This is a genomic window from Natrinema sp. LN54 (assembly GCF_052439245.1).
GTDB classification, from domain to species: domain Archaea; phylum Halobacteriota; class Halobacteria; order Halobacteriales; family Natrialbaceae; genus Natrinema; species Natrinema versiforme_A.
In genome coordinates, this window is record NZ_JBQVRP010000004.1 from 1 (window position 1) to 54676 (window position 54676).

Annotated in this window: 59 protein-coding genes and 1 tRNA gene (1 of these 60 cut by a window edge); 37 read left to right on the forward strand and 23 right to left on the reverse strand. The window is 65.6% G+C overall.

All coding sequences use genetic code 11. From position 1 onward, the window contains the following. Positions 1-230 precede the first annotated feature (230 nt). Positions 231-644 carry a DUF7344 domain-containing protein gene (locus tag ACT4ML_RS12380; protein WP_444721155.1) on the forward strand — a complete coding sequence of 138 codons (414 nt, stop codon included), beginning with the start codon at positions 231-233 and terminating at the stop codon, positions 642-644. A 477-nt stretch (positions 645-1121) separates the two neighbouring features. Here the strand turns inward: ACT4ML_RS12380 and coxB are convergent, their stop codons facing one another. After that, complete coding sequence (coxB, locus tag ACT4ML_RS12385) at positions 1122-1898, reverse strand: cytochrome c oxidase subunit II (RefSeq protein WP_138245194.1); 777 nt, start codon at positions 1896-1898, stop codon at positions 1122-1124. Between the two features lie 218 nt (positions 1899-2116). Between coxB and ACT4ML_RS12390 the strand changes: the two genes are divergently transcribed. Next, complete coding sequence (locus ACT4ML_RS12390) at positions 2117-4405, forward strand: DUF6789 family protein (protein WP_444721156.1); 2289 nt, start codon at positions 2117-2119, stop codon at positions 4403-4405. Next, the gene (locus tag ACT4ML_RS12395) at positions 4402-4986 is read left to right on the forward strand and encodes a hypothetical protein (RefSeq protein ID WP_444721157.1); all 585 of its coding nucleotides are present in this window, start codon (positions 4402-4404) and stop codon (positions 4984-4986) included. The genes ACT4ML_RS12390 and ACT4ML_RS12395 overlap by 4 nt, the downstream gene beginning before the upstream one ends. A gap of 78 nt (positions 4987-5064) precedes the next feature. Here ACT4ML_RS12395 and ACT4ML_RS12400 read toward each other — a convergent pair whose 3' ends face one another. After that, on the reverse strand, positions 5065-6015 hold the full coding sequence (locus tag ACT4ML_RS12400) for a manganese catalase family protein (RefSeq protein ID WP_138245191.1): 951 nt from the start codon (positions 6013-6015) through the stop codon (positions 5065-5067). Positions 6016-6225: 210 nt separating this feature from the next. Between ACT4ML_RS12400 and ACT4ML_RS12405 the strand changes: the two genes are divergently transcribed. Next, positions 6226-6621, forward strand: a complete 396-nt coding sequence (locus ACT4ML_RS12405; protein ID WP_444721158.1) for a hypothetical protein — start codon at positions 6226-6228, stop codon at positions 6619-6621. 55 nt (positions 6622-6676) lie between these two features. Next, positions 6677-6868 carry a hypothetical protein gene (locus tag ACT4ML_RS12410; protein WP_138245189.1) on the forward strand — a complete coding sequence of 64 codons (192 nt, stop codon included), beginning with the start codon at positions 6677-6679 and terminating at the stop codon, positions 6866-6868. A 44-nt stretch (positions 6869-6912) separates the two neighbouring features. Here the strand turns inward: ACT4ML_RS12410 and ACT4ML_RS12415 are convergent, their stop codons facing one another. Together ACT4ML_RS12415 and ACT4ML_RS12420 are read right to left on the reverse strand one after the other, a co-directional pair. Continuing rightward, entirely contained in the window at positions 6913-7827 is a 915-nt protein-coding gene (locus ACT4ML_RS12415; protein ID WP_444721159.1) for a cytochrome c oxidase subunit 3, read from the reverse strand. A gap of 82 nt (positions 7828-7909) precedes the next feature. Beyond that, the gene (locus tag ACT4ML_RS12420) at positions 7910-9301 is read right to left on the reverse strand and encodes an NAD(P)/FAD-dependent oxidoreductase (protein WP_444721160.1); all 1392 of its coding nucleotides are present in this window, start codon (positions 9299-9301) and stop codon (positions 7910-7912) included. A 205-nt stretch (positions 9302-9506) separates the two neighbouring features. On the opposite strand from ACT4ML_RS12420, the gene ACT4ML_RS12425 reads away from it, so the two are divergent. After that, positions 9507-10481, forward strand: coding sequence for a D-2-hydroxyacid dehydrogenase (locus ACT4ML_RS12425; RefSeq protein WP_444721161.1), 975 nt, complete (start codon positions 9507-9509; stop codon positions 10479-10481). Between the two features lie 168 nt (positions 10482-10649). Next, positions 10650-11081 (forward strand): universal stress protein, encoded by a 432-nt coding sequence (locus ACT4ML_RS12430; RefSeq protein WP_444721162.1) that lies wholly within the window; start codon positions 10650-10652, stop codon positions 11079-11081. Positions 11082-11106: 25 nt separating this feature from the next. On the opposite strand, the gene ACT4ML_RS12435 is transcribed toward ACT4ML_RS12430, so the two are convergent. From ACT4ML_RS12435 to asd, 3 genes are all read right to left on the reverse strand, one after another. Beyond that, positions 11107-11415: a HalOD1 output domain-containing protein gene (locus tag ACT4ML_RS12435; protein ID WP_444721163.1), complete on the reverse strand. Its 309-nt coding sequence runs from the start codon at positions 11413-11415 to the stop codon at positions 11107-11109. Positions 11416-11465: 50 nt separating this feature from the next. After that, the gene (locus tag ACT4ML_RS12440; RefSeq protein WP_444721164.1) at positions 11466-12113 is read right to left on the reverse strand and encodes a helix-turn-helix domain-containing protein; all 648 of its coding nucleotides are present in this window, start codon (positions 12111-12113) and stop codon (positions 11466-11468) included. Between the two features lie 202 nt (positions 12114-12315). Beyond that, positions 12316-13350, reverse strand: coding sequence for an aspartate-semialdehyde dehydrogenase (gene asd, locus ACT4ML_RS12445; protein ID WP_444721165.1), 1035 nt, complete (start codon positions 13348-13350; stop codon positions 12316-12318). A 225-nt stretch (positions 13351-13575) separates the two neighbouring features. Here asd and ACT4ML_RS12450 point away from each other — a divergent pair, with 225 nt between their 5' ends. Beyond that, positions 13576-13833, forward strand: coding sequence for a hypothetical protein (locus ACT4ML_RS12450; protein ID WP_444721166.1), 258 nt, complete (start codon positions 13576-13578; stop codon positions 13831-13833). A gap of 208 nt (positions 13834-14041) precedes the next feature. Here ACT4ML_RS12450 and ACT4ML_RS12455 read toward each other — a convergent pair whose 3' ends face one another. The 3 genes from ACT4ML_RS12455 to ACT4ML_RS12465 all read right to left on the reverse strand — a co-directional run bounded on the left by ACT4ML_RS12455 (position 14042) and on the right by ACT4ML_RS12465 (position 15841). After that, positions 14042-14233, reverse strand: coding sequence for a 30S ribosomal protein S17e (locus ACT4ML_RS12455; RefSeq protein ID WP_006432730.1), 192 nt, complete (start codon positions 14231-14233; stop codon positions 14042-14044). Between the two features lie 118 nt (positions 14234-14351). After that, positions 14352-14993: a DUF447 domain-containing protein gene (locus ACT4ML_RS12460; RefSeq protein WP_444721167.1), complete on the reverse strand. Its 642-nt coding sequence runs from the start codon at positions 14991-14993 to the stop codon at positions 14352-14354. Continuing rightward, positions 14990-15841, reverse strand: a complete 852-nt coding sequence (locus ACT4ML_RS12465) for a triphosphoribosyl-dephospho-CoA synthase (protein ID WP_444721168.1) — start codon at positions 15839-15841, stop codon at positions 14990-14992. The genes ACT4ML_RS12460 and ACT4ML_RS12465 overlap by 4 nt, the downstream gene beginning before the upstream one ends. Positions 15842-15978: 137 nt before the next feature. Here ACT4ML_RS12465 and ACT4ML_RS12470 point away from each other — a divergent pair, with 137 nt between their 5' ends. Then, complete coding sequence (locus ACT4ML_RS12470; RefSeq protein ID WP_444721169.1) at positions 15979-16323, forward strand: cupin domain-containing protein; 345 nt, start codon at positions 15979-15981, stop codon at positions 16321-16323. Positions 16324-16357: 34 nt separating this feature from the next. On the opposite strand, the gene ACT4ML_RS12475 is transcribed toward ACT4ML_RS12470, so the two are convergent. From ACT4ML_RS12475 to ACT4ML_RS12500, 6 genes are all read right to left on the reverse strand, one after another. Then, complete coding sequence (locus tag ACT4ML_RS12475; RefSeq protein ID WP_444721170.1) at positions 16358-17563, reverse strand: endonuclease/exonuclease/phosphatase family protein; 1206 nt, start codon at positions 17561-17563, stop codon at positions 16358-16360. 112 nt (positions 17564-17675) lie between these two features. Further along, positions 17676-18437 carry a tRNA-dihydrouridine synthase gene (locus ACT4ML_RS12480; RefSeq protein WP_444721171.1) on the reverse strand — a complete coding sequence of 254 codons (762 nt, stop codon included), beginning with the start codon at positions 18435-18437 and terminating at the stop codon, positions 17676-17678. Position 18438: 1 nt separating this feature from the next. Beyond that, entirely contained in the window at positions 18439-19431 is a 993-nt protein-coding gene (gene cofD / locus ACT4ML_RS12485; protein ID WP_444721172.1) for a 2-phospho-L-lactate transferase, read from the reverse strand. Positions 19432-19553: 122 nt separating this feature from the next. Continuing rightward, positions 19554-21107 (reverse strand): hypothetical protein, encoded by a 1554-nt coding sequence (locus tag ACT4ML_RS12490; RefSeq protein WP_444721173.1) that lies wholly within the window; start codon positions 21105-21107, stop codon positions 19554-19556. A 116-nt stretch (positions 21108-21223) separates the two neighbouring features. Next, the gene (locus ACT4ML_RS12495) at positions 21224-21457 is read right to left on the reverse strand and encodes a HalOD1 output domain-containing protein (RefSeq protein WP_444721174.1); all 234 of its coding nucleotides are present in this window, start codon (positions 21455-21457) and stop codon (positions 21224-21226) included. A gap of 111 nt (positions 21458-21568) precedes the next feature. Then, positions 21569-22039 (reverse strand): Lrp/AsnC family transcriptional regulator, encoded by a 471-nt coding sequence (locus ACT4ML_RS12500; protein WP_444721175.1) that lies wholly within the window; start codon positions 22037-22039, stop codon positions 21569-21571. Between the two features lie 148 nt (positions 22040-22187). On the opposite strand from ACT4ML_RS12500, the gene ligA reads away from it, so the two are divergent. The 10 genes from ligA (at position 22188) to ACT4ML_RS12550 (ending at position 30862) form a co-directional block, all read left to right on the forward strand. Continuing rightward, entirely contained in the window at positions 22188-23987 is a 1800-nt protein-coding gene (ligA, locus tag ACT4ML_RS12505) for an ATP-dependent DNA ligase LigA (protein WP_444721176.1), read from the forward strand. 68 nt (positions 23988-24055) lie between these two features. Next, entirely contained in the window at positions 24056-24574 is a 519-nt protein-coding gene (locus tag ACT4ML_RS12510) for a hypothetical protein (RefSeq protein ID WP_444721177.1), read from the forward strand. A 117-nt stretch (positions 24575-24691) separates the two neighbouring features. Next, complete coding sequence (locus ACT4ML_RS12515) at positions 24692-25849, forward strand: MFS transporter (protein WP_444721178.1); 1158 nt, start codon at positions 24692-24694, stop codon at positions 25847-25849. Between the two features lie 139 nt (positions 25850-25988). Then, a complete protein-coding gene (gene hisC / locus ACT4ML_RS12520) occupies positions 25989-27143 on the forward strand; it encodes a histidinol-phosphate transaminase (protein WP_444721179.1) in 1155 nt (384 codons plus the stop codon). Further along, positions 27140-27694: an adenylate kinase family protein gene (locus ACT4ML_RS12525; RefSeq protein ID WP_444721180.1), complete on the forward strand. Its 555-nt coding sequence runs from the start codon at positions 27140-27142 to the stop codon at positions 27692-27694. Before hisC ends, ACT4ML_RS12525 begins: the two co-directional genes overlap by 4 nt. Then, positions 27691-28305 carry a CDP-alcohol phosphatidyltransferase family protein gene (locus ACT4ML_RS12530; protein WP_444721181.1) on the forward strand — a complete coding sequence of 205 codons (615 nt, stop codon included), beginning with the start codon at positions 27691-27693 and terminating at the stop codon, positions 28303-28305. Before ACT4ML_RS12525 ends, ACT4ML_RS12530 begins: the two co-directional genes overlap by 4 nt. An 86-nt stretch (positions 28306-28391) precedes the next feature. After that, positions 28392-28937, forward strand: coding sequence for a multiprotein bridging factor aMBF1 (locus tag ACT4ML_RS12535; protein WP_138245165.1), 546 nt, complete (start codon positions 28392-28394; stop codon positions 28935-28937). A 69-nt stretch (positions 28938-29006) separates the two neighbouring features. After that, positions 29007-29651: a triose-phosphate isomerase gene (gene tpiA / locus ACT4ML_RS12540; protein WP_138245164.1), complete on the forward strand. Its 645-nt coding sequence runs from the start codon at positions 29007-29009 to the stop codon at positions 29649-29651. A 72-nt stretch (positions 29652-29723) separates the two neighbouring features. After that, positions 29724-30152: a hypothetical protein gene (locus ACT4ML_RS12545; RefSeq protein ID WP_444721182.1), complete on the forward strand. Its 429-nt coding sequence runs from the start codon at positions 29724-29726 to the stop codon at positions 30150-30152. Between the two features lie 71 nt (positions 30153-30223). Beyond that, positions 30224-30862 (forward strand): toll/interleukin-1 receptor domain-containing protein, encoded by a 639-nt coding sequence (locus tag ACT4ML_RS12550; protein WP_444721183.1) that lies wholly within the window; start codon positions 30224-30226, stop codon positions 30860-30862. Here ACT4ML_RS12550 and ACT4ML_RS12555 read toward each other — a convergent pair. After that, a complete protein-coding gene (locus ACT4ML_RS12555) occupies positions 30835-31569 on the reverse strand; it encodes a J domain-containing protein (RefSeq protein WP_444721184.1) in 735 nt (244 codons plus the stop codon). The two genes, ACT4ML_RS12550 and ACT4ML_RS12555, sit on opposite strands and share 28 nt — an antisense overlap. Positions 31570-32037: 468 nt before the next feature. Between ACT4ML_RS12555 and ACT4ML_RS12560 the strand changes: the two genes are divergently transcribed. From ACT4ML_RS12560 to ACT4ML_RS12570, 3 genes are all read left to right on the forward strand, one after another. Then, the gene (locus ACT4ML_RS12560) at positions 32038-32460 is read left to right on the forward strand and encodes a DUF3054 domain-containing protein (RefSeq protein ID WP_444721185.1); all 423 of its coding nucleotides are present in this window, start codon (positions 32038-32040) and stop codon (positions 32458-32460) included. Between the two features lie 296 nt (positions 32461-32756). After that, positions 32757-32972: a hypothetical protein gene (locus tag ACT4ML_RS12565; RefSeq protein WP_444721186.1), complete on the forward strand. Its 216-nt coding sequence runs from the start codon at positions 32757-32759 to the stop codon at positions 32970-32972. Between the two features lie 81 nt (positions 32973-33053). Continuing rightward, positions 33054-34052 carry an ornithine cyclodeaminase family protein gene (locus ACT4ML_RS12570; RefSeq protein WP_444721187.1) on the forward strand — a complete coding sequence of 333 codons (999 nt, stop codon included), beginning with the start codon at positions 33054-33056 and terminating at the stop codon, positions 34050-34052. A gap of 83 nt (positions 34053-34135) precedes the next feature. Here ACT4ML_RS12570 and ACT4ML_RS12575 read toward each other — a convergent pair whose 3' ends face one another. Continuing rightward, positions 34136-35620: a zinc ribbon domain-containing protein gene (locus ACT4ML_RS12575; protein ID WP_444721188.1), complete on the reverse strand. Its 1485-nt coding sequence runs from the start codon at positions 35618-35620 to the stop codon at positions 34136-34138. Continuing rightward, on the reverse strand, positions 35617-36795 hold the full coding sequence (locus ACT4ML_RS12580) for a thiolase domain-containing protein (protein WP_444721189.1): 1179 nt from the start codon (positions 36793-36795) through the stop codon (positions 35617-35619). Before ACT4ML_RS12580 ends, ACT4ML_RS12575 begins: the two co-directional genes overlap by 4 nt. Before the next feature lie 178 nt (positions 36796-36973). Between ACT4ML_RS12580 and ACT4ML_RS12585 the strand changes: the two genes are divergently transcribed. Continuing rightward, positions 36974-37972: a DHH family phosphoesterase gene (locus ACT4ML_RS12585; protein ID WP_444721190.1), complete on the forward strand. Its 999-nt coding sequence runs from the start codon at positions 36974-36976 to the stop codon at positions 37970-37972. Positions 37973-38001: 29 nt separating this feature from the next. Here ACT4ML_RS12585 and ACT4ML_RS12590 read toward each other — a convergent pair whose 3' ends face one another. Further along, the gene (locus ACT4ML_RS12590) at positions 38002-38466 is read right to left on the reverse strand and encodes an Hsp20/alpha crystallin family protein (protein WP_444721191.1); all 465 of its coding nucleotides are present in this window, start codon (positions 38464-38466) and stop codon (positions 38002-38004) included. A gap of 152 nt (positions 38467-38618) precedes the next feature. On the opposite strand from ACT4ML_RS12590, the gene ACT4ML_RS12595 reads away from it, so the two are divergent. The 10 genes from ACT4ML_RS12595 (at position 38619) to ACT4ML_RS12640 (ending at position 48153) form a co-directional block, all read left to right on the forward strand. Continuing rightward, positions 38619-39308 (forward strand): type 1 glutamine amidotransferase domain-containing protein, encoded by a 690-nt coding sequence (locus tag ACT4ML_RS12595; RefSeq protein WP_444721192.1) that lies wholly within the window; start codon positions 38619-38621, stop codon positions 39306-39308. Positions 39309-39440: 132 nt separating this feature from the next. Beyond that, complete coding sequence (locus tag ACT4ML_RS12600; RefSeq protein WP_444721193.1) at positions 39441-40505, forward strand: ATP-binding cassette domain-containing protein; 1065 nt, start codon at positions 39441-39443, stop codon at positions 40503-40505. Continuing rightward, positions 40502-41395: an ABC transporter permease subunit gene (locus ACT4ML_RS12605; RefSeq protein ID WP_444721194.1), complete on the forward strand. Its 894-nt coding sequence runs from the start codon at positions 40502-40504 to the stop codon at positions 41393-41395. The genes ACT4ML_RS12600 and ACT4ML_RS12605 overlap by 4 nt, the downstream gene beginning before the upstream one ends. Positions 41396-41577: 182 nt before the next feature. Then, on the forward strand, positions 41578-41754 hold the full coding sequence (locus ACT4ML_RS12610; RefSeq protein ID WP_444721195.1) for a hypothetical protein: 177 nt from the start codon (positions 41578-41580) through the stop codon (positions 41752-41754). A gap of 88 nt (positions 41755-41842) precedes the next feature. After that, entirely contained in the window at positions 41843-42049 is a 207-nt protein-coding gene (locus ACT4ML_RS12615) for a hypothetical protein (RefSeq protein ID WP_006432697.1), read from the forward strand. A gap of 105 nt (positions 42050-42154) precedes the next feature. Beyond that, positions 42155-42592, forward strand: a complete 438-nt coding sequence (locus ACT4ML_RS12620; RefSeq protein ID WP_138245150.1) for an RNA-binding protein — start codon at positions 42155-42157, stop codon at positions 42590-42592. Between the two features lie 208 nt (positions 42593-42800). Further along, complete coding sequence (locus ACT4ML_RS12625; protein WP_444721196.1) at positions 42801-43409, forward strand: TetR/AcrR family transcriptional regulator; 609 nt, start codon at positions 42801-42803, stop codon at positions 43407-43409. Then, positions 43406-44875 carry an MATE family efflux transporter gene (locus ACT4ML_RS12630; RefSeq protein WP_138245148.1) on the forward strand — a complete coding sequence of 490 codons (1470 nt, stop codon included), beginning with the start codon at positions 43406-43408 and terminating at the stop codon, positions 44873-44875. Before ACT4ML_RS12625 ends, ACT4ML_RS12630 begins: the two co-directional genes overlap by 4 nt. 171 nt (positions 44876-45046) lie before the next feature. Then, complete coding sequence (locus tag ACT4ML_RS12635; protein WP_444721197.1) at positions 45047-46285, forward strand: cation:proton antiporter; 1239 nt, start codon at positions 45047-45049, stop codon at positions 46283-46285. A gap of 104 nt (positions 46286-46389) precedes the next feature. After that, on the forward strand, positions 46390-48153 hold the full coding sequence (locus tag ACT4ML_RS12640; RefSeq protein WP_444721198.1) for a YcaO-like family protein: 1764 nt from the start codon (positions 46390-46392) through the stop codon (positions 48151-48153). Positions 48154-48262: 109 nt separating this feature from the next. Here ACT4ML_RS12640 and ACT4ML_RS12645 read toward each other — a convergent pair whose 3' ends face one another. Beyond that, positions 48263-48739, reverse strand: a complete 477-nt coding sequence (locus ACT4ML_RS12645) for a hypothetical protein (RefSeq protein WP_444721636.1) — start codon at positions 48737-48739, stop codon at positions 48263-48265. 153 nt (positions 48740-48892) lie between these two features. Between ACT4ML_RS12645 and ACT4ML_RS12650 the strand changes: the two genes are divergently transcribed. Next, positions 48893-49408, forward strand: a complete 516-nt coding sequence (locus ACT4ML_RS12650; RefSeq protein ID WP_444721199.1) for a cupin domain-containing protein — start codon at positions 48893-48895, stop codon at positions 49406-49408. 49 nt (positions 49409-49457) lie between these two features. Then, positions 49458-50069, forward strand: a complete 612-nt coding sequence (cmk, locus tag ACT4ML_RS12655; protein ID WP_444721200.1) for a (d)CMP kinase — start codon at positions 49458-49460, stop codon at positions 50067-50069. Between the two features lie 117 nt (positions 50070-50186). Here the strand turns inward: cmk and guaB are convergent, their stop codons facing one another. After that, a complete protein-coding gene (guaB, locus tag ACT4ML_RS12660; protein WP_444721201.1) occupies positions 50187-51689 on the reverse strand; it encodes an IMP dehydrogenase in 1503 nt (500 codons plus the stop codon). A gap of 598 nt (positions 51690-52287) precedes the next feature. Between guaB and ACT4ML_RS12665 the strand changes: the two genes are divergently transcribed. Both ACT4ML_RS12665 and ACT4ML_RS12670 read left to right on the forward strand, forming a co-directional pair. Then, a complete protein-coding gene (locus ACT4ML_RS12665; protein ID WP_444721202.1) occupies positions 52288-53193 on the forward strand; it encodes a DUF5794 domain-containing protein in 906 nt (301 codons plus the stop codon). Between the two features lie 52 nt (positions 53194-53245). After that, a tRNA-Trp gene (locus ACT4ML_RS12670) sits at positions 53246-53420 on the forward strand. A gap of 298 nt (positions 53421-53718) precedes the next feature. Here ACT4ML_RS12670 and ACT4ML_RS12675 read toward each other — a convergent pair. After that, on the reverse strand, positions 53719-54676 hold the 3' portion of the coding sequence (locus ACT4ML_RS12675) for a restriction endonuclease subunit S (RefSeq protein WP_444721203.1). The gene runs 455 nt beyond the window's last position; 958 of the gene's 1413 nt are visible here — the last part of the coding sequence; the start codon falls outside the window, past its right edge; it ends in the stop codon at positions 53719-53721.

The following is a 54676-nucleotide window of genomic DNA, read 5'->3' on the forward strand; positions in this document are numbered from 1 at the left end:
CGACCCTCTGGGAACCCCGTTTCGCCGCCACCACTCATACTCATACTTTCACCCTCACAGAGCGACTGCTTTGGCAGTCGTTCTGTGGGGGTTTTCTGCGTTTCTACCGACAGTGGTGACTCTGGATTGAATTTAGAACAGTACTGTTTCATGAACCGCTTCCGTTCCCCATCGAGCCACCAAATATTTTTGGAGCGAGGCTTAACCAGTAGCATCTTGGATAGAAAACTATGGACATAGGGGTAGCAAATCCCGATCTCGACACTATTTACGAACTCCTCTCCGAATCCCGTCGTCGGTACGTCCTGTACTACTTTCTGGAAAGCCAACACGCGAACATCGAGGGATTGGCTCTCCAAATTTCGGCATGGGAGCAGGACATATCGATCGAATCCGTCACAGAAGACGAAAAGGAGGCAGTTACGCTATCGCTGATACACAAGCATCTGCCGCGGCTCGCCGATCACGACCTCATTACGTATGATCAACGAAGCGGTGACATCGTTATTGGAAACGACTTCGATTCGGTTCGGTCGACTGTAATACGCGCGAGAGATACCGAATCGATTGATCCGGTGGTCAGTAATCCGACCGAAACGTTTCTCTATAGTGATCCGTTGGCGGACCCGACGGATACCGAGTGAGTTTCACTACACTCCGAGCTGCCGACTTTCGTTTTGAAGTTGGCGAGAATGACGGTGCGTCGTCGGATTTGGAACGAGTACAGACACCGATCCCGTAACATTCGACGATCCGTGACAGAGTACTACCAGATTCCTGTCCCGTGTCGGCTGTGGGTATGACGCTACTGCTGATATCAGACTCGAGGCGGTCGGTAGTCGCCACTGCGGAGGAGTGAAAATGTCACCCGGAACACTAACGTCCAGCCTCATCCCGTGGCGGCGTGCCGCGTCGGCTGGCTAACCCTCGTGCCGGGCGGAGAACTCGTGGGAGTTCCCGAAGTACGACTGTCGCGTGCCCGGGTTCGCCGTGCTGTCATCGCACCCGGATGGGTCTGCTCGGACGGGGACTAAAGGCACGCACTTGGTCTAGGTACTGGGCCCGTTTAACTCTTCCATGCTCGGTCCGTCGCGGGTGGGTACGTCCGAAACGATCGCCGTTCAGTTGGGGTCCGGCGTGTCGGTGACGGTTCCGTTGTTCTCCGCGAGCCACTGGTCGTAGGTGTCGCGGTCGACGACGACGACCTCGGCGTCCATCCGTGAGTGGCCGGCACCGCAGAACTCGGCGCAGACGGCGTTGTAGCGGCCGGGTTCGGAGACGATGGTTCGAGCGCGGGTGTAATCGCCGGGGAACGCGTCCTGTTTGACGCCCAAGTCGGGCACGAACAGCGAGTGGATCACGTCGTCGGCGGTGAGCCAGAACGTCACATCTTCGTCGGCGGGTATCACGATCTCGTTTTCGGTCGTCACGTTCGCCCCGGGATAGGTCGCCTGCCACTCCCACTGGTAGCCGCGAACGTGGACGACCTCGTCGTCGGTTTCGGGAAGGTCGTCGAACGATTCGATACCTTCTTGGCTCCCGTTAGTATCGACGTCGTTCGCCTGCGACGGTGAGACGTACGGATTGACGAGGACGCTGTAGCCGGACAGCCCCACGAAAAGCAGGATGATCGCCGTCGCGGCGGTCCACGTGATCTCGAGGGCGGGGTCTTCGGTGGTCGGCTGGGGATCGTCGTTGTCGTGAAACTTGACGGCAGCGTAGACCAGGATCATGAGGACGAACAACGTCAACGGGAGAGCGACGTAGAGCAGTTGGTACTCGAGGCCGTCGATGAGGTCGCGGTTTTCAGACTGTGCGACGGCCGTCCCGGTCAGTGTGAGGAGACCCGAGAGCGCTGCGAGGGCGAGTGCGACGGTTGTGCGTCGGCGGCTACCCATTGGCGGGAGTTTCACGACCGGCGTGATATACGGCCTGCACGGATCGTTGAACTGTCACGATGTCGTACTGGTTTAGGAGTCGGATAGGGTGCGCAGACGTATCATAGGCGGGAACACTCACGGAATTGTCGGTCCATATTTATTGGGGTCGGTGGTGAGTCCATCGCTATGCACGGCGACGAGCGGTGTGGTCGGATCACCGGCGGTGACGGGCGACGATGAACCGTGCGCTCGTCGAGGTCTCGCTGTTCGGGGCCGTCATCGTCGGCTGTTTGCTGGTCGTCCGCTTCGCACAGCGATTGCGAGCCGAGCCGTCACCGGACGGCGGCTACGCGACGGATCGCGAGCGACGGCTGGGGCTCGGTGATGCGAAGGCGGCTGCTGTCCGCTGGACGACGACGACGAACCACCGCGAGATCGGTTTGCTCTACATCGCCTTTGGTACCGTCGCGGCGATCTGGGGTGGGATCGACGCGATGATGATTCGAACGCACCTGCTGACTCCCGAGGCGAACCTCTGGACCGAGCAGACGTACAACGAACTGTTCACGATGCACGGCCTGACGATGCTGATCTTCTTCGTCACGCCGGTGTTCTTCGGGATCGGGAACTACTTCCTGCCGTTGCTGATCGGGGCCGACGACATGGCGTTTCCGCGGCTCAACGCGATCGGGTTCTGGCTGTTGCCGCCCTCGCTCTTGCTCGCTCGGTTGGGGATCGTCGCCGAAGTGACGGGAGCGGTGCTCGCGGTCATCGTTCCGAACGACTGGATCTCGGTTCTGCTGGCGTTTCAGGAGCCGGCGATCGGGTGGACGATGTATCCACCCTTATCGCTCGCACCGAATCCGCAGACGAATTTCCTCTTACTGGGGCTCCACTTGAGTGGCATCGCTACCACGATCGGCGCGATCAACTTCATCACGACGATCATCTACGAGCGCGACGAGTCGATCGGCTGGGCGAACCTCGACATCTTCTCGTGGAACATGCTCATCACGAGCGCGATCGTGATCTTCGCGTTCCCCCTGCTCGGCACGGCCCTGCTCATGTTGCTGTTCGACCGGAACTTCGGGACGACTTTCTTCGCGGTCGAGGGCGGTGGTCCCATCCTCTGGCAGCACCTGCTGTGGTTCTGGGGCCACCCGGAGGTGTATATCATCTTCCTGCCGGCGACCGGACTGATGAGTCTCATTTTGCCGAAGTTCGTCGGCCGCAAACTGTTCGGGTTCAAGTTCATCGTCTACTCGACGATCGCCATCGGCGTCCTCTCCTTCGGCGTCTGGGCGCATCACATGTTCGTCACCGGTGTCGATCCCCGCGTCCGGGCGAGTTTCATGGCCACCTCGATCGCCATCGCCGTCCCAAGCGCGATCAAGGTATTCAACTGGATCACGACCATGTGGAACGGTGACGTTCGGCTGGCCGCGCCGACGATCCTCTGTGTCGGTTCGATCGGCCTCTTCATCGTCGGCGGCGTCACCGGTATCTTCCTCGCGGTCATTCCGGTCGACGTCATCTACCACGGGACCTACTACGTCGTCGGCCACTTCCACCTCATTCTGATGGGGATCATTCCCCTGATGATGTTCGCCGCCAGCTACTACTGGTATCCGCTGCTCACCGGCCGGATGTACGACCGTCGGCTCGCGATCTTCCAGTCGGTCCTGCTGGTCGTCGGCTCCGCGCTCACGTTCATGACGCTGATGGCGCTCGGTTTCCTCGAGCTGCCCCGGCGGTACGCTACGTACCCCGCCGGTTTCTCGGGGCTGCAGATCGTCGCGACCGTCGGCGCGTTCATCATCGGGATCAGCGTCCTCATGTGGTTGTACAACATGATCTGGTCGTACTTTCAGGGGACACCGATCGAGACCGCCGATCCGTGGGAGCTGAAGGCGACCGAACAGTTCACGCCCGAGTGGCAGTGGTTCGAGGACCGCCTCGAGCGAAAGCGTGGCGTGCCGCCGAGCGAACCCGATTCGGTACGCCCATCGTACGTGCCCGCACAGGACGAGCGCCCGCTGTCGATCTACGGTCGGATCAAGCCGGTCGCACGGACCGTCGCGAGCGACGCCGGTGTGGGCGCGACCGGCGGCTTCATCGGCACGCTGCTCATGTCGGGCGCGCTCCTCGCGGCAGTGGTACTGGGCGTGTTCGAGCTCGAGTCCATCGCGACCCTCGCGACGCTCGTCGGGTTGCCGTCGAACCTGGCGCTCGGCTACGGCCTGTTCCTGATCGCCGGGACGGCGGTCTGGCCCCTGTTGTTCCTCTCGTTGGGCGAGTACCTGCCGGGCGAACTCACCCTCGTCACCGGGCTGTGGTACGCGACGGTCATCGCCTCCGGATTCGCGATCGGGTTCTACACCGGCCAGACCGGGCTCGAACTGGTGACATATCTCCTCTTCGTCGTGCTCGCACACTGGATATACGGACTGGGACTCGCCGGGACGATCGCGTCTCTCGGCGGCCGCCAGCGGCGTCCGTCTACGGGGGAGGGCGGAAACGAATGAGCGCCGGTGATGACCCGTCTCCCGACGCGACCCAGCCGCCCGCCACCGACGAGACGGGGCCGGTCGAACCGACCACGGGATCGGAGTCGCTGCTGTTGACGTACGCCGCACCGTTTCTGGGCGTCCTCCTGATCGCCGCCGGCCTCCCGCTCGCGATCGTCGGCGGCTACGTCGTGGTTCAGGACGGTGTCGGCCTCTGTGGCGACCCCAGCATCACGGCGACGCCGGTCGACGAGTACGACGGCGTCCCGGAGACCGTCGAGGAGTTACCCGCTTCGGAGCTCTCGGCGGCCGAGCGACGGGCCCTCGAGGAGGCGATCGACAGCCCGCTCCGGGAGGGGACGGTCGACGGCGACCTCGCGAACCGGGCGGCGCTGCTCGAGGGTGCAATCGTCGAGTACGAAGGCGACCGTTACTACGTCCAGATCACGTCTCAAAACTCCTGTCTCGACGTCGAGCCGCTACTGTTCCCGATCGGGGCGATCGCGATCCTCGTTGGCATCGCCGGCGTTCTGACGCCGCCGATCTACCGGAAGATGGCGGGGTTCGAGGAGCGGATGCGACGCGATCGGACGGACTGACCCCTTCTGTACGCACGGGCTACGGAAAACGGCAGAATGCGGCGGTGATGGCGTCGAGACGCGGCGATCTCAGTCGTTCTATTCGTCCGTACTCGTCGACTCGTTCGCGGCGTCCGAGTCGGCCGTGGTGTTTGAGTCGGCCGTGGTATTCGAGTCGGTCTCGGTATCCGTCTCCGCGGCATCCGCCGACTCGCTGGTCTCGCCCGACTGGGCGGTCCGGTTCGGCACGTTGTTCGTCATCGGGTCCGGTTCGGGCGCGATCACTTCGCCGTCACCCGGCTGTTCGGCGGCGTAGGAGAACTGGCCCTTGCCGTCCGGCGCTTCGCCCTCCGTCCACGGGTAACCGGGATCCGGCTGTTGCTCGCGTCGGGTCGACATGAACGTGTAGTTGAAGTCCTGATTCTCCTGTTCCTGCGGGAAGCTCGCGGGGACCGGCACCGGATCGTCGAGCGTCTCGAGGGCCTCGAGCCACTGGTTCTGGTGCATGGTGTCTCGAGCGATCAGGTACGAGAGCATGTCCTTCATGCCGGGATCGTCGGTATACTCCCAGAGCCGCGTCGCGAGAGTGCGACCGGTCGACTCCGCCATCACGTTCGCGTAGAGGTCGCCGGCGAGGTTCCCCGATGCGACGATGTAGTTGCCAGTAAACGGCGCGCCGTTACTGTCGACCGGCATCGCCGACTGGCCGGCAGAGAGGAACTGCCGCGGATTCTGGCCCGTCATCGACGCCGCGGCGGCCGCCGTCTCTTGGGCGTCCTCGCTCATCTGTTTGGGCGATCCCCTGAGATTCTTCGTGACGGCCGACGCGAGCATCTCGATGTGACCGAGTTCCTCGGCCGCGGTCTCCATCAGCAGGTTTCGATACTCCTCGTACTCCTCGGGCAGGGCCCACGCTTGGAACATATACTGCATGGCGACGCGCATTTCGCCTTCCTGGCCGCCGATGGCTTGCTGGAGGAGTTTCGCGAAGTGGGGGTCCGGTTCCTCGACGGTAACCTCGTACTGCAGCTCCGGTTCTTGGAAGAACATCCACTTGTCCCTGCCGACATCCAGTAGGATAAACCACTGTTGCGGACGGTAGAGAACATTCCATCGACTGGTAATAGTTCGATATAAATCAGTCAGAGATGGCGGAAGACGCGCTGATACATCCGAGATCGACATTCGGAAGATACCTAATCAGTCATTGTGTCATCATGGCAAACGATTATAACGGCTCCGGTAGTCGGGGACCAGCGCATGAGTGAGGATACATGGACGACGTCGCGGCGCGCGTTCGTCACGTACGGTGCGCTATCGACCGGAACGCTGTTCGGTGCCACCGGGGCGACGGCCGCCGCGGGATCGGAACCGACCGACAGCGAGCCGGTCGAACAGGGCGTGATGCGTCCCTATCAGTTCACCCCGGGCAGCCGAGCGACGGTCGTCGAATCGGACCTCGACTGGCAACCGGCCCGGTTCGACGATGCCTATCAGACCAACGTGGTCGCCTACGACCACGCGCCGTCGTATCGTGCGTTCCTCTTTACCGATCCCGATGCGACGCTCGAGGCGGATCAGTCGTTCGAGTTCGGGGGCGTACAGGGATCGCCCGGGACCGCCGACCGACAGTTCGTTACCGTCGGCCTCGAGTGACGGCTCGGCCACCGGGGTTTTTCCCCGCTGGCTGTGGTACGAACCCATCCCCGAGGTGACCCTGGTGGGCAACAACGACGACAAACAACGAGCGGCGGCGACGTGTGAGCACTGCGGGGAGTTCGGTATCGTACAGGTCTGGCCGGACGGCAGTCTCCAGCCGCTCGGCCAGTCGAATTTCTGCGACTGCGAGTCGCCCGAGCTACAGGTCCTCGCGACCGATCTCGATCACGACGAGATCCCGTGAACCCGTGCGGGCGGTGCTCGCGAGTGACCGCGTGACCCCTTCGATCACATCGACGCGCCGACGTAGAGGACGACCACGAGGAAGAGCCAGACGACGTCGACGAAGTGCCAGTACAGCGAGACGGTCGCGACCGACGTGTCGCGCTCCGGGCCGTAGTGACCCCGAACCGCTCGCCAGCAGAGCACCGCGATCCCGCCGACGCCAAGCGCGACGTGGAGCCCGTGGAGGCCGGTCAGCCCGAAGAAGGCGCTCCCGAAGACGCCGCTCGAGAGGGTGAATCCCTCCGCGGCGACGAACTCGTAATATTCGTAGACCTGTCCGGCGAGGAAGACGAGTCCGAGCGCGAGCGTCGTCCCGAGGAGTCCGAGAAACCGACCTCGATTACCGTCCTCGAGCGCCTCGTGGGCGTAGTGGAAGGTGATGCTGCTGGCGATCAGGATCGCGGTGTTGACGACCACGAGCGACCCCAGCAGCGGCGGGAGTTCCGCGGGCGGCCACGTCCCGATGCGGACGAAGAAGTAGTAGACGAACAGCGCGCCGAACGTCGAGACGTCGGTGCCGAGAAAGAGCAGCGTCGTCGAGACGTACGACGCGCGGGAACTCGGGTTCCCCTGCGCGTCGCGCGCCGGTGCCAGAAACGCCTGCTCGACCCAGCCCGCGACGCCGGCCAGCAGGACGACCGTCCCGACGACGGCGAGTGCGACGCCGAGCAGCGGCGGAGCGAGGCCGGTTTCGGTCCCGAAGATGGTGATCGCAACCCCGCCGTAGAGCCCGGCCGCCCCGGCGGCGGCGACGAGCGGCCAGCGACTCCGGTGGTCGTGTCCGTGATCGTCGTGGTCGCCGCGGCCGCGGTGGTCGCCGTACTCCTCGGGTGCCTGTCCCTCGGGAACGCCGTGGCCCGAGCCGTCGGCTCGAGGGGCGCTCTCGTCGGGCGGATCGGTGCGTCGACCGGAGCCCATACCGCCGCTTCCACGTCGACCCCGAAAAAGGATCACCGCGTACAGGCAGTTAGGCCGCCGTTACATCCCACGCGCGGCCGGCTCAGTAGAAGTAGTCGTCCTCGGAGAGGTGGACGTAGCGGCCGTCGCGGTACGCGAACTTCTTTCGCTTGTACGTCGCGAGGATCTTCGCGGCGTCGATGCCGGCGGTGTACTTCTTGCTGACGAGGGCGTCGTCGGCTCCGTTGCCCTGCATGTCGTTGATGGTGTCGAACGCCCAGTCCCAGTCGTCGGGCCCGTAGTCGGCGACGATGTCGCCGAACGCGACGTTCCGCAGGATCTCGTCGCCGATCGCGTCCTTCCAGATTTCGTTGTAGTTCTCGAGCGAGTCGGTCGCGGCGAGCCGGCCGGCGATCTTGCCGGTGCGGACGGCGACGTGGTAGCCGCCCTCGTGGAAGGCAGAGGTGGTGCCCATCGCGCCGCCGGCGACGGCGATGTTCGCGCCGACGGGGGACTCGATCGGCCGGGTCGAGGAGATCGGGTAGGTTTCGGTGCCCTTCGACTTCCCGCGGTCCTCGACGCGCGGGATGTCTTCCTCGATGTCGTACTCGTCGCCGTACTCCTGCTCTAAGAGCCGGCTGATGTACTCCGCGCCCGAGGGGATCCGGTCGTCGTCGGGCCGCAGGAGCTTGTACGAACTCGGGTCGTCGACGTCCTCGAGGGTCATTCCGATCGGCATCGTCAGCCCGACGCGGGCGACCGTGCCGTCGTTCGGGAAGACCCACGGATAGGCGGTCTCGCCGGGCATGTACCCCCACCAGAACTTGAGGGTGTCCTCGAACTCCGCGAACAGTTCCTCGGGGAACTCCCGGTACTCCTGGTAGGCGATGTGGTTGGCCTCCGGCGGCGAGAGGTGATCGGAGACGCTCCGGCCGGGTGCCGTGAACTGGTCGAGCGCGTCGAGGGTGATCCGGCGCTGGGGGCCGTCCGCGAGGACGACGTATTGGGCCTCGAGGTCCTCGCCGTTCGAGAGCGTCAGCGTGTGGGTCGGTCCCTTCGAACTCGTGGCTCGCAGATCGGTCTCGAGGTCTTTGACCCCGACGCCGACGCGCAGATCAGCGCCCGCGTCGGTGGCGCGCTCGTGGAGCCAGTCGTCCATTCGCGTGCGGTGGAAGGTGTAGCCGAACTTCGGATAGCTGGCCTCCATTCCGGTCGACCGCAACTCGACGCGACTGTTCGGGCCGACGAACTCGGTCGCCTCGAGTTCGCGGTGGATGACTTCGTCGGGGATCTCCCGGTAATCGAAGCCCATGATGTCGATCCAGTAGTCCAGCATCCCGGCGGCGTCGGTCGAGTCCGGCCCCGGCCCCTCGCGGTCCTCGCGAGGCACCCCCTGCTCGAAGAGGACCGTCTCTGCGCCGTGGGCGGCGGCCCGTTCGGCCGCGGATGCACCAGCGGGACCCCCGCCGACGATCGCGACGTCTACGCGTTCCATACGCCGTTTGGACTCAGTGTGTCGTTATAAAATCTGCGAGGTGGACTTTCAGCATACCGTTCATTCGTCCTCGTGATCGGCTGACGACCGTGTGATGGCACCCCGTGATACGGAAGCCCAACGGTGAGTCGCGGCTCACAGCCAGGCGAGCGATCGGGATGCCGCGAGACGAACGTTTTTCATCGCACTGGACGACTCCACGGACATGAGCGACGCCGATACACCGGACGTACTCGTCCTCCGGAAGGGAACGCACGGCACGCCGATCGAACAGTACGCCGACGCGATCCGCGACCGACTGCCGGACCGCACCGTCGAACTCGCGCGAACCCCGGCCGAAGAGCGCGAGGCGATTCGGGACGCCCGCTTCGTCACGGGGATGACCCTCGAGGACGACCTCCTCGCGGCCGCCGAGAACCTCGAGGTCTTCGCGTGTGCCTACGCGGGGACCGGCCACCTGCCCCTCGAGGAACTCGAGGAACGAGGCGTCGCAGTGACGAACGCCTCGGGCGTCCACGGACCGAACATCGGCGAGCACGTACTGGGTGCGATCCTCAGTTTCACCCGTCGGTTCCACGTCGGCGCGCGCCGCCAGCGCCGCCGCGAGTGGCGACATTACCAAGCCCACGAGTTACAGGGATCGACGGTCACCGTCGTCGGACTCGGCGCGATCGGCCAGTCCGTCTGCGACCGGCTCGAGCCCTTTGGCGTCGACACGATCGGCGTGCGGTACTCCCCGGAGAAGGGCGGGCCGACGGACGAGGTCGTCGGCTTCGAGGGCGACGGGTTCGACGACGCGCTCGCGCGGACGGACTACCTCGTGCTCGCGTGTCCGCTCACTGAGACGACGCGCGGACTGATCGACAGTGAGGCCTTCGTCACGATGGACCCCGAGTCAGTGCTGGTCAACATCGCCCGCGGCCCGGTCGTCGACACCGACGCGCTGGTCGAGGCGCTGCGCTCGAGTTGGATCCGCGGGGCGTCCCTCGACGTGACCGACCCCGAGCCGTTGCCCGAGGACCACCCGCTGTGGACCTTCGAGAACGTCCAGATCACGCCCCACAACGCGGGTCACACGCCGCGGTACTACGACCGGCTGGCCGACATCGTCGCCGAAAACCGCCGCCGGTTCGACGAGTCGGATGCGGACGCCGACCTCGAGAATCAGGTGCTACCCTGATCGACGCGGCGGGCTGGCCCGCGCTGGCTTGCCCGAGCACCGCCCGAGTCGTCCGACTCACTTTTTTCACCCCCTGCGACGAATTACGAGTATGGACCGATATGCAGCCGACGGGGTCGCTCGAGCGGGACGGGTCGGACGCGCGGAGACGAGTACGGGAGGGGTGCGATGCCGCTAACCTTCGACGGGACGGTTCTCGTGCCCGTGGCCGACCCGGACGACGGCGAGCGGACCGCGGCGGCGCTCGCCCCGTATCTCTCCCCCTCGAGTACGGTGCTCGTCGTCAACGTGATCGAAAAGGCGGGCGGGGCACCCGACAAGGCCTCGGTCGAACAGCGCGAGGAGTACGCCAAAGAGATCTTCGAGCGCGCTCGCGGCCCCCTCAAGGGGGAGGCGGGAACGGTCGAGACGGCGATCCTTTTCGGGACTGACGTCGTCGAGACGATCTTCGACGCGGCGACGGAACGCGACGTCGAGGCCGTGGTTTTCGAGCCCCGCGAGGGGAACCGGTTCGTGGAGCTACTTACCGGCGACGTGGCCCGGCGGCTGGTGAAGGATGCTGCGGTTCCGGTGGTCGCGCTGCCGCGAAACGGTACTTGAGACGGGTCGCGAGACGGAACGCGGCCTATCGCAGATCGACGAGCGCGACACAGCCCGTCTGGTCGACTGTGACCTGATACCGGGCGTACTCGAACGTAACGGAGCCGACGGAGCGGCCGGTGTCCCCGGTCGCGTGAAACAGCGAGTCCAGCGCAGTGGGGTCGATCGAGTCGTACAGCGGGCCGAACTCGTCCGCGAGTTCGAGGCTGTCGATCGCCTCTGAATCGGCGATCGCGGTGATGACCGCTTCGCTGAGGGGTTCGTCCGGATCGGCCTGATACGCGTTGGCTCCGTCCTGCAGTCGCGACTCGCCGGGTGAAGGCTCAGTTTCCATACTACACGTATCAGTCCGACGCGGGAAGCGACCACGATTGGATGGCCAACCTATGAAGAGGGGGCGCGTTCGCCGACCGTGCTCCGGAGCAGATTGGCCTGTCCTCGTCGGAGGCGAGCGGACAGCGCCTGATCGGAAATGTCGAGTTTCGCGGCGACCGCCGAGAGCGTCGTCTCCCGCGGCACGTCGAAGTAACCCTCCTCGAGTGCGATCAGGAGCGCTTCCCGCTGGCGCTCGGTGAGCCCGTATCGATCGCCCGCGGGAGCCGATTCGTGGAAGATCTGCTGGATCCGAAACGAGATCCCCTTCTCGCGACAGGTGTCGCGATACGCGAACAGCGCCTCCCGCGTCGGGACGCGAGCGCGAATCTTCGTCTCCGACGTGACGGTAATCTCGAGGTAGCCGATATCGTACTTCGCCGCCGTCGGATAGGTCAGGTGGTCCTCTCCGCGCGCCGACAGCGTGACGCTGTAGAGGCGACGATCGCCCGGTTCCTCGAGGAGGGTGAACTCGTCGACGGTGTCGTCGGCGGCCAGTGCCGCCGGGACACTGGCGAGGTCATCGCCGTAGACCCACGATATGAGCTTCGTCGCCCCCGTCTCGGACTGATAGATCTCTTCGACCTCGATCCGAGAGACGGCCTCGACGGTCCGTCGGAGGATCGGTGTCGCGATTTCGAATTCGACGATAAGGGCCATGAGCTCTCACTTTCTCGTGCTACGACCCGAGGCAGTGTTATACTGTGGCAAGAGATATGATCGACGGACCCTCGGAGTGGCGTATTCTGATCCGGAGATTGGGGCTGCTAGGGCCGGTGGCGGTGGTTAGCTATCCCTTGCAAACGAAAACGAGGGCCGTTTCCTACTGAACGCACAGACTGTCGAGTCCGCCGTCTCTCCGCTAGATGTAGCCGTTCTCGAGCAGCAGTTCGCCGTTGAGCACGCTCGCGCCGGCGGCACCGCGGATCGTGTTGTGGGCCAGACAGTTGTACTGCAGGCCGAAGGGCGATTCCTGCAGGCCGCCCGCGGCGACGGCCATGCCGCCACCGAGCGTGCGGTCCATCCGGGGCTGCGGTCGGTCGGGTTCCTCGAAGACGTGAATGAGCGGGTCGGGCGAGGAGCGCAGATCGAGCGACGGGTACTCCCGCATGGCCTCGGCGGCCGCGTCGGCGGTGAGTTCCTCCTCGGTCTCGACCCAGACGTTCTCGAGGTGGCCGTCGATCGTCGGGATGCGGTTACAGGAGGCCGCGACGTTCATGCTGTTGTGCGATAGCTCGGCACCGTCGAACTCGCCAAGCAGTTTGCGGGACTCGGTCTCGAGTTTGTCCTCCTCGCTGCCGATGTAGGGGATGGCGTTGTCGATGATCTCCATCGAGCTGACGCCGTCGTAGCCCGCGCCGGAGACGGCCTGCAGGGTCGAGACGTGGACCTTCTCGAGGCCGAAATCGGTCAGGGCCGCGAGCGTCGGGACGAAGGTGATCGTCGAGCAGTTGGGGTTCTTGACCATCGCGCCGTCCCAGCCGCGCTCGTCGCGCTGGACCTCGAGCAGGTCGAGGTGTTCGGCGTTGACCTCGGGAATCACGAGGGGGATGTCGTCGTCCATGCGGCCGTTCGAGGAGTTCGACGAGACGACGTAGCCCGCTTCACAGAAGCCGGGTTCGACCGCCGCACCGACGCTCGAGGGGAGCGACGAGAAGATCAGATCGACGTCGTTGGGGACTTCGTCGGGATCGGTCGCCGTGACGGTCATCTCGGCGATCTCCTGCGGGATGGGGCTGTCGACGCGCCACTTCGCGGCCTGTCGATACGTCTTGCCGGCACTGGAGTCGCTGGCGGTCAGTGCTGCGATTTCGAACTCCGGGTGGGGCTCGAGGAGCTGAATCAGTCGCTGTCCGACTGCGCCGGTCGCACCGAGTACGCCTACTCGTACTGCCATTTTCCGCCACTCCGAGTCGTGTCCGCAAAACCGTTTGGGTTTACGGTAGCGAGTGTCAATCGTCGGAGTTGCCGGCACCCGTCGGCTCCGCGCGGTCGAGCCGACTGGTCGCCCGCAGCGACGGGGTATGCGCGGATAGAAGCTATTAAGAAACGGGAGTGCCAGCTATCGACCGATGCATTACCGACAGGATCGACTCGAGGCCGCCGGCCGGAGGTGGTCCCGATGACGAGTTCGACCACGAGTACCAGTGATCGGGGACTGCTCGACACGCGATTTAGTATGGGCGCGACGGCCCTCGCAGCGATCGCGGCGCTGGCCGGTCTCTTCTTCGGGTGGACGGGCTACAACGACGGCATGCTCCCGGTCCTCGGAACGGACCTGAACATCCTGACGGGTATGATCGGCCTCCTGTTCGGTGTCGGAATCGCCGTCGTCGCGTTCGTCGCCGCGCTCTACATGCGGCCCGGACTCGACGAGTAACGTACTCAGACGACCGTTCTCCGCGCGATCGATCGTTCGTGACGAGACACGCGACGCCGCTCAGTGCCGACGCTGGCCGACGTGGCTCGGAGACGCGAACTCGATACCGGAGCCGAAATTGGAACTGACCGTGAACTGGAGCCGAATCTGAACCCAGCGCAGTCGCTCGAGCGCGGTCGAGGCGAGTACTCGAGGTGAGAAGACCGACTTACGCGGGAACTTCGGCGCCCTTCTTTCGAGTCACGTAGCCCGCGATGCGGTTGCGGACGCCCTTGGACTCGACGTTGGTGAGCTTTGTGACGCTCTCTTTGTTCTGCTCGAAATCGGTCGTGAACGCCTCCGGATACCGCTCCAGGAGGAGGGTCCCGGTCTTCTTGACGTAGGCCGGTTTGATTGCCATATGGAACGGTTCCGTCCAGAGGCTCTTAATCCCTTTCTCTTCGCTGCCGGACATCGATTCACCGACGAGTTTCCGCGCTCCCGAACGCTCCGCCGGTCGAACGACCGGGGACTCCGACTCACCACGAAGAGTGCTCGCGAACGCGCTCGAGGGCCTCGCGCTCGCGGGGCCCGCCGGCGCGTTCGACGACGGAGGCGCAGTACGCGAGTCGATCCCGAAGTTCGCCCTCGTCGTACTCGGCGACGCCGAGTCGCGACGCGGCGACGGTCGCTTCGACGACGGCCCCAAATCCGCGGTCGATCGTCGGGACGGTCTCGCGCTCGACGGCCGATTCGAGGGGCCGGAGCGTCCACGCCTCCCAGTCCGTTTCTCCGCTGGTCCCGGTGTCGACTCGCTCGACCGCGACGCGCGTCCACGCGCACGAGGACTCGAGGACCGGCTCCGCTCGCTCGACGATCGAGAGGGCGGCGTCGGCGAAGGCGACCGGATCGTCGACGAACTGGACGTACCCCTCGCCCTGCCGGTGGAAATTCCGACGGGTCCGGGTGTTCCCCCACGTCCGCGCGGTGACGGGGTCGCCGGCGCGGAGACCGAGCGCGGCGGCGTTCCACAGCCCGTTCGGCCCCAGCGTCGTCACGACCGACTCGGTGACGCCGGACAGTTCGACCGGCCACTCCGCTGTGTCCGCCCCGTTCTCGCCACCGGTCGTCGCTTCGACCGGCCCTGCGTCTTTCCCTCCTGCGTCCCGATCCTCGCTCATGGCTCGATCGCCCCGTGCTCGAGCGCGATGAATAACCCGGCCGCGGTGATGTCCGCCGTCGTGCCGGGATTGACGCCGCGGTCGACGAGGTCCGCGGCGAAGGCGTCGACGGCCTCGCGGTCCGTCTCGAGGGCGTCGTCCGCGACGAGGTCCGCGGCCCGATCGGTCACCTCGCGAGCGGTGGCCTCGTCGTGGCGCGTCGCGACGAGCGTGTCCGGTCGCTCGGCGAGCAAGGACAGAAAGACCGCTGCGGTTCGAGCCGAGATCGGCCCGTCGGCCTCGGCGAGTTCTTCGGCGGCCGCGAACGAGCGGTCGAAGCCGCGGACCCACTCGCGCGCGACATCGTCGCCGGGAACGCTTCGGTCCATGATATCGAACAGCGTCAGCCCGCGCTCCTCGAGTGCCGGGATCGCGTCCGCGCCGCGGCGAACGTCGAGGGCCGCCATGTCCTCGGGCGGCTCGTCGACCCCCACGTCGACGTGGTCGAACGCGCGGTAGAACGACGCCGCATCGCCGACGGTCGTCTCCCGGACGACGGCCTCGGCGACGGGCTGTGAGAGCTCCTCGCGGGCGGCGCGGACGAGCGGGACGAGCAACAGGAGCGACCCGAACTGCGTGTTTCCACCCTCCTGTGTCGCCATCCCCTCGACGGCCCGCTCGAAGGCCGGCCCGACCGCCGCGCCGTCGGCCGCCAACTCGAGTCCGTCGCGGGCACCCACCGCGCCGGCGAGGAAGTGCTCGAACCGCAGGTCCGCGAGGTCGCGGTGGCGGTCGACGTTCCCCGGTTTGGGGGTACTCGCGACCTCGAGCAGCAGCGCCAGTTCCGCGTTCCCTGCCGGTGATCGCATACGCTCAATTGCTTCCGGGAGGGCTTAGGGGTAGGGATTGACGATCGGAAACGGGCGGGCGACGAGCAGCGAACGGCAAGCGGCAAGCGCGGTCGCCGTCCCGTCCGTTTAAGTGTCGAACCGCCGACTGTTCGCCTATGGGTCACGATACGGCCGCGAAGACCGATCCGGAGTCAGTCATCGACGAGGAGTGGGGCGGAATGTGGTTCCTCAAAGAGGAACTCGACACTACGGAACTCGGCATCTCGGTCCTCGAACTCGAGGCCGGCGGCAAGGGCATGGAACACGACGAGTCCGACTCCGGGCAGGAGGAGGTCTACTACGTCGTCGAGGGAGCGGTCGAGGTCGACCTCACGGACGCCGACGAGACGGTCGCACTCGAGACGGACGAAGTGATACGGCTGGACCCCGACGAAACGCGTCAAATTCACAACCGCGGCGACGAACGGGCGAAACTCGTGCTGGTCGGTGCCCCCCTGTAACGCGGACCGCGGGGTAGCGGGCTATGGATGGGGACTAGGCGTCGATGTCTGCCCAGACGAGCCGGTGGTCGGAGGCCCTCGAGACGTCGTCTCCGAGTCCGCGTTTGGTTGCGTTTTCGCTCGGCCAGACGACTGACGAACGCCGGAGCGACAGGTCCGGTGACGGAAGCACGTAATCGATCTGTTCGACGACCCCCTCGAAGTCCCCGCCGAAGCGGGTCGCGTAAGGGTTACCGCGCTGGGCGCCGCCGGGGCTCGTCGGCAGCCGGTGAGTGTCGAAATCGTCGTTTTCGAAGAAGTACTTCCTCGCAGGGTCGAGCGGACGGTCGGTTCGGGGTCCTGCGTTCATATCGCCCATCAGGACGTAAGACGCGTCGTCAGCGAGGCCGCCGCGTTCTCCGCTGTCGTCGTAGATGTATTCTTCACCGGCGACGTAATCGGCGAAGAACCGGACCTCGTCGTGGTTCCATCTCCCGTTGAAGTTCTCGGGACCGTCGAAGCCCGGGGGCGTCGGATGGGCGAACAGGCCGTGGACGACATCGTCACCGACGTCGATCGGGACGTCGATGTGGGTCTTCGAGGAGAGGCGATACACCTCCCGTTCCTCGGGGGTGAGGTAGAGCTCGGCGTCGTCGTCGGCCTCCTCCTCGGTGACGATCAGGTTGTTCGGCATGTCGTCCCAGCGGAACTCCTGGAACGAGCGAATCCGGTCTTCCTCGATCGGGTGCCGACTGGCGATCGCGAACGCGTAGTGGCCCGGATACTCCCCGAATCCGAACGCGTCTCCCGGTCGTTGGCCCGCTTCGCCGTCCTTGTTGAAGTCATACTCCCGGTCGGGAAGAACGCCAGTATTGCTCTCGGGCTGTACGGTGTGCGGGTAATCGATGCCCTCGAGATCATCGCGCTGGGGGACGGAGAGATAGTTCTCGACGAACGCATCGATGTTCCGCCGATCCGTTCGCTTCTCCTCCTGTACGTTGTTGGTGAGTTCGTTGATGACGAGGACATCCGGGCGAACCTCCTGTACGATCCGCGCTGCGGCCTCCGCCTGCTCGTCGCCCGGCTCTTGGACCTGCTCGGTCTCGAGTTCGATGACGTTGAACGCCGCGTACCGCGTGCTGTTCGGTTTCCCCGCGGACGTTCCGCGACCGGCCCCGCTGGCCGTCCCGATGATACCGGTCGTCGCAACTGTCGCCCCTGTCGCCGTGAGGAACCGCCGTCTGGTGGTCTCGCGGACCATACATTACGGCCAATATATAAGACTAAAAAACTGTCGTCGAATCGAACGTCGATCGGTTACTCGGCTGTCTGAACCGGTGACCGGCGCGGCTGTCGGAAGCGAGGCCCACGCGTTACTGGCTCGCCGCCGCTCCCAGATATCGGTCGACCGCGTCAGTAACTCGCTCGAGGACGACCGGATTATCGCTCGGCCGGCCGACGCTGACGGCGTCGGCACCGTACTCGACGTACTCGTGGACGGTCTCGTCGTCGCGGACGCCGTTGTTGGCGATGACGAACAGATCGGTTGCGTCGACCACGTCGGCGATCACCGACTCGGTGTCCATCGCGTCGACGTGGACGAAGTCCGCGCCCGCAGCCTCGAGCCTGCGAGCCAGTTCCGGGAGCTCGACTCCGGGAACCTCCGCGCGAACTTTCACGCCGACGGTCGCGCCGGTCTCGGCCGCGCGGTCGACGTAGCCGGCGAGGCGCTCGCCGTCGCGCAGGAGCGTCTCGCCGCAGCCGACGGCACAGAGTTCGTCCTGCCGGCAGTGGGCGTTGATCTCGAGGTAGGCGTCCCGGTCCCGGCAGACGCGGGCGGCCTCGACGACCGGGTCGGCGGTCGCGCTCCGAACGTTGAACGCCGGCTGGATCGGCGTCTCCGCGAGCGCCTCGAGTTCGCGGTCGATGAAGGCGAGGGGCTCTTCGGGGAGGAACTCGGTCCGCTCCCGTTCGACGAGTTCGCGCGCGGCCGCTCTCGACTCCGGATCGAGTGCGATACCGCCGAGGAACGCGGCACCGGCGTACTCCGCGCCGGCTCGCGCCCAGTCGGCGTCGGCCTCACCGCTCAAGCTCGCGAGGGCGAGCGGCGGCGCGAACGACACGGTCGAGTCCATCTCAGGGCAGGTTCTCGATCGCGTGGTCGATCGCGCGAATCATCCGCTTGGCGTCCTCTCTGGAGTCGATCGCGATGTCCGTCTTGACGGTCGGGCGGTCGAACTCGGTGTCGTCGTTCTCGTCGATCACGAACGCGTCCGCGAACGGGTAGGCGGCCGCCAGCCCCGCCGTGCTCGGCTCCGCGTTGACGGCCGCCATCAGATCGCCGGCCGGCCCGGAGAACGCATCGTCGCCGAGGAACGGCGAGACGGCGACGACCGTCGTCTGAGCGAGCGCGTCCGCTACGCCCGGCAGCGCGAGCATCGGGCCGATGCTGGTGACCGGGTTCGAGGGGCCGATGATAACGTCGTCCTCGAGCGCCTCGAGGACGCCCGGCGCGGGCTCGGCCTTCGAGGAGCCGCGGAACTCGACGGTGTCGACGGCCGGCTCGCCGCGGTGGGCGACCCAGTACTCTTGAAAGTGTATGAGTCCCTCGTCGGTGTGGACCAGACTCGCGACGGGGTCGTCGCTCATCGGGAGGAGGTCGATGGTGAGTCCGAAGGCGCTCGCGAGCCGCTGAGTCGCCTCGCTCAGCGTGTGGCCCTCGTCGAGGAGGCTCGTCCGCGTGATGTGGACCGCCCGGTCGCGGTCGCCGATCGTCATGAACTCGGCGACGCCCGAAAATCGCCGCCAGTTCGCGAGGTCGCGGCCCTCGGTCTGTTTCTCCTCGGGGAGATACTGCGGGCCGTCGGGGAGCCCCGCGGCCGACGCGATGTCCGAAAGCGCCGAGTTGGTTCGATGCGTGTCGCCGTCGATGCCCCACCACGTCTCGCGGTCGAGGATCCCACCGCCCTGAAACAGCAGCGTATCGACGTCCGGCGAGACGAAGAGCCCGCCGAGCTCGATGTCGTCGCCCGTGTTGGCGACGACCGTGGTCTCCTCCGGCGAGAACGCGGCGGCAGCACCGTCTAACAGCTTCGGTGTTCCGGTGCCCCCGGAGAGGAAGGTAACCATATCTACACCTCTCGAGCGTGGCTACTTAATCGCTTTCGGCCGCCTCGCGCGTTTCGGAGCCCGCGGCGAACGGTCGGGTGTCTCGACCGCGTTTCGATCGGCGATCGCGATCGCGACGCCCGCTAGTCGCCGATCCAGTCCGCGAAACTCCCCTCGAGCAGCGTCTCCGACTGCCGAGCCACGTACCGCTGTTGCATCGCCTCGATCGCGTCGGAAAGGGTCGCACCGTCCTCGAGTGCCGCCTCGACCTGTTCGCGTTTCCAGCGGGCCGGCGTCACCCGCTGGCGGACGCGCCGGCGGAGCGGGTAGAGGTACTTCGCGGCGTCTTCCTCGCTGAGCCCGCGATTGGTCAGTCCGTCCTCGGCGTGGGCCAGCAGGTCCTCGTAGAGCGCGAGGCTGTCGGTCGTCTCCTTCCCGTCGTTGGTGATCCACGTCAGGTCGGCCGCGAGGCCGTCGACCATCGCGGCGTAGAAGTTCTCCCGGGCGCGCTGCCAGTCGAGTTCGACGACCGGGTGCTCGAGACGGGTCAGACTCTCCATCAGGCCGGCGAAGGCGGCAAGGAAGGACACCGAATCGCGGACCGTCGGCTGGGCGGGGATCGGGCGGAACTCGATGCGGGCGTTGGCGGCCGAACGGGTGGGGCCGCCGAAGACCGGCCGGACCCACCGCCAGTAGGTGCCGTGTTTCCGGCTGAAGTGGAGGAACTGGTCGTCGAAGCGCTCGCCGCCGTCGACCGGCATCGGGACGATGGTGTCGTCCGCCGCGATTCGATCGATCGCCTCGTCGACGGTCTCTAAGTCGTGCGGAAAGCGGACCTTGCCTTCGCCCGTGGTCGGGTCATTGAGCACGGTTTCGAAGACGCTGATCCGGTGTTCCATCCAGCCATCCCGGAGGACGTCCTCGACGGTCGCGTCGTCGTCGTAGAGATCGGCGGGGAAGAACGGGGAGTTGACGCCGAGCGCGAGGAGGGGGCCGGCGATCCGCAGCGCGTAGTTGAAGTAGTCGGGGAGGTCGGGGGCGTGGGCCACCTGATAGTGGGGCTGGATCGACGTGATCAGGCTTTCGGGCATGACCGTATCGGTCTGGACGGAGACGTGGGGTGCCTCGATGCGCATCCCCGCGGAGTCGGCCTGATCGGTGTTCGCCATCGCGTGGTAGCGGGCGGAGTCGCTCATGTTCGTCGCGACCCGGATCGCGCGTTCGGTGCCGTCCGCGTCCGTCGTCGTCCGCTCGACGCTGTCGGTGAGGTAGGTCTCCGCGTCCTCGCCTTCCGGCGGAATCGTCCAGAGCGCGTCGCTGACCAGTCGCATTCGCTCCGACTGGGTCACGTCCAGCGCCGTCTGCAGGCGCGCTTTGACCTCCGACTCCTGGGCGGCCAACCCCGGTGCGTTCAGCGGTTGAGGACTGGTCGTCATCTCGGCGTTGTGCAGGCCGAGTTCCTTCTCGAACCCGATCAACTCGAGCAGTCGGCGCGGGACCCGCCGCAGGGCGCAGTCGTCGGCCTTGACCGCGTAAAACTCGTACTCGAGGCCGACGATCGCCTGCGGGTTGTCGAAGACACCCTCCTCGACGGCGTCTTTGATGACCTCGGCGTCCGCCTCGGCCCGCTCGCGAAAGTCGACGGCGTCGACCGTCAACACGTCCGCGACCCGTGCGGCGAGTTCCTCCTCTGGCATACCTCCGAGTGCGCGCGCGATTGTCTTGAAAGCACGTCCCTCGCGCTCGAGAACGCCGTCGCGATCGATCGAAACCGAAGTGGGCGAGGGGTGGAGTTCGGGTCGGAACGGAGACGCTAGCGTCGTTTCGCGCTCGTCACGTCGACGTCGTCGGGTCCGGAGACGGTGACGCGGAACCCCTCGTAACTGAACGAGAGTTCGCCGTCGAACCCGTGGTCGAAGAGCGCGTCAAGTGCATCCGGCTCGACCGAGTCATAGAGCGGCGCGAGGTCGGTGCTGTCGACGCCTTTCTCCGCGCTGACTTTCCGGAGGACAGCCATACTCGGGGGTGAATTTGACAGCCGTTCCATACCGATACGATATTTCTTCATACTCAAATAGTCTGGTAATAATACGGTTCCACAACGCAAGTCAAAAAGTTATTTTCCGGCTTCCCGACGGGTAACTCGACGAGGCGTCGCTCACGGCGCACTCTTTTTCGGTCCGAACCCGTTGAACGGGCGGCTGTACTCCTGTTTGAGCACCTCGGACCGATTCACTTCGATGCCGCTCCGCTCGAGGGATTCGATGATCGCTGCGATTTCGGTCGTCGACTCGCCGATGATTTCGACGTGGAGGTTCTCCTTGCCGGCCAGAATCTCTCGAACGGTGATGACGCCGTGTTTCTCCAGCGTTTCGGCCGCCATCCGTTCCCGATCTGCGAGCGGAACCGTACAGAAGAGGAGGAAGTGATGATGAATGCCCGCCGCCTCGTAATCGAGGACCGTCTCGTAGCTCTCGATAACGCCGCGCTCCTCGAGTTTGGAGATCCGGTCGCTTACCGTCGTCGACGAGACGCCGACCCGCTCTCCGATCTCTTCGTTCGTGATCTCGTAGACGTTCGTCTGTAACAGAGAGAGTATTTCCTGATCGGTTGCGTCCAAATTCTCCATGCCGTGACTCTTTACGTTCTGCCGATAGTTCTTTTCCCAAACTGCATTGGACCACCGACGCCGCCGTTTCCGGCCGCGGTTCCGACGGCACGATCGTCACCGATCGGTCTCAGAACCGTTTTACTCCCCGCGGCGATACACACCGCCGATGGAGTTCGCCACGTTCGCCGACCGCGCCGGGACGATCGAAGCCGAACCCGCCGACCTCGAGATCGTGGCTCACGTTCGGGATCTGCTCGCCGACGCCGGCGACGATAGCGAGGAACGACGGGCCTCGCAGGACGCGGTGGAACCGCAGACCCTCGAGATCGTCGCGCGATTCGCACAGGGGCGGGTGTTCCCCGCGTGGGACTCGACGACGCTGGATATCGGGCCGAGCGCGTGTTACGAAGCGATTGCCCGCGCCGCGGGGACGAACGTGAGCAGTGACGATGTCGAGGACCGACTCGCCGAGGTCGGCGAGATCGGCGACGTAGCCGCGAGTTACGACTTCGGCGGCCAGCAGGGGCTCGGTGCGTTCACTGGCGGCGACACCGACGGTGGGACCGGCGGCGACCTCACCGTCCGCGAGGTCGCCGAGACGCTCGCGGACCTCGCCGCTGCCGAGGGGTCGGGCAGCCACGACCGCAAAGTCGACCTGCTCTTCGGACTGTTCAACCGCTGCTCGAGCGAGGAGGCGCGTTATCTCGCTCGACTCGTCCTCTCGGAGATGCGCATCGGCGTCGGCGAGGGGACCGTTCGGGACGCCATTGCGGCGGCCTTCGATGTACCCGAAGAGCGAGTCGAGCGCGCGCTCCAAGTTTCGAACGACTACGGACAGGTCGCCCGGATCGCGCGCGACGAGGGGGTCGACGGACTGGACGCGATGGATCTCGCGGTCGGTCGCCCCGTCCAAGCGATGCTCGCACAGGCGGGGACGGTGACCGACGCGCTCGAGGAGTGGGAGACCGCCGCCGTCGAGTGGAAGTACGACGGGGCGCGGGTGCAGTTGCATCACGATCCCGATGGACTCGGCGAGTCCGGCGGATCGACGGCGGAGACGCGCGTCTTCTCGCGGAACATGGAGGAGGTCACCGACGCCCTGCCGGAAGTCGTCGAGTTCGCCGCGAGTAATCTCGAGGAGCCCGCAATTCTGGACGGCGAGGTCGTCGCGATCGACGAGGACGGCTCGCCGCTTCCCTTCCAAGAGGTGCTCAAGCGGTTCCGGCGCAAGCACGACGTCGCGAAGGCCCGCGAGGACGTCTCGGTGCGGCCGGTCTTCTTCGACTGTCTACACGCCGGCGGGGAGGACTTGTTGGAAGAACCGTTGACGGCGCGCCACGACCGGCTTCGGTCGGTGCTGATCGGTTCTGACGCCGACGCTGTCGACGATGCCGGTTCCGACGCGGCCGCCGTCGACGACGAGGACATCGAGGGGCTCTCCCTGCTCTGGCGGACCGACGACCCCGACGAGATCGAGTCGATCGACGCCGACGCCCTCGAGGCCGGTCACGAGGGGATCATGCTCAAGAACCCCGACTCGACGTACTCGCCGGGCCGGCGGGGCAAACACTGGCGCAAGCGCAAACCGGACGTGGAGACGCTCGACTGCGTCGTAACCGGCGCGGAGTGGGGCGAGGGTCGACGCGCAACGTTCCTCGGCACGTTCGAACTCTCCGTGCGCGCGGGCGACGACTTGGAGACGGTCGGCAAGGTCGCGACCGGGATCACCGACGAGAAACTCGCGGAACTGACCGACCTGCTCGAGCCTCACATCGCCGCCGAAGACGGTCAGGCGGTCGACCTCGAGCCCGAAGTCGTCTTCGAGGTCGGCTACGAGGAGATCCAGTCCTCGCCGACCTACTCGTCGGGCTATGCGCTGCGATTCCCGCGATTTCAGGGCGTCCGTTACGACAAGGACCCGGACGGCGCGGACTCGCTCGAGCGGATCGAACGCCTTCGGGAGTGAGCGCCACAGCACGCGCTATATAGCTCTATTAGTTACCTTTACGATAGAATCGACTGGACCGGAGACGTATGCCCTCCAGACGGACGGTGTTATCTACGGCCAGCACCGCAGCGGTCGGTGCGGTAGCCGGTTGTACGGTGCCCTCGTTGGATCGAAGCGTCGACGGATACGTCCAACTGAAGTCGATCGAGGCGTGGAAGCGTGATCCGGACGGCGAGGAACTGTCCAAGGACGTCATCATCCGTGTGTGGCCGAAATCGCACCCTGCTCCGCGCGAACCGGAACTGAAGATCCTCGACGACGAGTGGGCCGACCGGTTCGACACGCCCCTCGAACCGGTCGTCTCCGACGAGTTACACGACGACCTCGATCGGACCTACGAAACCCTCCAGTACACGGTCGGCGTCTGTAGCGAGGACTGGGTCGACAGATACGACGACGGAAACGAGATAGTGTGCCACAACGCCTCGGTCTCTCGAGAGGAATTCAACACGGCGCAACTCTACGATCACGTGCGTGCGTCGTACGAGAATCACGAACTCTCGATCCACTCGCGGGAGGGCGAGTGGACGTTCGACTCGGAGTGATCGAGCGACCGAGTCCGGCACGGACCGCGAGGCGAGACTGGCGATACCACCCGCGGTATCGTCGAGCGACGGTTCCGAATTCGCAACGCTTGATATCGGGTGTCGGAAAGACAGACCGTGTCCCGTACCCGACTCTTCGCGTCCCTGTGCGGTCTCGTCTTTCTCCTCAACCTCGCCAGAATCATCTTCGCTCCGCTGCTGGACGTCTTCATCGGCGAGTTCGGAATCGGCGAGGCGACGGCGGGGCTTATCGTTACCCTCGTGTGGGTCGGGACCGCCTCCCCGCGGCTGCCGACGGGATGGCTGCTCACGAGAGTTCCGAGACACTACGTCGTGATCGGTTCCGGATCGGTTCTCGCGATTTCAGCGGTGCTCGCCGCGAACGCGAGGACCGTTCGACACCTGCTGATCGGAGCCTTCCTCATGGGAATCGCCTCCGGCGTCTACTTCGTCGCGGCGAACCCGCTGCTGAGCGAACTGTTCCCGTCGCGGGTCGGCCGCGCGATGGGGATCCACGGCGCCGCCAGCCAGATCGGCGCGGTGGCCGCCGCCCCGTTCGTCGCGCTCACACTGCTGGTCGACTGGCGGCTCGCGCTGTGGACGATCGCCGTCGGGGCGGTGCTGTTGACGGTCGCAGCGTGGGTCACCGCGCGACGGACCGAGTTGCCGTCGGCGGGCGAGGCCGACCGCAAGTTCGTCGCCGGCGCGCTCTCGGAGTGGAAACTCATCGTGACGGCGCTGGCGATCGTCGGCGCGACCTCGTTCGTCTGGCAGGGCCTGTTCAACTTCTACGAACTGTACATGCAGTCGAAGGGGCTCTCGAGCGGTGCGGCGGGCACGCTGCTCACGATCGTCTTCGCCGCCGGCGTCCCCGCGTTCTTCTTCAGCGGCGATCTGGCCGACCGGTTTCCCCACGTGCCGTATCTGCTCGGCATCGTCGGGACGTTCGCCGCGACGCTGCTCCTGTTGACGGCCGTCGAGGGATTCCTCGCGCTGGCCGTCCTCAGCGCGGCTGTCGGGATCGTTATCCACGCGCTGTTCCCGGCCACGGACGCGTACCTTCTCGATACGCTCCCGGACTCGACGCGGAGCAGCGCCTACGCCGTGTTCAGCTCCGCCTGGATGTTCGCACAAGCGCTGGGCTCGTCCGCCCTCGGGCTGGTCCTCGAGCGGGGGTACACCTACGACGGGGTATTCGCCGGCGCTGCGATCTTCCTCGGGGTCGCGGTCGTCGGCCTCGTGGCCCTCGAGCGAACCGGACGGCTCCCGAGTTGAGCCGTCACCGAGCAGGACGTGCCGCTGGCGGGACCGCGCGATTCGGGGTCGAACGTTCCCGCCCGCGACGACCGCTCGCAATCCCCCATCCCGAAGACAGGTAAGCACCCTTAAGACCCACGGCCGACAGGATTCCCGTATGCAACCGCGCGACCTGTCCGATCACGTCGCATACGAGGCGGGTCGAGGCATCGAGGAGGTCGCCCGCGAACTCGACCGGGACCCCTCCGAATTCGTCAAACTCGCCTCGAACGAGAACCCGCACGGCCCCTCGCCGGCCGCCGCCGTGGCCATCCGCGAGACGGCCTCGAGCGTGAGTTCCTACCCGAAGGCCGCCCACGCCGACCTCACGAGCGCCGTCGCCGACCGCTGGAGCGTCGCCGACGAGCAAGTCTGGCTGGCAAACGGCGGCGACGGTGCGATCGACTACCTCCACCGAGCGGTCCTCGAGCCCGGCGACAGCGTCCTCGTCCCAACGCCCGGCTTCGCCTACTACGGGATGAGTTCCCGGTACCACCACGGCGACGTCCGCGAGTACGAACTCTCGAAGGCCGATGATTTCACGCAGGACGCCGAGACGGTCCTCGAGAGCTACGACGGCGACCGGCTGGTCTTCCTCACCAGCCCGCACAACCCGACCGGCTCGACGATCCCGCTCGAGGAGGTCGAGAAACTCGCCGACGCGACCGACGACGAGACACTGCTCGTCGTCGACGAGGCCTACGGCGAGTTCGCCGACCGGGACAGCGCCGTCGCCCTGCTCGAGGGTCGGGACGGGTTCGAGGCCCGCGACGACGTCGCGGTCCTGCGAACGTTCTCGAAGGCCTACGGACTGGCCGGGGTCAGACTCGGCTACGCGATCGTGCCCGGGGAATGGGCCGACGCCTACGCCCGCGTGAACACACCCTTCGCGGCGAGCGAACTCGCCTGCCGGGCCGGCATCGCTGCCGTCGACGACGACGAACACGTCGAGCGCACCGTCGAGACCGCCCGCGAGTCCCGCGCGTACATGCGCGAACACATCGACGCCCACGTCTGGGAGAGCGAGGGCAACTTCGCCCTCGTCGACGTCGGCGACGCCTCGGCCGTCGCCGAGGAGATGCAACAGCGGGGCGTCATCGTCCGCGACTGCTCGAGTTTCGGCCTCCCGGGCTGTATCCGCATCACCTGCGGCACTGAGGAGGAAACCGAGCGCGCCGTCGAGACAGTAAACGACGTGCTCGCGGATCTCGATATCGAGCCGGGGCCATCGGACGGGGCCGACGAGCCGGACGCGGAGGTCGCCGACTCATGAGACTCGCCGTCACCGGCACGCCCGGCACCGGGAAGACGACCGCGACGGAACTGCTCGAGTCCCGACTGACCGACGCGGACACCGGCGACGGGGACGTGCCGATCCCAGATCTCGAGGTGATCCACCTCAACCGGATCCTCGAGGACGAGGAACTCTACACCGAGGTCGACGCCGACCGCGAGAGTCTGGTTGCCGATCTCGACGCGTTGAGCGAGTGGCTCGCGGGCCGCGATGACATCGTGATCGAATCGCACCTCTCCCACCACGTCGACGCCGATCGAGTCGCCGTGTTGCGGTGTGAGCCGTCGGCGCTCGAGGAGCGACTGCTCGAGCGCGGCGAGTCCGACGCGAAAGCTCGCGAGAACGCAGAGAGCGAAGCGCTCGACGTGATCCTCTCGGAGGCGGTCGAGGAACACGGCCTCGAGTCGGTCTACGAGATCGACACGACCGACCGCGATCCGGCCGCCGTCGCCGAGGAACTCGAAGCGGTCGCGGCGGGCGAGCGCGAACCGAGCGCCGGCGAGGTCGACTTCGTGGGGTACCTGACATGACCCTCGACAAGTTCCGCCCGTACGTCTCGCGGTTCCTCGACCCCTTCGTCAAGGGCTTCGACCGCGCCGGGATGACGCCCAACGGGGTGAGCGTAGTCGCGTTCGGGATGGCGATCTTGGCCGCGGTCGCGTTCGCCCTCGGCGGGCTCGAGGACCCGGTCTGGTACGCCGTGGCGGCCGCGCTCGTGTTTCTCAACGGCTGGCTGGACATCGTCGACGGCGCGCTCGCGCGCGAACAAGACGTTGCCTCGGCCGGCGGCGATCTGCTGGACCACGTCCTCGACAGGTACGCGGACATCGTCGTCATCGCCGGATTGGCCGCGGGACTCGAGGACTACCTGCTCGGCTTCGCCGCCGTGACCGGCGTCGTGATGACCTCGTATCTGGGGACGCAGGCCCAAGCCGTCGGGCTCGACCGGGTCTACGGCGGTCTCGTCGGTCGCGCTGACCGGCTGGCGATCATCGGTATCGCCGGCTTCCTCGCGTACCCGCTGGCGGGGACGACGCTGGCCGGGTTCACGCTCGTCGGCTGGCTGCTCGTCTTCCTCGCGGTCGTCGGCCACCTGACCGCGCTCCAGCGGTTCTACTACTCGTGGGCCGCCCTCGAGTAATCCACGTCTCACTCCGTTTTCCGGGCGTTCTGCCCGGCTGCAACCGCGCCGCATGCTTTATCCCTTACCGGAATATAGAGTCTGTCATGGTTCAGTGCGAGATGTGTGGGGCCGAGACGTCGTCCCCGAAAACCATCAAAGTCGAGGGCGCGAAGCTAGACGTGTGTTCGGACTGCACGGACTTCGGCACTGAAGTCAAAGACACCTCGAGTTCGAGTTCGTCGACGAAGTACTCGACCAGCTCGAGTTCGTCCTCCTCGGGCGGGGGCGGCCAGTCGTCCGGGTCGAGCGCGAGTTCCTCGAGTTCGGGCGGCTCGAGCCAGCGCCGCTCGGACATGTTCGACGACATGGACGAGCTCGCGACCGATTATGACGACCGCGTCCGCAACGCTCGCGAGAACAAGGGGCTGAGCCAGTCCGATCTCGCGAACGAACTCAACGAGAAGGCGAGCCTGATTCGCAAGATCGAACGCGGCGACACGCTGCCGAGCGACAAGGTCCAGTCCGAACTCGAGGACTTCCTCGAGATCTCCCTGAGCGCACAGGGCGGGTCGGCGGAGGACTCGGAGTGGTCCGGCGGCTCCTCGACGGGAAGCTACACGCTGGGCGATGTCGTCAAGCGAAAGGACTGACTGAGCATCGCTCCTCGATCACGTCGCTGACTCGCAAGCTATTTCTTCCGTGCGGGTGCGGTTGCCGATATGTTCGTCCTGGTTAATCTGAAGACGTATCCGTGCGATCCGATCGAAGTCGCAGAAGCCGTCCGCGACGTGAACGAGCGTACCGACGCCCGGCTTGCCGTCGCGCCGCAGGCGGCCCATCTCGAGCGGGTCGCCGAGACGGGCGCGGAGACGTGGGCCCAACACGTCGATGCGATCGAACACGGGAGCAACACCGGCCACGCGCTCGCCGAGAGCGTCGCCGACGCGGGCGCGGTCGGCACGCTGATCAACCACTCCGAGCGACGGCTGAAACTGGCCGATATCGACGGTGCGGTCCGGGCGGCCGAGCGCGCGGACCTCGAGACGGTCGTCTGTGCGAACAACCCGGCCCAGATCGGCGCGGCCGCGGCGCTTGGCCCGGATGCCGTCGCCGTCGAGCCGCCGGAACTCATCGGCACGGGAACGCCGGTCAGTCAGGCCGACCCCGACGTCGTCGAAGACGCCGTCGAGGCCGCGGCGAACGTCGATTCCGAGGTCTCGGTCCTCTGTGGTGCGGGCATCAGTACGGGCGACGACGTCGTCGCCGCGGGCGATCTCGGCGCCGAAGGCGTCCTGCTCGCCAGCGGCGTCGCGAAAGCCGACGATCCGAGCGCGGCCCTCGAGGACCTCGTCGAACCGCTCTGAGCCGTCGCGGAGCGCCTCGGATTCGGGCACAGTGCCGACCGACTTTTCTCCGTCCCCGCCGAAGGTGTGTGCATGACTGACAACGGAAACGAAAACGGGGCGGAGGCCACGACCGTCACGGGGGAGCGATCCGTCGCCGTCACGCTCGAGAATCGGTTGATGAGCCACGGGCTCTACGTGACCTCGTTCGCGTGGCTGGACGACACCGAGCCGCCGGGCGAGGACGGGGCGGGAATCGAACTCGAGTACGAGGCCGTCTCCGAGGTACCCGCCGTCACGAACGACGAGGTCGGGGCCGTCCTGCGGACGCTCCTGACGATCGGCGACGAGCGGGAGTGGACGCCCGGCCGACTCGAGGTCACGTCGCTGACGACCGAGGGGGACGTTCGCGGCTGGTGGTACGTCGAACGCGAGTGGTTCGACCGACTCGGTGACGATCTCTCACAACTCGAGTTCTCCCAGCGTGTGCTGAATACCGTGAAAAATTACCAACGCGAGTGAAAATGTCGTTACATTCGACCGGAGAGATAGATTAATAACGCCGCATACGCCTGTGTTTCGTAGACGATCTCATGACTGGAGAACAGGTGTACGTCTCGCACGCGCCCGGTGATCTCGACCTCGTTCAGGACCTGTTCTCGACTGTCAAGAACTTCCCCTTCGGCGTGCATATCGCGCTCGAGGAGATCGAGTCCGGCCGGTCGCGAAAGCGACTCGAGGGCCGACTCGCCAACAGTGATCTCGTCGTCGCGGTGTTGACCGAGGACGGGGCCGGAAACCGCTGGATCGAACAGGAAATCGGCTACGCGGTGGCGAAAGGGATCCCCGTCTTGCCGCTCTACGACGAGGGAACCGGTCCCCACGGCTACATCAGTGACGTCGAGGGCGTGGCGATCGATCGAAGCGATCTCACGGTGACGATCTTCAATCTGCTCTGTCGGCTGCGAGGGGCCCTCGCCCCGTTGGGTGCGCTGTCGGTCCCGAACTGGTACATTCGGTTCCCGTGTACGGTCCCCGACTGCGGGCACCCGGTCACGCTCGAACTCGAGCAGGGCCAGACGAAGCTCTGGAAACTCCACAGTCACGGCAAACTCCTGACGGCGGCGTGTGCGTCCTGCGAGTCGACGTACTACTTCAACCCGGCGACGATCGGCTTTATCAGCCGCGCGGACGGTGAGGAGACTCAGTCGTCGGCTCGGAGCCGCTCGTAGGCTTCGGTGACGAGTTTGAACGCCGACTGACTGCCGCTCTGTCGGTCCGGATGGGCGCGTTTGACCTGCGAATGAAACGCCTCGCGGATCGCCTCGTCGCTCGCGTCCGCGTCGACACCGAGCACCTCGCGGGCACGCTGTTTTCGCATGGCGACGTCGGTGACGATCCCCTTCTCCTCGGCGTCGGCTTTGCAGTCTGGACACAGCCGTTCCGTGCGCTCGTCGATCGTGGTGACCCGAAAGCGTTCCGCGGAGACCAGTTCCCGACACTGGCTACAGCGGTTCCGGTCCCCGACCGTCTCCGCCGAGTCGGTCTCGTCGCCGGTCGTCTCATTGGATTCGGCCGCCGTTTCCGATCCGGCGGTCCGAGCGGCGGCCGAATCGGTCGCATCCGCGTCGGCAGCGTCCGAGCCGCCGTGTCCCGGTGCTTCGGCTACACAGGACGGACAGCACGACAGGACCGTTCCGTCATCGAGCACGATGTCCTCGAGCTCGGCCGTGAGACAGGGTTCGGTACAGCCGTCACAGGTGTCCCGACGCTGATCGAGCGAGTCGCCTTTCCGCGCGGCCGCTCTGGCGTGGGGCTCACACTCCGGACAGCAGACGACCTGCTCGCCGTCCGGCATCGTCACCGTCGTCAAGTCCTCGAGCCCGACCGTTCGGCCGCACCCGTCACAGCCGGCCCGACGTTCGCCGACTACAGCCATCACGCGAGCGGTTCGGGTTCGTCCCATATTAGTTCTTCTGCTGACAGTCACTGCCGGCGTCATCTCGCCGGCCGAAGCGATCGTCTCGCAGTACACTCGCCGATCCGGGCTCGAGTCTCGAACAGACCGCTCGAACGGACGGGTGTAGGAACTGCTTACCGAACGCGGGGGACTTGGAAACCCGGCAATCGACGCTGAACGGGATCGATAACAAAGTGGTCCCCCGTCGACCGACCGGTCGTGCGAGGCGACCCTCGCACGGAGACGCGCTGTCCGATGGACGGCACTCGGCGGCCGGCCGTCGCCGAGTTCCTCCTCTCCTGTCAGGGATTTCAGCGGCTGTCACGATCGAGACGAGTTCGGCGTTCGTCTCGAGCGAATCCGCTTCTCGACTCCCGTCTCCGGACTCAGTCCCATCGCTCGAGCGGAATCGGGAAATCAATAGGACCCCGGACCCGAGGGTCGCGTATGGACACGGCAGTTCAAACCGGGGCTCGTGATAGCGCGGCCGGCCGGCAACGAGTCGGTATCGCGGTGGTCGACACCGTTCTCATCGCCGGATTCGTCCTCCTCGGCCGCATCGAACACGGCGGGAATCCGCTCGCCGAACCGCTCGCCTCGCTCGAGACGATCGCGCCGTTCGTGATCGGCTGGCTCGCTGTCGCGCTCCTCGCGGGGATTTACACCCGCGACCGCCCCGTGGGACGCGACGGGCTACGGCTGACGGCCGTGGCCTGGATCGCGGCGGCGAACGTCGGGCTCATGCTCCGGGTCTCCTTGTTCGAGGGGAGTGCGACGTGGCCGTTCCCGCTGGTCATCACCGGCTTCGGACTGCTGGTCTTGCTCGGCTGGCGACTCGGATACACCCTGTACCTATCAGTGACGGAGTAATTCCTCACGCCGGTGATCAGTGCTGCTAGCATGAACGGAATCGAACGTATAAGAAATAGATAGTGTAGTTTTCTCGAGGGAGAGGGATCGGCTCTCTACACCGTTTCCGGGCGGTAATCGTGGTCCATTCGTCTCTCCGAACCGCTCGAGCGGTAATATATCATTATTCCGAATTTAGATAAGCAACTCATAAGTTATGGATATCAGTCTACGTGGATATCTATTATAGATCCGTCTACCATGAACCGATTATGGGAAACACTTATATGGCTATTCCTCATACTATAGGATAGATTATGACTGGATATTACGACATTGTTCTCGGCCTCATCCCAGTCGCACTGCTCGGTATCACCGCGGCCCTGATGCTCGTCGGACTGTCTCTGACTGCGGCGGTACCGCTCGGATCGCTGGTCGCGATGGGAATCATCGGACACGCAATGTTCGTCAATACGCCAGCAGACTCCGCCGACGAGCCCCGGTCCGCGCGCCCGCCGATTAACGCGGACTAATCTCACTGTCTCTCCGGTTCTCTCCCGTCACCGTTTCTCCCATCCGATTGCTTTTCCCGTCTCCGTTCCGTGCTGTCGGCCATGACCGACACGCTGTTTCTGACCAGTGCAGCCGTCGACGGTCTCGCGACACCGGCCGAATACGTCGACGCCGTCCGCGAGGGCTATCGCCAGCGCGGCGACGGCGCGCCCGCCCAGCCGCGGTCGAAGTTCCTCCGCGCCGATCCCGAGGGAATGCTCACGAGCTACGCCGCCGTGCTCCCCGAGACCGGCGCGATGGGCGGCTACATGTACAGCGCCGGCTTCGGTGCCGGCGACGCTTGGTTCATGACCCCGCTGTTCGACGCCGAGAGCGGCGCACCGCTCGCCCTGCTCGACGGCGCGAGCATGAACCCGTTCAAGACCGGTGCCGCCGGCGCCGTCGGCGTCGACGAACTCGCCCGCGCGGACGCCGACGCCCTCGCGGTCATCGGCAGCGGCGCGCAAGCGCGAGGCCAACTCCGCGCGACCGCGACCGTCCGGGAGTTCGACGAGGTCCGCGTCTACTCGCCGACGCCCGCGAACCGCGAGGCCTTCGCGGCCGACTTCGACGCCGATCTCGAGGCCGACGTTCGCGCGGTCGACTCGAGCACCGCCGCCGTCACGGGCGCGGACGTCGTGATCACGGCGACGAAAGCGAGCGAGCCGGTCTTCGACGGCGACGACCTCGAGCCCGGGACTCACGTCACTGCGATGGGTCAGTACTCGCCGGACAAGCGCGAGTTAGATACGACGACCATCGAGCGGGCGACCTACGTGCCCGACCTCCGCGAACGGGCGACGGTCGACGCGGGCTCGTTCATACAGGCGCTCGAGGCGGGTGCGATCACCGAGGACCACGTCCACGCGGAGTTGGGCGAGATCGTCGCGGGGAACGCGCCCGGTCGGACGAGCGACGACGAGATCACGGTCTTCGACAGCGGCGGCACGGGGATCGAGACGGTCGCCGCGGCGTACATGCTCTACGAGCGCGCCAGCGAACGGGGGCTCGGACAGACGATCGAGTTCGCACCCGCGAGCGAGGCGCTGACTGGCGACTGACCGCTCGAGACCGCAGTGCCTGACGGCCGAGCGTGGAGAAACGAACGAAATCCGTTTTCGACGCCGGTTCCGACTCGAGCCGACTACTCGCTCGCGGGTCGAATCTTGAACCCGTAGCGGGTGACGCCTTCCTGCGTGTAGATCCGGCGGATGGTCGTCTCGACGCGGTCGCCGACCGCGAACGCGTCGGGCTCCGCGTCGGTGCCCATCACCGGGGCGCTGACGGTCTCGTCGCCGCCGTCTGCTCGTTGGGTCTCCGACGCAACGCTGGCCTCGAGGGCGACGATCGCCGCCGTATAGTCGCCGGACTTGGCCTGCTGTTCGGCGAACTCCGGCGGCGCGCCGCCCTGTGAAATGGTCGTTACAGCCTCGATCGTCCCCTCGCCGGCGAGTTCGAGGGGCTCGTACTCGGCGAGCGCACCGCAGTCGTCACACGCGCCTTCCGGCGGGAACGAGAGCGCGCCACACTCCGAACAGCGGCCGGCCTCGAGCCGGTAGCGCTGGGGGAGCGAGCGCTTCCACGAGGGGACGCTGACGTACGCGCCGCCGCCCGACGGCGGCCCGGTGGTCACGACGCCGCGCTGGCGCAGGTACTCGGCGTAGGAGAGCGGGTCCGACCCCTCGAGTGCGGTCACCGCAGGCACGTCGCCCTCGGCCGAAACGACGAACGCGTCTGCGCCAGCGCCGCTGCCGTGGGAGACCCCCAATACCGACTCGTAGCCATCTGCGAGCGCCGTCGCGAGCGAGACGGGGACGCTCGCAGCGCCGAGGTCACCCAGTTCGTGAACTGTCGCCGCCGCCTGAATCTCGTCGGTGCCGACGCCCGCCGCGCCCGCAGCGCGGTAGGGAAGCTTCCCGTCGGGTGCCTGAATCGCGGCTGCCTCGGGCTCGGGTTCGACCTCGAGGCCCGAGACGGCCCCGCCGATCGTCTCCGAAAACGCCTGCCGGTCGTACTGGGTGACGCCCAGTCCTTGCGTCTCGTCCTCGCCGGTGACCCGGAACCGGGTCCCCGGATACGGCGCGGAATACTCGGCGCGGTCGGTGATTTCGGCCGGGCCGTCGCCGTCCGTTCGTTGCGTCCCCGACGCAACGCTCTCGACGACGAACGCGGCGCTGCCGGCTCCGGCGGCGTGGTCGATCCCGTCGTCGGGGTCGCCCTTCGGCGCGTCGGCCGCGACGACCAGCGCGGTGGTCGACTCGGCCTCGAGCGCGTCGAGGCCGGCCCAGAGCGCGCGGGTGCCGGCGCGCGTGCTCCCGGTGAATACCTGTCTGGTCGCCGCCTCCGAGAGCGCGAGCATCGCGCCCAGCCGGGCGGTCGGGTCCTCTTCGGCCTCCGGCGGTCGCGAGGACGCGAACCCGAACCAGTCGATTTCGGCGGGGTCGGTCTCGGCCGCCTCGAGCGCGCGGGTCGCGGCCTCGTAGCCCATCGTCAGGGCGTCCTCGTCGGCCGATGGGACGGCCTTCTGGGTGACGCCGGCGGCGTGGAACTGGCCCCACGCTTCCTCGAACGCCTCCGAACTGATGCGGAACCGGGGCGCGTACGCGCCGACGCCGGTGATTGCGCTCATGCGTCCACCTCCGATTCCTTCTCGAAGACGTGGATCACTGACGCACCGCCGCTGCCGCCGACGTTGTGGGTCAGCCCGCGGGCGGGGCTCTCGACCTGTCGCTCGCCCGCCGTGCCGGTGAGCTGTTTGTAGGCCTCGACGACCTGTCCGGCCCCCGTCGCGCCGATGGGGTGGCCCTTGGACTTGAGACCGCCGGAGGTATTCACTGGGAGATCGCCGCCGAGTTCGGTCGCGCCGGACTCGATCAACTGGCCCGCCTCGCCTTTCTCGCAGAAACCGAGATCCTCGTAGGCCAGCAGTTCGGCGATGGCGAAGCAGTCGTGGACCTCCGCGAAGTCGAGGTCGTCGGGCCCCACGCCGGCCATCTCGTAGGCCGACTCGGCGGCCCGCTGGCTCGCGGGGACGCCGGTGTAGGTGTCGCGCTGGAAGAGGCCGACGGTGTCGCTGCCCGCGCCGACGCCGGCGACGCGGATCGGGTCGTCCGTGTAGTCGTCGACGACGTCCTCGCTGACGATCAGCGCACAGGCCGCGCCGTCCGAGGTCGGACAGCAGTGATAGAGGTTCAGCGGGTCCGCGACGACCGGCGCGGACTGGGCGTCCTCGAGCGAGCACTCGAAGCCCAACTGCGCGTGTGGGTTCTTGGCCCCGTTCGCGTGGTTTTTCACCGCGACCCGCGAGAGCTGTTCGCGCGTGGTGCCGTACTGCTCCATGTGGACGCTGGCCATCTGGGCGTAGACGCCGGAGAACGTGGTGCCCGAGAGCCGCTCCCACTCGGTCTCCCCGGAGACGCCGAGCCAGTACTTCGTCGCGTCCGAACTCATGTCGGACATGATCTCGAAGCCGCCCGCGAGGACGACGTCGGCCATCCCCGATTTGACGGCTTGGACCGCCTGCCGGACCGCGAAGCCGCTCGCCGCGCAGGCGTTTTCGACCCGCGTCGTCGGCACGCCGTCGAGGCCCACGTGTTCGGTCACTGCCGGGCCGGAGAGGCCGAGTTGGCGGCCCCCGACGCCGAGGTTGCCGATAACGGCCTCGTCGATATCCCTGGCCTCGAGTCCCTTCGGTACGCTGTCAGTCGCTGCGTCGAACGCCGTGCGGAACAGGGATCGGTAGCTCTCGGAGGGGAAGGCCCCGTAATCCGACTGCCCCGCGCCGACGAGGTACGCGTCTCGCATACTCGCCTTTCGGTGAGCCGCTGTGAAATAAGTGTACACTCGCTCACGGTCGATCATCACAAACGCGCCGCGGCGGGAGCCGGCGGGGTGAGCGATCGCGTTCGAGAACGGATATGTAGCATTCAGGCGTACTGAGACGTGACACGGGATTCAAGCGTCTCGTTCACGTACCTCGAGTATGTCCCGCGCGGCAGAGCTCGTGTCCGCCCTCGAGACGGCCGACTCGCTGGCGATCGTCTGCCACGACAATCCGGATCCGGACTGTCTCGCCAGCGCGCTCGCGCTCGAAGCGATCGCTCACGAACACGACGTCGAGGACGTGACGATCGCCTACGGCGGCGAGATATCCCACCAACAAAACCGCGCGTTCGTCAACCTCCTCGACATCAGCCTCCGGACGATCGCGAAGACCGATCTCGAGGAGTACGACAGCGTGAGCTTCGTCGATCACAGCAGCCCGGGCGCGAACACGGAAGTGCCGTCGGCGGTCACGCCCGACGTCGTCGTCGACCACCATCCCGGCGAGTCGGCCGCCGCCGCGTTCGAGGATGTCCGCACCGACTACGGCGCGACGGCGACCATCTTCGTCGAGTACCTGCGGGAACTCGAGGTCGACCTGACCACGCGGCTCGCCTCGGCGCTGCTCTTCGCGCTCCACCGGGAGCGACTGGACTTCGTTCGCGAGCCGACCCGACGCGAGTACGAGGCCGCGCTATCGGTCTACCCCGACGCGGAACTCGAGACCCTCGAACAGCTCTACGGCAGCGCGTTTTCGCCGGGAACCTTAGACGCCATCGGCCGGGCCATCGCCAGCCGGGAACGCCGGGGCTCCTCGCTCGTCGCGAGCGCCGGGAAAACGACCGAGACGGACGCGCTCCCGCAGGCGGCGGACTACCTGCTCAACCTCGAGGGAGTGAACACGGTCTTGGTCTACGGCATCGTCGACGACGTGATCCGGCTGAGCGGCCGCTCGATCGATCCGCGGGTCCACATGGGCGAGACGTTAGAGGAGGGGTTCGACGAACTCGGCGCGGTCGGCGGCCACCACGACATGGCCGGCGGTCGCATCGAACTCGGCCTGTTCGCCGACGAAGGCGACGACGCCGACGAACTCCTCGAGTTCGTCGGGGGACGGCTCACCCGCCGGTTCTTCGATGCATTGAATCTCGACGATTGATGGAGCCGATCGCTCGGCTCGCTCGCACCTCAGTCGATATCGATCGAACGGGCCTCGTCGTCCGACTCGCGTTTCGGCAGCCGGATCGTCAGGATGCCGTTGTTGACGCTGGCTTTGACTGCGTCGTCGTCGACCGGCTCGGGGAGGCGAAGCTGTCGACTGAACGATTTCGTCTCGCGCTCGCGTCGGATGTAGTTCTCCTCCTCGCCCCCGAGATCCTGACTGTGCTCTCGCTGGCCCGACACGGCCAGCGTCTGCCCGGAGAGGCGCAACTCGAGGTCGTCGCTCTCGTAGCCGGGAACGTCGATCGTGACGACGAACTCGTCGCCCTCGTCCGCGAGGTCCAGACTCGTCTCCGCGCCGCTCATCGAGAGATCGAGTTGGCTCCGCTGGTCGACCTGGGTTTCCCACGACTTCGTCGCCGTCTCGATCTGGCGGTTCAGTCGGTCGAGCAGTTCGTCGATACCGTCGAACGGGCGGGGTCGATCTGCCATGGTATCTCTTCTCGAGTGTAGGGAGCCGACGGCGAAAAAGGCCACCTCAGGCCTGTGTGATGGTCTCGCACGCTAATATGTTAGCCGATGGACTTGCGGCAGAACCGAGGGGTGGGCTGGTCGTTTTTACGCTCCCGAACGTAGCGTTGGATATGACGGACGCACTATTCGTCGTCAGCGAAGAGGGGTACTGGGGAGAGGAATGCGTCGAGCCGCTCGAGACGCTCTCGGCGGCCGGCGTCGAGATCACGGTCGCGACGCCGTCGGGCAGCCCGCCGGTCGTCGACGAGCGCTCGATCGATCCCGACGAGGTCGGCGAGGAGACCGCCGAACACGTCCGGGAGGTCGCAGAGAACGACGAGCGACTGAACGACCCGATCCCGGTCGCACAGGCCGACGCCGAGGGGTACGACGCCATCGTCTTCCCCGGCGGGCACGGGACCGCGTGGGACATCAATCAGGACAAACACGCCCGACAGCTCCTCCGGGACGCCGTCGAGGGCAACGGCAAGGCGCTCGTCGTCTGCCACGCCGTCGGCATGCTCGGCTTCGCTCGGGACAGCCACGGGGCGTTCATCGTCAACGGCCGCGACGTGACCGGCTTCCCCAACGAGTGGGAGGAGGGCATCGTCGACGAGCAGGACCGTATGCCCGACGGCCGCAAACTGCCCTACTGGGTCGAGGACGAAGTGAAAGCTGCCGGCGGGAACTGGGACGCCGAACTCGACGCCGACACCAGCGTCACCGTCGACGGCGACCTCCTCACCGCCCGCGGTCCCGGCTCCTCGAGCGCCGCGGCCGAGACGCTGCTCGAGGAACTCGACATCGAACTCGAAGCGTAGCGGAGTCGATTCGACTCGTCCGATCGGGTCCTCTACCGACCGTCGCTGCGTCAACCCGGACGGGGACGGTTCTCGTTCCGTCGTGCTGACAGCCCCTGAGCTATTTCTATCTGTTCGTGTTGAGCGAGTCACATGCCGGCAATTCGAACGCGAGGACTCACGAAACGGTACGGTGCCGGCGACGACGCCGTCGTTGCCCTCGAGGCGCTCGACCTCGAGGTCGCGGAGGGGGAGGTGTTCGGCTTTCTCGGGCCGAACGGCGCCGGAAAAACGACCACGATCGACCTGCTGCTGGACTTCGTCCGGCCGAGCGAGGGGGACGCGACCGTCCTCGGCTACGACACGCAAGCTGAGACGGACGCGGTCCGCGACCGCGTCGGGGTGCTCCCGGAGGGGTTCGACCTCTGGAACCGCTCGTCGGGCCGTCGTCACCTCGAGTTCGCGATCGAGTCACAGGACGGGGACGCCGACCCCGAGACCCTGCTCGAGCGGGTCGGACTCGACCGGGACGACGGGCGGCGGCCGGTCGGGGAGTACTCGAAGGGGATGTCCCAGCGCCTCGCGATGGCGATGGCGCTGTCGGGCGACCCCGACCTGTTGATCCTCGACGAACCCTCGGGCGGACTCGATCCCCACGGAATCCGGACGATGCAGGAGATCGTCCGCGAGGAGGCGAGGCGGGGGACGACCGTCTTCTTCTCGAGTCACATCCTCGGGCAGGTCGCGGCGGTCTGTGACCGGGTCGGGATCTTGGACGACGGCGAACTGGTCACCGTCGACACCATCGAGGGGCTCCGGGAGACGGCCGGGGTGGGCTCGCGACTCGTCGTCGAAGTCGCCAGCGCGCCCGGCGCGTCGGTCGACGACCTGACCGCGATCGAGGGCGTCACCGACGTGACCCGCGCCGAAGACGGGCTGCACGTCTCGTATACGGACCCGCGGACCAAGGCGACGGTCGTCCATCGACTCGTCGAGGGAGACGCGGCGGTGCTCGACTTCGATATCGAGGAGGCGACCCTCGAGGACCTATTTGCGGCGTTTACTGGCTCGGACGCCGATGTAGGAGGCAGCGATGCGGACCTCGAGCGCGATGCGGACCTCGAGCGCGATGCAGACGCGAGGGTCGAGGGAGAGGGCGACAGTGAGGGAAGCGGCGAAGGCGCACTCGGGGCGGGCCCCGAGGAGGTGGACCGATGACGTGGGTCGCGATCGCGCGCAAGGACTTCGAGGATGTCGTGCGTTCGCGGATGGTCTGGGGGATCATCGGGATCTTTCTGGTCCTGATGGGGATCGTCACCGTCGGCGCGTCGTCCCAGATCGAGGACCCCGCCGCGACGGACGTCATCTTCTTTTTCACCAACGTCGGCGGCCAGCTGTTCGTCCCGATCATCGCCCTGGTCGTCGGCTACATGGCGATCGTCGGGGAGCGCCAGTCGGGCAGTCTGCGAATCCTGTTCGGGCTCTCCCACAACCGCCGCGACGTGCTCTTCGGCAAACTCGCGAGCCGGACCGGCGTCATCGCCGCTGCGACGCTCATCGCCTGCGCCTTCACCGTGGTGTTGATGCTCGCTCTCTTCGGTTCGCTGCCCGTCCGGACGGTGCTCGCGTTCGTCGCTCTGACGCTCCTGCTCGGAGCCGCCTTTACCGCCATCGCCGTCGGCGTCTCGGCGATGACCGCCACCCGGACGCAGGCGATGGGCGGCGCGATCGGCAGCTACATCCTCTTTACCCTGCTGTGGCATCCGCTGGTCGCCGGGCTCCACTACCTGCTCGAGGGGGACCTCGTCGGGCTCGAGGCCCCGGGCTGGTACCTCTTCGCGCTCCGGCTCAACCCGCTCGAGGCGTACAGGCAGGCCATGAGCCTGCTGGTCGACGGCTACGTGCCGGCGCTGGTTGGCTGGGAGACCATCGTCGAGGACGTTCCCCAGGGGGCGTTTCAGCAGGGAACGCTCGCGGTGTCGGACCGCGTCGTCGGGGACGTGCCGTTCTACCTGTCGGAGTGGTTCGCCGCCGTCGTGCTGGCGGTCTGGATCGTCGTCCCGGTCGCGATCGGTTACCGACGCTTCGAGCGGGCCGACCTGAACTGAGCCCCTCGAGACGGGGTTGGCGATCGGCGGCGACTCGCGGCCCGCCGGTCGGTCGCCGGAGGCATCTGTCGACCGGGGTCCCGCCGTCGGTCGATTTGCAGCTATCTCGGCGTTCCGGCCGCTGACGGCGGTTACGGACCGCAGACCGAGCGAGTTATCAGCGCCGGTTCCCGAGCACACTCGTGGGTTCCGCCCGATCGAACACGTCCGACCAATCCAGTTCGTTGCAGAGTCGCGGCTATCACATCACCGTCGACGACGGTCGCGACTCCTTTTTCGCACTCAGTATCGAGGATCCGACCAGCGAGGACGCGTGGCTCATGTCGGACACCGTCGTCGCGCTCGAGGAAATGCGGTAACTACCGTCGAACTCCGCCCGCGCCGATCGACGCTCTCGTCTTGGCTCGAATCAGTCCCTTTTTACACGCAGACGGGGAACGACAGGCTATGAGCTTCGAGGAAGACGATCGCGTCGTCCTGCACGACGAGCACAGCGAGTTCGACGGCGAAACCGGTACCGTCTCCCAGACGATGGAGTCGATGTTCGGCGACGTCACCTACACCATCAGCTTCGAGGACGGACAGGAAGCCGGCGTCCCCGAGGACGACCTCGAGGCGGCCGACGAGGCAGACGCCGAAGACGACGAGGAATAACCACCGCTCGCGGGCCGATTTTCCGTCGGGTCCGCTCGCCGACTGTCACCGCGCCGGACCGACGCGACTGCGCCCACACTACCCACATCGAGATTCGAATCGCAGATGCCACAGATCCCGCTTCACTACGTCGATTTACGGACGTTTTGCTACGCCACCGAGGACGAAAAGCGCGTCGAGGAGGCGCTCCGAACCTTCCTCCCCGAGGAGTTCGAGATCGAACGCGCCGAGAGCGAGGGCCACTACGGCGACCGCATCCTCGTCCTCTCGGCCCGCGTCGAGAACGCCGACGACGTTCGCCACGTCCTCTCGCGGCTGGCCGACCTCGAGTCCTTCGACGAGTTGATCGACGAACTCGACGAGCGGGTCACCGAGAACACCGAACTGTTCCTGCGACTCGACAAGCAGGCCGCCTTCGAGGGCGACGTTCGCCTCGGCGCCGGGATCACCTTCCGCGGGAAGGTCGAGGCCTACCCGGCGAAGAAGGCACAGGCCGTCGAAAACGCCGAGGAAGTCCTCGAGCGACTGCGCGAACAGGACTGAGCGACCTCGCGGTCTCACTTCGTCCGCGGAGTCCGTTCCGTTTTCCGGCGGCTACTCAACGTCCGACACCGACTGTTACATCGTTCCCGAGCAGCGGTCAGTCTCGTCTCCGACCGAACGTGACTCTGGTTGCGAAGGGCTTTTGACTGGCCAGTCAGTATGCCATATAGAACTGTTCTGAATGACGGACGAGACGAGAGACGATCTTATGGAGGCGACGTATCGAGCACTCTGCAAACACGGGTACGCGGAGCTGACGATGCAGGATATCGCCGAGGAATCGACCAAGAGCAAGGGCACGCTTCACTACCACTTCGAGGGCAAGGGCGACCTCCTCGAGTCGTTTCTGGAGTATCTGTTGGATAGATTCGAGGAGCGGACCCGGACGGTCCCCGGCGAGACGCCGGCCGAACGACTCCACGAGTTCCTCGACGAACTCCTGACGCCCTCGGACGACGACTCCGCCAAGGAGTTCCGCACGGCCATCCTCGAGATCAAGGCCCAAGCGCCGTACAACGAGGCCTATCAGAACCAACTGAGCGAGTTCGATAGCGCGCTCCACGATCGGATCGCGGGCCTCGTCGCGGACGGCCTCGAGTCGGGCGAGTTCCGCGAGGGGGTCGACCCCGACGAGACGGCCGACTTCCTCACGACGATGTTCCACGGCGCGCAGACGCGGGCGGTCGCCGTCGATCGGTCACCCGAGCGGACGAAGCGGTACGTCCACGACTACATCGACGACACGCTACGCGCAGCCGAGACGAGCAGTGATGGCTCGGAGACGGCGAACCGTGATCTCACGGAGGCTGGCGAATGAGCCTATTGGACCGGCTTTCCGGTCTGTTCAAGGGCCGCGAGGAGTTCGAGCTGACGGAGGGCGGCATCGCGAAGCCGCTGTTCTATCTGTCGCTGCCGATCATCGTGACGAATCTGCTGCAGACGGCCTACAACCTCATCGACACGTTCTGGCTGGGCCAGTACAGTACCGAAGCACTCGCGGCGATCAGCTTTGCGTTCCCGATGGTCTTCCTGCTTATCTCGGTCGGGATGGGGTTATCAGTCGCCGGGAGCGTCCTCGTCGCCCAGCACATCGGTGCGGACGAGGAGAGCGAGGCTGAGTACGCCGCCTCTCAGACGGTGGCCCTGTCGCTGATCGGGGCGGTAATCCTTGGCCTCGTCGGTTTCGCCTTCGTCGAGGAACTGCTGGCCCTGCTCGGGGCGTCTCCGGACGTGTTGCCGCTGGCGACCGACTACATGCAGGTCATCTCGCTGGGCATGGCCTTCATGTTCGGCTTCTTCGTCTTCATCGCGCTCATGCGCGGCTACGGCGACACGATCACGCCGATGCTCGTGATGTTCGGCTCGGTGGTCCTCAACGTGATCCTCGACCCGTTCCTGATCTTCGGCTGGACGGTCGTCGAGAACGCACCACTCGTGGGTACGATCAGCTTCCCCGAACTCGGCATTCAGGGCGCGGCGATCGCCACGGTCTTCTCCCGCGCGCTCGCGCTCGTCGTCGGACTGGCGATTATGTTCCGCGGAACGCGGGGTGTCCGAATCCGGCTTCAACAGATGCGCCCGGACCTTTCCTTCGCCAAGAAGCTCGTCTCGATCGGCTTCCCGGCATCGATCGAGGGCATGGGTCGTGCGCTGTCGATCAACCTGCTGTTGGTGATCGTCGGGCTGTTCCCGACCTACGTCGTCGCGGCGTACGGGATCGGAACGCGCGTGTTCTCGGTCATCTTCCTCCCGGCGATCGCGGTCGCCCGCGGGGTCGAGACGATGACCGGCCAGAACGTCGGCGCGGACAAGCCGGACCGCGCGGAGGCCGCCGCCGACTTCGCCGCCAAAGTCATGTTCGTCGTCCTCGGGGTGCTGGGCGTCGTGGCGTGGCTCGCCGCGGAGCCGATCACCGCCGCGTTCACCGACGACCCCGAAGTCATCGAGGTCGGCGTCACGTTCCTCCGATACGTCGCGCCCTCCTTCGGGTTCATCGGCGTCATGCGAGCCTACAACGGCAGCTTCCGGGGAACCGGCAAAACGCTCACCGCCGCCGCGATCGTCCTCGTGACCTACGCGCTCGTCCGGCTTCCGATCGCGTACGGCCTCTCGCAGACGTCGCTGGAGTACCGCGGCATCTGGATCGCCTTCGCCGCTTCGAACGTCGTCGGCGCGGGGCTCGCCTACGCCTGGTACCGACGGGGGACGTGGCGCAGTGCCGACGTGACCGACGATCCGGCGGCTCCGGCGATCGGCGAACCGGATGCGAGCACCGACGACTGAGGATACGGTCGTTTCAGTGACGTGTGGTATCCACTCCAGTAAAGTGTCGCGAGACTGCGTCTTTGATCGAACTCGAACACCATGGGAGCGTCAAATCTGAACCGCCGTTCACGGGTCGACGAGCGCGTACAGCGGCGCAACTGCCCGATTCGTGACGCGTGGTGGTGATCAATGGTCGAAACCGTCTCGATCGACATTCTGAGTCTCCTGCTCGTCCTCTCGGTCGCGTGGGTGTTCGGCGCGGTCGCCGAGCGCTTCGGCTATCCGACGATGATGGGGGAGCTGTTCGCCGGCATCGCGTTCGGGCCCGCGTTGCTCGGGCTCTTACACCCCTCGGAACTGCTCTCGGTGCTGTCCGAACTCGGCGTGTTCCTCCTGATGGTCTACGTCGGGATGGAGGTCGATCTCAGGGAACTGTTCGAACTCGGCCCGCAGTCGCTGCTGATCGCCTTCGGGGCCTTCGTCATCCCGTTCGGACTCGGCTACGCGGCCGGCGTCTGGCTCGGCGTCTCCGTCGGGGCGGCGCTGTTCCTCGGCCTCGCCATGGCCGCCACGTCGCTGGCGACGAAATCCCGGATTCTGGCCGACCTCGAGCTCCTCGACACCCGAATCGCGAACGTGTTGCTCGGGGGCGCGCTCGCCTCGGACGTGGGCGTGCTCATCGCGTTCGCCGGCGTCGACAGCTACGTGACCGCGGGCGCGCTTGACCCGACCGAAATCGGTGTGATCCTCCTGCAGGCGATCGGTTTCTTCGCGGCAACGCTGCTGATCGGCTACCGATTCCTGCCGGTCGCGTGGCGGTACATCGAACGCCAGCGCGAGCGGTACGGGTTCGTCGATCGGACGACCGCCTTCACCTTCGCCCTGCTCGTCTCCCTGCTGTTCGCCCAACTCGCGACGCTCGCGGACCTGCACATGATCATCGGCGGCTTCATGGCGGGCATGTTTCTCCGGCAGGCGGACGTCGAGCCGGGGCTCTACGAGCACATGCACACGGTCATCTACGACCTCGCGATGGGGCTGTTCGCGCCCGTCTTCTTCGTCACGGTCGGCTTCCAGATCACGTTCGACGTGTTCTTCGACTCCTTTGCCGTCCTCGCCGGACTTGTCGCCATCGCGTTCCTCGGCAAGATCATCGGCTCGTGGCTGTTCTCGCTCCCGACGTCGCTGACCTCCCGCGAGGGGCTCGTCGTCGGCTTCGGCATGAACGGCCGCGGGACCGTCGAGATCATCATCGCACAGGTCGCCTACGAGGCCGGGGTCATCGGCGCGGAAATGTTCTCGATCCTCGTGTTCATCGCGATCTTCACGACCGCGCTCGTCCCCGTCACCGTCACGTGGGGCGTGCGCCTGCTCGAGGCGGCGGACGAACTCGTCTACGTCGACTCGGCGGCGACGACCGAGAACTGACTCACTGACTGCGGCCTGCCGCTCTCCTCGCACGCACCTGCTCGCGGCTCGGCTCGCGGGCCTCGAGCGGGGCGTTTTTGCCGCCCGCGCCAGCAGGTAGGGGTATGCAAGTCCACGTCGTGGGCGACGACCCCGTTCGCGAGGCCGTCGTTACCGCACTCGATGATGTCGATATCGGCGTTCGGGACGCCGATCCGGCGGACCTCGGCGACGCTCGCTTCGCGGTCGTCAGCGATGTCGCCGGGTCGCCGACGTTCGAGCGGGCGAACGAGGCCGCCCGAACCGGCGGGACACCTTGGATCGCCGTCGAAATCGGCGGCGTCGGCGGGCAGCCGCTGCCGAACATCGACGCTGCAGTCTCCGGGTTCGCGCCCGCTACGGGCTGTTTCGACTGTCTGCGCGCTCGCGTCGCGTCGAACCTCGAGGAGCGAGCCGACGGCCCGCAGGCCGATCGCGCCGCGGCGCGACTCGCCGGTTCGGTCGCCGGCCGGGAGTGCGTACGCATCTTTTCGGGCGACGACGGCTCGATCATGGGACACACGCTCGAGGTGCCACACGCCCGGCGGGAGGTCCTGCCGGTCCCCGGCTGTGCGTGTGCGGCGGGCGACCGGGATCGCACGCTCGAGCGCGACGCCGAGACGCTCGCTCTCGACGCGGCCGTCGAAGGCGCCGACCGAGCGATCGACGGCCGCGTCGGTCCGATCGCGAGTATCGGCGAGATCGAGTCGTTCCCGGCGCCGTACTACCTGTCGACGGTCGCGGACACGACCGCGTACAGCGACGCCAGCGCGCCGAGACAGGCCGCCGGCGTCGCCACCGACTGGAACGCCGCGCTGATGAAAGCCGTCGGCGAGGGCCTCGAGCGCTACTGCGCCGGCGTCTACCGCGAGGACGACTTCGTCCGCGCGAGCGAAGCCGACCTCGAGAGCGCGGTCGCTCCGACGGACCTCGTTCGACCGGACGACGCGCCCGCCTACGATGCCGGCGATGAACACCGCTGGGTCCCGGGCGAGGACCTCGCGACCGGCGAGACGGTCCACCTGCCCGCTGCGGCGGTCCAGTTCCCACAGCCCGGCGAGTCGCTGGTTCCGGCGATCACGACCGGGCTGGGTCTCGGTTCCTCGACGGTCGACGCGCTGATCTCCGGGCTGACGGAAGTGATCGAGCGCGACGCGACGATGCTCGCGTGGTACTCGACGTTCGAGCCGCTCGAACTGTCGGTCGAGACGCCGGAGTTCGACGCGCTCGAGCGCCGCGCCCGGAGCGAGGGGCTATCTGTGACGCCGCTGCTCGTGACCCAAGATATCGACGTGCCCGTTGTCGCCGCGGCCGTCCACCGGGATCCGGACGCACTCGAGGACGGCGACCCGGTGTCGGCCGACGACGACGCGTGGCCGGCGTTCGCAGCCGGGTCGGCGGCCGGACTCGACGCCGAAGCGGCCGCGGCGTCGGCGCTCGAGGAGGCACTCCAGAACTGGATGGAACTGCGGGACCTCGGGCCGGACGGGGCCGACGATGCGGGCGGCGAAATCGGCACGTACGCCTCGTTTCCGGAGCGAGCGCGGGGGTTCGTCGACGCCGAGCGGACGGTTCCGGCGGCGAGCGTCGGCCCCGACCCCGTTCCGACGGGGGCCGATCGGCTCGAGGCGCTGTGCTCGCGGACGGCCGACGCCGGGCTGACGCCGTCCGCGGCGCGGCTGACGACCCGGGATATCGAGGCGATCGGCTTCGAAGCGGTTCGCGTGCTCGTCCCCGGCGCGCAGCCGCTGTTTACCGGCGAGCCGTTCTTCGGCGAACGGGCCCGGACCGTCCCGGCGGATCTCGGCTTCGAACCACGCCTCGAGCGCGCGTTCCATCCGTACCCCTGACCGGTCCGGAAGAAGCGAGGATCGGCGGGGAAGACGCCGTCGGCTCGGCGGGTGGGGTCGAATCCGGCCTCGAGAATCTTCGTTGCGGGGGTCGGACGCTGGTGGGCCGTTAGTCCGTCGACTCGTTCGGCGTTTCGTTCGGATCGCCGCCGCTCGGGTCGGACGCGTTCGCCTCGGGATCGCCCGTTCCGGGCTCGCCGGTCGGACTCGCCTCGTCCGCTCCGTCTCCCCGATCGATGTCCAGAATCAGGTCCTCGTCGGTGAGCCGAACGGTGACGGATTTCGTACTCGAGGTGATCGTGACTTCCTTGAACGTCTCTTCGTCGTCTTCCCGTGCGTATCTGGTCACGCGCAAGGTCTGCTCGGTCGCGTCGAGATGGGGCAGCGACGCCGACTCGTTCGCCGTGACCGTGTAACTCTCGTCGTAGGTCTGGCGGTTCGTCCCGGTCTCGTAGGCCTCGAGCGTGAGGTCGTAGTGGCGGTCGGCCTCGCTGTGGACCTCGATGGGCACCAGCCCCTGAAAGCTGCCCTTATAGTGCTCTCGTAAGTTCTCGATACAGCCCGAGAGTCCCGCGACGGCGGTCACCCCGGCGGTTCGAAGTACCGTGCGGCGGTTCACGTGTTGACCTCCGGGTCGGACGACCGTATGCGTTACTCTTCCGGTCGGCACGCCTCACCCTCGCACCCGTCTGATATCCTCTCCCACGGGATTTTTGCTGCAGGAGCCAAACGACGGAGTATGGAGAAAGTCGCGATCGACGACGTGGATACCGAACTCAATCCGATGGGCGTTCACTCGGTCAGACGGCCGATTTCGGACGCGCTCGGGTTCTCCGACTTCGCGATGAACTACTTCGAACTCGAGCCCGGCGAGTCGTTCTCCGGCGGGATGCACACCCACCACGATCAGGAGGAGGTCTTCTACGTACAGGAGGGGACCGCGACGTTCGAGACGCGCGCGTCGCAACGCGACGCGGACGACGCGAGCGAGGAAAAGAGCGAAGTCACCGTCGACGAGGGCGAAGTGATCCGATTCGAGCCCGGCGATTTCCAGCACGGCTACAACGACACCGACGAGCGAGTCGTCGGCTTCGCCTTCGGCGCGCCCGAATCGAAACACGACTGGGATCAGATCGAGTCGCTGGTCTACTGCCGGGACTGCGAGGCAGAAACCGCCCACGGCCTCGAACTCACCGACGGGGGGAACTTCCGGATGACCTGTACCGAGTGCGGCCACGCGTTCGTCCCCCAGTGATCCGAGCCGGAGGGGAAGGTTGTTGATGTGGGGCCGATAGCATCAGCATATGGCTGCACAAGACAGTTCGAACGATGGAATCGACACGACGCTTTTCGTGACCGTTTCCGGGCCGCCGGGCTGTGGCGCGACGACGCTCTGTGAACGGCTCGCCGACGCGATGGGCTGTCCGTACGTCTCCGGCGGGGACATCTTCCGCGAACTCGCGGACGATCGGGATATGAACCTCAATCAGCTCACCGCGAAGGCCGACGAGGACGACGATATCGACCGCGCCTTAGATCAGCGGCTCCAGCAGATCGCCGAGAAGTGGGGGATGGCCAACAAGCCGTTCATCCTCGAGTCCCGGCTGGCGGGCTGGCTCGCCGGCGAACGCGCGGACCTGCGGATCTGGCTCGACGCGCCCGAGGACGTGCGTCTCGATCGCATCGACGACCGCGGCGAGACCGACGCGGAGATGCGCGTCCGCGAGGTCAGCGAAGCCGGCCGCTATCAGTCGTACTACCAGATCGACATCGGCGACCGGTCGTTCTACGACCTCCACATCAACACCGCCCGCTGGAGCAAGTCCGCCGTGTTCACCATCGTCCGATCCGCGATCGAGGAGTACGATCCGGAACTCGACGAGGGATCGTTCACGACGCCGACGATCGATCCGTAAGGGTCGGCGTTTCGATCAGAGCGGTACCACACCGTCTCGGTCGGAAGCGGACGACCGCGATGGCCACGTTATCGCGGTGGCCGAGTATCGCGGTCGCGATTCCGCCACGGGTTTTCGCTACTCGCTGTCCGGCGAGTAGTTCGGCGCTTCGTCGGTGATAACGACGTCGTGAGCGTGGCTCTCGGCCTGTCCGGCCGCGGAGACGCGGACGAACTCGCTGCGCTCTTTGAACCCGGGGATCGTCTCCGCGCCGACGTATCCCATGCCCGATTGCATGCCGCCCGCGAGCTGGTGGAGTTCGGACTTCAGCGTGCCCTTGTACGGCGTCGCTGCCTCGACGCCCTCGGGGACGTACTCGTCTTCCTCGTCGGGTTCGTCCTTGAGGTATCGGTCGCTGTCGCCGGATTTCATCGCGCCGACCGATCCCATGCCGCGGTACTGCTTGTACTTCTTGCCGTTCATCGTGACGACCCGGCCCGGCGCTTCGTCGGTGCCGGCGAAGTAGGAGCCGAGCATGACCGCGTCGGCACCGGCCGCGACCGCCTTGATCGCGTCGCCGGAGTACCGAATGCCGCCGTCGGCGATCACCGGTACGTCGTGTTCGGCGGCCACGTCGGCGACCTGCGCGACGGCCGTGATCTGGGGCATCCCCGACCCCGAGACGACGCGCGTGGTACAGATCGACCCCGGACCGATGCCGACCTTGAGACCGTCCGCGAAGTCGACGAGGTCCTCGGCCGCCTCTCGAGTGCCGATGTTACCGACGACGACATCGGCGTCGACGGACTCCTTGATCGCTCGAGCGCCGTCGATGACGTTCAGGTTGTGCGCGTGCGCGGTGTCAATAAATAGAACGTCCGCGCCGGCCTCGTCGGCGGCCTCGGCGCGGTCCTGCTCGAACGGACTGACGGCGACGCCACAGCGCAGTCGGCCGTCCTCGTCGCGGACTGCCTCGCCGTACTCGCGGCGCTGGAGAATGCCCTGCATCGTGACGAGTCCGACCAGGAGGTTCTCGTTGTCGACGACGGGGACGCGCTCGATCTTGTGCTCGTACATCAGGTCGAACGCCTCGCGGGCGTCGATGTCCTCGTGGGCCGTGATGACCTCGTCGGTCATCGCTTCGGTGACCGGGTCGTCCTCGTTGACCTCGAGGTGAGGTCGGATGTCCGTACTCGAGATGATCCCGAGGACCTCGCCGTTGGTGTTGACGACGGGTGCGCCGCCGACGCCGCGACGGGCCATCCGTTCGTCGACCTCGCGGACCGTCATTTCGGGGTCGGCGGTGACGACCGAATCGAGGGGGATGATGAGTTCGTCGGCGCTCTTGACGCGGCCGATCTCCTCGACCATCTCGTCGATGTTCATGTTGCGATGGAGGACCCCGAGGCCGCCATGGCGGGCCATCGCGATCGCCATGTCGCTCTCGGTGACGGTGTCCATCGCGGCCGAGAGGATCGGCACCGAGACCTCGACGTTTTTCGAGACGCGGGACGTGAGGTCCGCGTCGTCGGGTTCGACGCGGCTCTCCTTCGGACGGAGAAGGACGTCATCGAACGTTAGCGCTTCCGGTACCTGCAGTTTCGAAGAATAGGGCTCGTGCTCGGGAACGTCGTTCGCCATGTAAACCGTCCGGACCCCCGGGCAAAAAGCGTTGCGAGATAAAATCAGTTGTGAACGGTTAACGGGGCCCGCAACGGGCGATTCGTCTAGTCGCGTTGGAACGCTTCGTTCGGTCGTGGTCCGGATTCGAATCCGGGTGCGATTCGGATCCGGAACCGGCTTCAGTTCTCGAGTTCGGCTCTCGTCTGCGAGTCGTCACCGTCGCGTCTTTCATCGTCGTGCGTGACAGTCCCCTCGATCGCTGATACTCGAGGCGATCCCCGCGACGGGTACACAGATACCTGCCAGACCTGTGCATTTCAGTACGAATCTGTCCGCTACTGACGAAACAGTTCCGGGTCGTGAAATCCCGTCTCACACAACGTTTATTGACAGTCCTCTCGTTTCCCCGAGTATGTACGCTGTGAGTGCAGCCGTCGCCCGAACCGCTGGCCGGACGAGTTTCGACTCCGTCGCTGCCCAGTTCGGGAATTTTACACCAAAACTCACAGCGCGAGGCCCGAAATTCGATGCGATCGACCGGTGTGCGGACCGGTCGGTACGGGACTGCCCGTCATATCGCCCACAGGCCTCGGGTCACGGCCATCGGCCCTGACCGATGAGTACGTCACAACACCCGGTCGCGCTCCAGATGGAGCGCATCATCGGGGGTGACGCCAGACTGCTGGCGCTGGTGATGATGCTGCCGTTAGTCGACGGCGTCTTCCCCGCGTTGATCCTGGCCGGAGCGCTCAACGAGCCGCTCGGCGCGATTCAGGTCGGCCTGCTGATCTTCGGCGGCAGCGCCACCGTCGCGGTGATTCTGGCGGAGATGGACGGCACGCCCCGAGAGCAGGCGACCGTCGTCTTACTCGTCGGGATCCCGTTGATACTGCTCGCGGCGGTCCAAGCCGCGTTCGCGCCGGCGATCGGCAGCGTCCTCGACGACGCCATCATCACCCGATTCGCAGCGCTGGTTATCCTCGCCATCGCGGCCAAGACCGCCAGCGCGACGATCGGCGAGTACCTGCCGAACCCCGTCGTCATCATCGGACTGGGGCTGGTCGCGAGCCTCGACCCCGCCGGGGCGAACTTCGACCTGATGACCGATCCGACCCTCATGGTCCACGCGACGCTGGCCGCCGCCGTCGGGGTGGGCTTCGCGCTCGCGATCGCGCTCACCGGGCCGTACCTGCGGGAGTACATGGACATCGACCGGTTCCGCTTCGGGAGCGCGGTCGCGCTCGGACTGCTCCCACTCTCGCTGCTCGGGATGGCCTTCGGACAGGCCCCGCTGGCCGCACTGCTCGTCGCCGGCCTGTTCGCCGTCGACCTCCCGCTCGGCGGCGACGACGCCGACTCGAGCACTGGCGCGGGCGATGCGGCCACCCAGATGGGCGCGCTGGCCGACGGCGGAGAGAAAGGCGACTCGAGCGAGCCGGTGGCCACCGAGAGCGAGGACGAGCCGGACGCGTATCCGGGCGACGACGGCACGGACACCGCCGGGCGGGCCCCGTGGCTGTAGGGCGATTCTGAATCGAAACCACTTTAGGGTGGATGGCCCAACGAAGACTCGAGGGGTCGTGGCCAAGCCAGGCATGGCGGCTGACTCCAGAGGCAACGCGCCCGGGACGAAACTCCAGACTGATATACTGATCGGGCACCTGATCAGTGCTCGTGTGATGACCCTCTGGAGTTCCGAGGCGCACCGGAGATATCAGTAGATCGGGGGTTCAAATCCCTCCGACCCCATTACCTCGACATACAACCCTTCTAACCACGGTTATCGGCCGTCTTAGCCGATCCTTTATAAGCCGAACGGGAGATATCACGAAAGGATATCAGTACCCGATCTATCGGTTTGGGTCTCAAGTCGCCGCCGTATGGTGGTCGAGTAGATACTCACAACCGGCAATATTAACAGTATCTCTTTAGCAGCCTTTCTCCTAGAGTAGACGAATTTGAGCAACAAGGACCAAGGGGAATTTCTATGGTGTGGACCCAGACCAAGGCATCTAGCAGACGATTCTTCGATTATAGAATAAGTATCTCACTCCCTATCCAAGATATGGTTCTCTACTCTGTCTTTCGAACTTTCGACTAATGCTTTACTTTCTCTCCTCAACTCGAACGATTTCTTGGCTAGTTCTCCGACTCTTTTCTGAATATCTAAGGGGACAAGAGGAACAGTTAGACGTTTCAAATCAGTCTTATTAATAGATGTCATAACTGCTCCCGATGTCATCTGTTCTATCTGATGTTGCATAAGTGGAGAACGCATCAAGACAAATAGGAATTCAGGCACGGCATTTTCTGGTCTGAGAACATAGAATCCAGTTGTTGCCACTTCATTATCATGTTCTTCATCAACTACTGTTACTGCTTTACTTGATCCACTTAAGTAGGGAACAAGAACATCTTCCTTTTTGATTCTCATGCGCGCTCTGCTGGGCGCTTCGTGTCCAACAACATTTTCATGTTCTTTAATTTCTCCTGTGTGTTCATCAACTGAGCTTATGGTGAGATATTTGAATTGCTCTTCAGGTGTCTCAGAGGGGTCAATTTTGTCATTGGAAATAACAAACTGCTCCTTAGCTTTACTCAACTGTTTTGTTTCAAATGGACAACTTTCCAACTCATTTACGATCTCAGTATATTTCGGACGGTAGAACTCTGCATCTAGTCTAATTTGAGAGTCTATTTCGCTATATTCTGAGGAATATATATTACTATCTTCTGACGATAGAGAAAGACCTAATTCATCTTTTAAGATCGCCTCTGCCTCCTCCAGATGGTTATCTGCTCGGTTCTTTTTCCTATATGCCTCTTTAACGGTACTCTCTATTTCCTTCTGAAACTGCTCGGAAGGAAGGTAGACCTTTAGATTGCGTGCCCTCTCAAGATTCAGATGTTGTTGAGCTTGTTGTGAGCCAGCTCTCTGCATTTGTAGTTGTCCAAACTTTGTAGAGAGATATGTCGCTAAATATCGGGGATAGGAATAGTCTGTT

What these genes read in the sequence shown, in the direction of transcription:
- ACT4ML_RS12605 (WP_444721194.1), top strand. Translation starts at nt 40,502, where the DNA reads ATGACGTGGGTCGCGATCGCGCGCAAGGACTTCGAGGATGTCGTGCGT.
- ACT4ML_RS12620 (WP_138245150.1), top strand. Translation starts at nt 42,155, where the DNA reads ATGCCACAGATCCCGCTTCACTACGTCGATTTACGGACGTTTTGCTAC.
- cofD (WP_444721172.1), bottom strand. Translation starts at nt 19,431, where the DNA reads ATGGTTACCTTCCTCTCCGGGGGCACCGGAACACCGAAGCTGTTAGAC.
- ACT4ML_RS12470 (WP_444721169.1), top strand. Translation starts at nt 15,979, where the DNA reads ATGGGTCACGATACGGCCGCGAAGACCGATCCGGAGTCAGTCATCGAC.
- ACT4ML_RS12600 (WP_444721193.1), top strand. Translation starts at nt 39,441, where the DNA reads ATGCCGGCAATTCGAACGCGAGGACTCACGAAACGGTACGGTGCCGGC.
- cmk (WP_444721200.1), top strand. Translation starts at nt 49,458, where the DNA reads ATGGCTGCACAAGACAGTTCGAACGATGGAATCGACACGACGCTTTTC.
- ACT4ML_RS12435 (WP_444721163.1), bottom strand. Translation starts at nt 11,415, where the DNA reads ATGGAAACTGAGCCTTCACCCGGCGAGTCGCGACTGCAGGACGGAGCC.
- ACT4ML_RS12430 (WP_444721162.1), top strand. Translation starts at nt 10,650, where the DNA reads ATGCCGCTAACCTTCGACGGGACGGTTCTCGTGCCCGTGGCCGACCCG.
- ACT4ML_RS12465 (WP_444721168.1), bottom strand. Translation starts at nt 15,841, where the DNA reads ATGCGATCACCGGCAGGGAACGCGGAACTGGCGCTGCTGCTCGAGGTC.
- ACT4ML_RS12595 (WP_444721192.1), top strand. Translation starts at nt 38,619, where the DNA reads ATGACGGACGCACTATTCGTCGTCAGCGAAGAGGGGTACTGGGGAGAG.
- ACT4ML_RS12415 (WP_444721159.1), bottom strand. Translation starts at nt 7,827, where the DNA reads ATGGGCTCCGGTCGACGCACCGATCCGCCCGACGAGAGCGCCCCTCGA.
- ACT4ML_RS12635 (WP_444721197.1), top strand. Translation starts at nt 45,047, where the DNA reads ATGGTCGAAACCGTCTCGATCGACATTCTGAGTCTCCTGCTCGTCCTC.
- ACT4ML_RS12440 (WP_444721164.1), bottom strand. Translation starts at nt 12,113, where the DNA reads ATGGCCCTTATCGTCGAATTCGAAATCGCGACACCGATCCTCCGACGG.
- tpiA (WP_138245164.1), top strand. Translation starts at nt 29,007, where the DNA reads ATGTTCGTCCTGGTTAATCTGAAGACGTATCCGTGCGATCCGATCGAA.
- ACT4ML_RS12405 (WP_444721158.1), top strand. Translation starts at nt 6,226, where the DNA reads ATGAGTGAGGATACATGGACGACGTCGCGGCGCGCGTTCGTCACGTAC.
- ACT4ML_RS12380 (WP_444721155.1), top strand. Translation starts at nt 231, where the DNA reads ATGGACATAGGGGTAGCAAATCCCGATCTCGACACTATTTACGAACTC.
- ACT4ML_RS12480 (WP_444721171.1), bottom strand. Translation starts at nt 18,437, where the DNA reads ATGGACTCGACCGTGTCGTTCGCGCCGCCGCTCGCCCTCGCGAGCTTG.
- ACT4ML_RS12460 (WP_444721167.1), bottom strand. Translation starts at nt 14,993, where the DNA reads ATGAGCGAGGATCGGGACGCAGGAGGGAAAGACGCAGGGCCGGTCGAA.
- ACT4ML_RS12585 (WP_444721190.1), top strand. Translation starts at nt 36,974, where the DNA reads ATGTCCCGCGCGGCAGAGCTCGTGTCCGCCCTCGAGACGGCCGACTCG.
- ACT4ML_RS12560 (WP_444721185.1), top strand. Translation starts at nt 32,038, where the DNA reads ATGGACACGGCAGTTCAAACCGGGGCTCGTGATAGCGCGGCCGGCCGG.
- ACT4ML_RS12570 (WP_444721187.1), top strand. Translation starts at nt 33,054, where the DNA reads ATGACCGACACGCTGTTTCTGACCAGTGCAGCCGTCGACGGTCTCGCG.
- ACT4ML_RS12630 (WP_138245148.1), top strand. Translation starts at nt 43,406, where the DNA reads ATGAGCCTATTGGACCGGCTTTCCGGTCTGTTCAAGGGCCGCGAGGAG.
- ACT4ML_RS12525 (WP_444721180.1), top strand. Translation starts at nt 27,140, where the DNA reads ATGAGACTCGCCGTCACCGGCACGCCCGGCACCGGGAAGACGACCGCG.
- ligA (WP_444721176.1), top strand. Translation starts at nt 22,188, where the DNA reads ATGGAGTTCGCCACGTTCGCCGACCGCGCCGGGACGATCGAAGCCGAA.
- ACT4ML_RS12625 (WP_444721196.1), top strand. Translation starts at nt 42,801, where the DNA reads ATGGAGGCGACGTATCGAGCACTCTGCAAACACGGGTACGCGGAGCTG.
- ACT4ML_RS12395 (WP_444721157.1), top strand. Translation starts at nt 4,402, where the DNA reads ATGAGCGCCGGTGATGACCCGTCTCCCGACGCGACCCAGCCGCCCGCC.
- ACT4ML_RS12535 (WP_138245165.1), top strand. Translation starts at nt 28,392, where the DNA reads ATGGTTCAGTGCGAGATGTGTGGGGCCGAGACGTCGTCCCCGAAAACC.
- ACT4ML_RS12565 (WP_444721186.1), top strand. Translation starts at nt 32,757, where the DNA reads ATGACTGGATATTACGACATTGTTCTCGGCCTCATCCCAGTCGCACTG.
- ACT4ML_RS12495 (WP_444721174.1), bottom strand. Translation starts at nt 21,457, where the DNA reads ATGGAACGGCTGTCAAATTCACCCCCGAGTATGGCTGTCCTCCGGAAA.
- ACT4ML_RS12590 (WP_444721191.1), bottom strand. Translation starts at nt 38,466, where the DNA reads ATGGCAGATCGACCCCGCCCGTTCGACGGTATCGACGAACTGCTCGAC.
- ACT4ML_RS12545 (WP_444721182.1), top strand. Translation starts at nt 29,724, where the DNA reads ATGACTGACAACGGAAACGAAAACGGGGCGGAGGCCACGACCGTCACG.
- ACT4ML_RS12575 (WP_444721188.1), bottom strand. Translation starts at nt 35,620, where the DNA reads ATGAGCGCAATCACCGGCGTCGGCGCGTACGCGCCCCGGTTCCGCATC.
- guaB (WP_444721201.1), bottom strand. Translation starts at nt 51,689, where the DNA reads ATGGCGAACGACGTTCCCGAGCACGAGCCCTATTCTTCGAAACTGCAG.
- ACT4ML_RS12475 (WP_444721170.1), bottom strand. Translation starts at nt 17,563, where the DNA reads ATGGTCCGCGAGACCACCAGACGGCGGTTCCTCACGGCGACAGGGGCG.
- ACT4ML_RS12665 (WP_444721202.1), top strand. Translation starts at nt 52,288, where the DNA reads ATGAGTACGTCACAACACCCGGTCGCGCTCCAGATGGAGCGCATCATC.
- ACT4ML_RS12400 (WP_138245191.1), bottom strand. Translation starts at nt 6,015, where the DNA reads ATGTTCTTCCAAGAACCGGAGCTGCAGTACGAGGTTACCGTCGAGGAA.
- ACT4ML_RS12455 (WP_006432730.1), bottom strand. Translation starts at nt 14,233, where the DNA reads ATGGCAATCAAACCGGCCTACGTCAAGAAGACCGGGACCCTCCTCCTG.
- ACT4ML_RS12500 (WP_444721175.1), bottom strand. Translation starts at nt 22,039, where the DNA reads ATGGAGAATTTGGACGCAACCGATCAGGAAATACTCTCTCTGTTACAG.
- ACT4ML_RS12550 (WP_444721183.1), top strand. Translation starts at nt 30,224, where the DNA reads ATGACTGGAGAACAGGTGTACGTCTCGCACGCGCCCGGTGATCTCGAC.
- ACT4ML_RS12450 (WP_444721166.1), top strand. Translation starts at nt 13,576, where the DNA reads ATGACGAGTTCGACCACGAGTACCAGTGATCGGGGACTGCTCGACACG.
- ACT4ML_RS12490 (WP_444721173.1), bottom strand. Translation starts at nt 21,107, where the DNA reads ATGCCAGAGGAGGAACTCGCCGCACGGGTCGCGGACGTGTTGACGGTC.
- ACT4ML_RS12640 (WP_444721198.1), top strand. Translation starts at nt 46,390, where the DNA reads ATGCAAGTCCACGTCGTGGGCGACGACCCCGTTCGCGAGGCCGTCGTT.
- coxB (WP_138245194.1), bottom strand. Translation starts at nt 1,898, where the DNA reads ATGGGTAGCCGCCGACGCACAACCGTCGCACTCGCCCTCGCAGCGCTC.
- ACT4ML_RS12530 (WP_444721181.1), top strand. Translation starts at nt 27,691, where the DNA reads ATGACCCTCGACAAGTTCCGCCCGTACGTCTCGCGGTTCCTCGACCCC.
- ACT4ML_RS12510 (WP_444721177.1), top strand. Translation starts at nt 24,056, where the DNA reads ATGCCCTCCAGACGGACGGTGTTATCTACGGCCAGCACCGCAGCGGTC.
- ACT4ML_RS12420 (WP_444721160.1), bottom strand. Translation starts at nt 9,301, where the DNA reads ATGGAACGCGTAGACGTCGCGATCGTCGGCGGGGGTCCCGCTGGTGCA.
- ACT4ML_RS12615 (WP_006432697.1), top strand. Translation starts at nt 41,843, where the DNA reads ATGAGCTTCGAGGAAGACGATCGCGTCGTCCTGCACGACGAGCACAGC.
- ACT4ML_RS12425 (WP_444721161.1), top strand. Translation starts at nt 9,507, where the DNA reads ATGAGCGACGCCGATACACCGGACGTACTCGTCCTCCGGAAGGGAACG.
- ACT4ML_RS12580 (WP_444721189.1), bottom strand. Translation starts at nt 36,795, where the DNA reads ATGCGAGACGCGTACCTCGTCGGCGCGGGGCAGTCGGATTACGGGGCC.
- hisC (WP_444721179.1), top strand. Translation starts at nt 25,989, where the DNA reads ATGCAACCGCGCGACCTGTCCGATCACGTCGCATACGAGGCGGGTCGA.
- asd (WP_444721165.1), bottom strand. Translation starts at nt 13,350, where the DNA reads ATGGCAGTACGAGTAGGCGTACTCGGTGCGACCGGCGCAGTCGGACAG.
- ACT4ML_RS12390 (WP_444721156.1), top strand. Translation starts at nt 2,117, where the DNA reads ATGAACCGTGCGCTCGTCGAGGTCTCGCTGTTCGGGGCCGTCATCGTC.
- ACT4ML_RS12650 (WP_444721199.1), top strand. Translation starts at nt 48,893, where the DNA reads ATGGAGAAAGTCGCGATCGACGACGTGGATACCGAACTCAATCCGATG.
- ACT4ML_RS12555 (WP_444721184.1), bottom strand. Translation starts at nt 31,569, where the DNA reads ATGGCTGTAGTCGGCGAACGTCGGGCCGGCTGTGACGGGTGCGGCCGA.